At 46.5% G+C, this 57459-nt stretch carries 62 protein-coding genes and 4 tRNA genes (1 of these 66 only partly in view); 55 read left to right on the top strand and 11 right to left on the bottom strand.

The features are described from left to right. The 3 genes in view from IT415_03530 to IT415_03520 are tightly spaced (at most 39 nt apart) and all read left to right on the top strand, a layout consistent with a single transcriptional unit that may run on beyond the window. Positions 1-146: the end of an ABC-F family ATP-binding cassette domain-containing protein gene (locus IT415_03530; protein ID MCC7543749.1), read on the top strand. It extends 1501 nt beyond the left edge of the window; 146 of the gene's 1647 nt are visible here — the last part of the coding sequence; its start codon lies beyond the left edge, outside the window; the stop codon is at positions 144-146. Positions 147-185: 39 nt separating this feature from the next. Further along, positions 186-548, top strand: coding sequence for a hypothetical protein (locus IT415_03525; GenBank protein ID MCC7543748.1), 363 nt, complete (start codon positions 186-188; stop codon positions 546-548). After that, positions 545-2965, top strand: coding sequence for an ATP-dependent Clp protease ATP-binding subunit (locus IT415_03520; protein MCC7543747.1), 2421 nt, complete (start codon positions 545-547; stop codon positions 2963-2965). The genes IT415_03525 and IT415_03520 overlap by 4 nt, the downstream gene beginning before the upstream one ends. Positions 2966-2994: 29 nt before the next feature. Here IT415_03520 and IT415_03515 read toward each other — a convergent pair whose 3' ends face one another. Together IT415_03515 and IT415_03510 are read right to left on the bottom strand one after the other, a co-directional pair. Continuing rightward, a complete protein-coding gene (locus IT415_03515; GenBank protein ID MCC7543746.1) occupies positions 2995-3312 on the bottom strand; it encodes a hypothetical protein in 318 nt (105 codons plus the stop codon). Between the two features lie 30 nt (positions 3313-3342). Further along, complete coding sequence (locus tag IT415_03510) at positions 3343-3756, bottom strand: hypothetical protein (GenBank protein ID MCC7543745.1); 414 nt, start codon at positions 3754-3756, stop codon at positions 3343-3345. Between the two features lie 203 nt (positions 3757-3959). On the opposite strand from IT415_03510, the gene fusA reads away from it, so the two are divergent. From fusA to IT415_03305, 41 genes are all read left to right on the top strand, one after another. Further along, on the top strand, positions 3960-6071 hold the full coding sequence (gene fusA / locus IT415_03505) for an elongation factor G (protein MCC7543744.1): 2112 nt from the start codon (positions 3960-3962) through the stop codon (positions 6069-6071). A gap of 338 nt (positions 6072-6409) precedes the next feature. Continuing rightward, the gene (locus tag IT415_03500; protein MCC7543743.1) at positions 6410-6868 is read left to right on the top strand and encodes a hypothetical protein; all 459 of its coding nucleotides are present in this window, start codon (positions 6410-6412) and stop codon (positions 6866-6868) included. Between the two features lie 667 nt (positions 6869-7535). Beyond that, a complete protein-coding gene (tuf, locus tag IT415_03495) occupies positions 7536-8717 on the top strand; it encodes an elongation factor Tu (GenBank protein ID MCC7543742.1) in 1182 nt (393 codons plus the stop codon). A gap of 29 nt (positions 8718-8746) precedes the next feature. Next, positions 8747-9064 (top strand): 30S ribosomal protein S10, encoded by a 318-nt coding sequence (rpsJ, locus tag IT415_03490; protein MCC7543741.1) that lies wholly within the window; start codon positions 8747-8749, stop codon positions 9062-9064. Between the two features lie 777 nt (positions 9065-9841). Then, positions 9842-10462 (top strand): 50S ribosomal protein L3, encoded by a 621-nt coding sequence (gene rplC / locus IT415_03485; protein ID MCC7543740.1) that lies wholly within the window; start codon positions 9842-9844, stop codon positions 10460-10462. After that, positions 10459-11094, top strand: coding sequence for a 50S ribosomal protein L4 (rplD, locus tag IT415_03480; protein ID MCC7543739.1), 636 nt, complete (start codon positions 10459-10461; stop codon positions 11092-11094). Before rplC ends, rplD begins: the two co-directional genes overlap by 4 nt. Next, on the top strand, positions 11091-11480 hold the full coding sequence (gene rplW, locus IT415_03475) for a 50S ribosomal protein L23 (GenBank protein MCC7543738.1): 390 nt from the start codon (positions 11091-11093) through the stop codon (positions 11478-11480). Before rplD ends, rplW begins: the two co-directional genes overlap by 4 nt. Continuing rightward, positions 11480-12307, top strand: coding sequence for a 50S ribosomal protein L2 (rplB, locus tag IT415_03470; protein ID MCC7543737.1), 828 nt, complete (start codon positions 11480-11482; stop codon positions 12305-12307). The genes rplW and rplB overlap by 1 nt, the downstream gene beginning before the upstream one ends. 3 nt (positions 12308-12310) lie before the next feature. Then, positions 12311-12586, top strand: a complete 276-nt coding sequence (gene rpsS / locus IT415_03465; protein ID MCC7543736.1) for a 30S ribosomal protein S19 — start codon at positions 12311-12313, stop codon at positions 12584-12586. Between the two features lies 1 nt (position 12587). Continuing rightward, positions 12588-12983, top strand: a complete 396-nt coding sequence (gene rplV, locus IT415_03460) for a 50S ribosomal protein L22 (GenBank protein MCC7543735.1) — start codon at positions 12588-12590, stop codon at positions 12981-12983. Next, positions 12983-13609: a 30S ribosomal protein S3 gene (gene rpsC / locus IT415_03455; GenBank protein ID MCC7543734.1), complete on the top strand. Its 627-nt coding sequence runs from the start codon at positions 12983-12985 to the stop codon at positions 13607-13609. The genes rplV and rpsC overlap by 1 nt, the downstream gene beginning before the upstream one ends. Positions 13610-13611: 2 nt before the next feature. After that, complete coding sequence (rplP, locus tag IT415_03450; protein MCC7543733.1) at positions 13612-14028, top strand: 50S ribosomal protein L16; 417 nt, start codon at positions 13612-13614, stop codon at positions 14026-14028. Positions 14029-14030: 2 nt separating this feature from the next. Continuing rightward, on the top strand, positions 14031-14243 hold the full coding sequence (gene rpmC, locus IT415_03445) for a 50S ribosomal protein L29 (protein ID MCC7543732.1): 213 nt from the start codon (positions 14031-14033) through the stop codon (positions 14241-14243). Beyond that, positions 14236-14499, top strand: a complete 264-nt coding sequence (rpsQ, locus tag IT415_03440; GenBank protein ID MCC7543731.1) for a 30S ribosomal protein S17 — start codon at positions 14236-14238, stop codon at positions 14497-14499. Before rpmC ends, rpsQ begins: the two co-directional genes overlap by 8 nt. Next, positions 14496-14864: a 50S ribosomal protein L14 gene (gene rplN / locus IT415_03435; protein MCC7543730.1), complete on the top strand. Its 369-nt coding sequence runs from the start codon at positions 14496-14498 to the stop codon at positions 14862-14864. Before rpsQ ends, rplN begins: the two co-directional genes overlap by 4 nt. Then, a complete protein-coding gene (gene rplX / locus IT415_03430; protein ID MCC7543729.1) occupies positions 14864-15226 on the top strand; it encodes a 50S ribosomal protein L24 in 363 nt (120 codons plus the stop codon). Before rplN ends, rplX begins: the two co-directional genes overlap by 1 nt. Continuing rightward, complete coding sequence (rplE, locus tag IT415_03425) at positions 15223-15771, top strand: 50S ribosomal protein L5 (GenBank protein MCC7543728.1); 549 nt, start codon at positions 15223-15225, stop codon at positions 15769-15771. The genes rplX and rplE overlap by 4 nt, the downstream gene beginning before the upstream one ends. Positions 15772-15773: 2 nt before the next feature. After that, positions 15774-16043, top strand: coding sequence for a 30S ribosomal protein S14 (gene rpsN / locus IT415_03420; protein MCC7543727.1), 270 nt, complete (start codon positions 15774-15776; stop codon positions 16041-16043). An 8-nt stretch (positions 16044-16051) separates the two neighbouring features. Next, entirely contained in the window at positions 16052-16447 is a 396-nt protein-coding gene (gene rpsH, locus IT415_03415) for a 30S ribosomal protein S8 (GenBank protein ID MCC7543726.1), read from the top strand. A gap of 6 nt (positions 16448-16453) precedes the next feature. Further along, a complete protein-coding gene (gene rplF / locus IT415_03410; protein MCC7543725.1) occupies positions 16454-16996 on the top strand; it encodes a 50S ribosomal protein L6 in 543 nt (180 codons plus the stop codon). An 11-nt stretch (positions 16997-17007) separates the two neighbouring features. Further along, the gene (locus IT415_03405) at positions 17008-17370 is read left to right on the top strand and encodes a 50S ribosomal protein L18 (GenBank protein MCC7543724.1); all 363 of its coding nucleotides are present in this window, start codon (positions 17008-17010) and stop codon (positions 17368-17370) included. A gap of 28 nt (positions 17371-17398) precedes the next feature. Then, the gene (gene rpsE / locus IT415_03400; GenBank protein MCC7543723.1) at positions 17399-17902 is read left to right on the top strand and encodes a 30S ribosomal protein S5; all 504 of its coding nucleotides are present in this window, start codon (positions 17399-17401) and stop codon (positions 17900-17902) included. Further along, positions 17899-18378, top strand: a complete 480-nt coding sequence (gene rplO, locus IT415_03395) for a 50S ribosomal protein L15 (protein MCC7543722.1) — start codon at positions 17899-17901, stop codon at positions 18376-18378. Before rpsE ends, rplO begins: the two co-directional genes overlap by 4 nt. Before the next feature lie 50 nt (positions 18379-18428). Further along, positions 18429-19745: a preprotein translocase subunit SecY gene (gene secY / locus IT415_03390; GenBank protein MCC7543721.1), complete on the top strand. Its 1317-nt coding sequence runs from the start codon at positions 18429-18431 to the stop codon at positions 19743-19745. Between the two features lie 69 nt (positions 19746-19814). Beyond that, complete coding sequence (gene infA, locus IT415_03385) at positions 19815-20036, top strand: translation initiation factor IF-1 (GenBank protein ID MCC7543720.1); 222 nt, start codon at positions 19815-19817, stop codon at positions 20034-20036. A 43-nt stretch (positions 20037-20079) separates the two neighbouring features. Next, on the top strand, positions 20080-20193 hold the full coding sequence (rpmJ, locus tag IT415_03380; protein MCC7543719.1) for a 50S ribosomal protein L36: 114 nt from the start codon (positions 20080-20082) through the stop codon (positions 20191-20193). A 10-nt stretch (positions 20194-20203) separates the two neighbouring features. After that, complete coding sequence (gene rpsM / locus IT415_03375; GenBank protein ID MCC7543718.1) at positions 20204-20590, top strand: 30S ribosomal protein S13; 387 nt, start codon at positions 20204-20206, stop codon at positions 20588-20590. Between the two features lie 20 nt (positions 20591-20610). Then, positions 20611-21006 (top strand): 30S ribosomal protein S11, encoded by a 396-nt coding sequence (rpsK, locus tag IT415_03370; protein MCC7543717.1) that lies wholly within the window; start codon positions 20611-20613, stop codon positions 21004-21006. Positions 21007-21008: 2 nt separating this feature from the next. Further along, the gene (gene rpsD, locus IT415_03365; GenBank protein MCC7543716.1) at positions 21009-21620 is read left to right on the top strand and encodes a 30S ribosomal protein S4; all 612 of its coding nucleotides are present in this window, start codon (positions 21009-21011) and stop codon (positions 21618-21620) included. A gap of 22 nt (positions 21621-21642) precedes the next feature. Continuing rightward, on the top strand, positions 21643-22584 hold the full coding sequence (locus IT415_03360) for a DNA-directed RNA polymerase subunit alpha (protein ID MCC7543715.1): 942 nt from the start codon (positions 21643-21645) through the stop codon (positions 22582-22584). An 18-nt stretch (positions 22585-22602) separates the two neighbouring features. After that, positions 22603-23064, top strand: coding sequence for a 50S ribosomal protein L17 (gene rplQ, locus IT415_03355; GenBank protein ID MCC7543714.1), 462 nt, complete (start codon positions 22603-22605; stop codon positions 23062-23064). Next, positions 23061-23513, top strand: a complete 453-nt coding sequence (gene rplM, locus IT415_03350; GenBank protein MCC7543713.1) for a 50S ribosomal protein L13 — start codon at positions 23061-23063, stop codon at positions 23511-23513. Before rplQ ends, rplM begins: the two co-directional genes overlap by 4 nt. 2 nt (positions 23514-23515) lie before the next feature. Continuing rightward, positions 23516-23917, top strand: coding sequence for a 30S ribosomal protein S9 (gene rpsI / locus IT415_03345; GenBank protein MCC7543712.1), 402 nt, complete (start codon positions 23516-23518; stop codon positions 23915-23917). A gap of 95 nt (positions 23918-24012) precedes the next feature. Next, on the top strand, positions 24013-24993 hold the full coding sequence (locus tag IT415_03340; protein ID MCC7543711.1) for a TrkA family potassium uptake protein: 981 nt from the start codon (positions 24013-24015) through the stop codon (positions 24991-24993). A 30-nt stretch (positions 24994-25023) separates the two neighbouring features. Continuing rightward, positions 25024-25914, top strand: coding sequence for an RluA family pseudouridine synthase (locus tag IT415_03335; protein MCC7543710.1), 891 nt, complete (start codon positions 25024-25026; stop codon positions 25912-25914). Next, the gene (locus IT415_03330; protein ID MCC7543709.1) at positions 25859-26551 is read left to right on the top strand and encodes a hypothetical protein; all 693 of its coding nucleotides are present in this window, start codon (positions 25859-25861) and stop codon (positions 26549-26551) included. Before IT415_03335 ends, IT415_03330 begins: the two co-directional genes overlap by 56 nt. Next, positions 26548-27189 (top strand): hypothetical protein, encoded by a 642-nt coding sequence (locus tag IT415_03325; GenBank protein ID MCC7543708.1) that lies wholly within the window; start codon positions 26548-26550, stop codon positions 27187-27189. Before IT415_03330 ends, IT415_03325 begins: the two co-directional genes overlap by 4 nt. 60 nt (positions 27190-27249) lie before the next feature. Next, a tRNA-Thr gene (locus IT415_03320) sits at positions 27250-27324 on the top strand. Between the two features lie 22 nt (positions 27325-27346). After that, positions 27347-27433, top strand: a tRNA-Tyr gene (locus IT415_03315). 263 nt (positions 27434-27696) lie between these two features. Next, positions 27697-27772, top strand: a tRNA-Thr gene (locus tag IT415_03310). A gap of 60 nt (positions 27773-27832) precedes the next feature. Next, entirely contained in the window at positions 27833-28555 is a 723-nt protein-coding gene (locus IT415_03305; protein MCC7543707.1) for a hypothetical protein, read from the top strand. A 52-nt stretch (positions 28556-28607) separates the two neighbouring features. Here IT415_03305 and IT415_03300 read toward each other — a convergent pair whose 3' ends face one another. Next, positions 28608-30287, bottom strand: coding sequence for a hypothetical protein (locus IT415_03300; GenBank protein MCC7543706.1), 1680 nt, complete (start codon positions 30285-30287; stop codon positions 28608-28610). 496 nt (positions 30288-30783) lie between these two features. Between IT415_03300 and IT415_03295 the strand changes: the two genes are divergently transcribed. From IT415_03295 to IT415_03285, 3 genes are read left to right on the top strand one after another with little or no spacing between them, the layout of a single operon-like run. Then, positions 30784-33084, top strand: a complete 2301-nt coding sequence (locus IT415_03295) for a lamin tail domain-containing protein (protein MCC7543705.1) — start codon at positions 30784-30786, stop codon at positions 33082-33084. 1 nt (position 33085) lies between these two features. Beyond that, positions 33086-36226 carry a hypothetical protein gene (locus IT415_03290; protein ID MCC7543704.1) on the top strand — a complete coding sequence of 1047 codons (3141 nt, stop codon included), beginning with the start codon at positions 33086-33088 and terminating at the stop codon, positions 36224-36226. Between the two features lie 4 nt (positions 36227-36230). After that, a complete protein-coding gene (locus tag IT415_03285) occupies positions 36231-36875 on the top strand; it encodes a hypothetical protein (protein MCC7543703.1) in 645 nt (214 codons plus the stop codon). A gap of 116 nt (positions 36876-36991) precedes the next feature. Here the strand turns inward: IT415_03285 and IT415_03280 are convergent, their stop codons facing one another. After that, the gene (locus tag IT415_03280) at positions 36992-38644 is read right to left on the bottom strand and encodes an FAD-binding oxidoreductase (GenBank protein MCC7543702.1); all 1653 of its coding nucleotides are present in this window, start codon (positions 38642-38644) and stop codon (positions 36992-36994) included. Positions 38645-38765: 121 nt separating this feature from the next. Between IT415_03280 and nirK the strand changes: the two genes are divergently transcribed. From nirK to IT415_03260, 4 genes are all read left to right on the top strand, one after another. After that, on the top strand, positions 38766-40022 hold the full coding sequence (nirK, locus tag IT415_03275) for a nitrite reductase, copper-containing (GenBank protein ID MCC7543701.1): 1257 nt from the start codon (positions 38766-38768) through the stop codon (positions 40020-40022). Positions 40023-41121: 1099 nt separating this feature from the next. Next, positions 41122-46500, top strand: a complete 5379-nt coding sequence (locus IT415_03270) for a discoidin domain-containing protein (GenBank protein ID MCC7543700.1) — start codon at positions 41122-41124, stop codon at positions 46498-46500. 2 nt (positions 46501-46502) lie between these two features. Then, positions 46503-47291, top strand: coding sequence for an ABC transporter ATP-binding protein (locus IT415_03265; protein ID MCC7543699.1), 789 nt, complete (start codon positions 46503-46505; stop codon positions 47289-47291). Beyond that, positions 47284-48528 (top strand): ABC transporter permease, encoded by a 1245-nt coding sequence (locus IT415_03260; GenBank protein ID MCC7543698.1) that lies wholly within the window; start codon positions 47284-47286, stop codon positions 48526-48528. The genes IT415_03265 and IT415_03260 overlap by 8 nt, the downstream gene beginning before the upstream one ends. Positions 48529-48851: 323 nt before the next feature. Here IT415_03260 and IT415_03255 read toward each other — a convergent pair whose 3' ends face one another. The 5 genes from IT415_03255 to IT415_03235 form a co-directional block, all read right to left on the bottom strand. Further along, complete coding sequence (locus IT415_03255) at positions 48852-50387, bottom strand: hypothetical protein (protein MCC7543697.1); 1536 nt, start codon at positions 50385-50387, stop codon at positions 48852-48854. A gap of 27 nt (positions 50388-50414) precedes the next feature. Further along, positions 50415-51578: a DUF262 domain-containing protein gene (locus IT415_03250; GenBank protein ID MCC7543696.1), complete on the bottom strand. Its 1164-nt coding sequence runs from the start codon at positions 51576-51578 to the stop codon at positions 50415-50417. Continuing rightward, a complete protein-coding gene (locus IT415_03245) occupies positions 51575-52795 on the bottom strand; it encodes an adenine-specific methyltransferase EcoRI family protein (GenBank protein ID MCC7543695.1) in 1221 nt (406 codons plus the stop codon). The genes IT415_03250 and IT415_03245 overlap by 4 nt, the downstream gene beginning before the upstream one ends. A gap of 2 nt (positions 52796-52797) precedes the next feature. After that, entirely contained in the window at positions 52798-52995 is a 198-nt protein-coding gene (locus tag IT415_03240; protein ID MCC7543694.1) for a helix-turn-helix transcriptional regulator, read from the bottom strand. 279 nt (positions 52996-53274) lie between these two features. Next, a tRNA-Trp gene (locus tag IT415_03235) sits at positions 53275-53351 on the bottom strand. A 100-nt stretch (positions 53352-53451) separates the two neighbouring features. On the opposite strand from IT415_03235, the gene IT415_03230 reads away from it, so the two are divergent. The 4 genes from IT415_03230 to IT415_03215 are packed head-to-tail and all read left to right on the top strand — an operon-like array spanning position 53452 to position 55702. After that, positions 53452-53874: a cupin domain-containing protein gene (locus IT415_03230; protein MCC7543693.1), complete on the top strand. Its 423-nt coding sequence runs from the start codon at positions 53452-53454 to the stop codon at positions 53872-53874. Positions 53875-53905: 31 nt separating this feature from the next. Beyond that, on the top strand, positions 53906-54214 hold the full coding sequence (locus tag IT415_03225) for a hypothetical protein (GenBank protein ID MCC7543692.1): 309 nt from the start codon (positions 53906-53908) through the stop codon (positions 54212-54214). Between the two features lies 1 nt (position 54215). Further along, complete coding sequence (locus tag IT415_03220) at positions 54216-54401, top strand: hypothetical protein (GenBank protein MCC7543691.1); 186 nt, start codon at positions 54216-54218, stop codon at positions 54399-54401. 35 nt (positions 54402-54436) lie between these two features. Then, positions 54437-55702 carry a hypothetical protein gene (locus IT415_03215; GenBank protein MCC7543690.1) on the top strand — a complete coding sequence of 422 codons (1266 nt, stop codon included), beginning with the start codon at positions 54437-54439 and terminating at the stop codon, positions 55700-55702. A gap of 19 nt (positions 55703-55721) precedes the next feature. Here IT415_03215 and IT415_03210 read toward each other — a convergent pair whose 3' ends face one another. Both IT415_03210 and IT415_03205 read right to left on the bottom strand, forming a co-directional pair. Beyond that, positions 55722-56204, bottom strand: a complete 483-nt coding sequence (locus IT415_03210; GenBank protein MCC7543689.1) for a hypothetical protein — start codon at positions 56202-56204, stop codon at positions 55722-55724. 195 nt (positions 56205-56399) lie between these two features. Further along, positions 56400-57197 (bottom strand): PH domain-containing protein, encoded by a 798-nt coding sequence (locus IT415_03205; GenBank protein ID MCC7543688.1) that lies wholly within the window; start codon positions 57195-57197, stop codon positions 56400-56402. Between the last annotated feature and the right edge of the window lie 262 nt (positions 57198-57459).

Here is a 57459-nt window from a genome sequence, read left to right as displayed (position 1 = left end):
TCCTTGACGAACCGACAAACCATCTCGACCTCCCATCTATCGAAGAGCTCGAGAGTGCACTCAAGAAATACACTGGTGCTATACTGTATATTTCCCATGATAGCTACTTCGCGAAAGCTGTCGGCGGACAAACAATCGAATTGTAGTTTTTGCTGAAACCATAAGGAGTTTGTTACCATGGAGACATGGTATTATTTGATGCCATCTCTTGGTGGTACAGTTGGGCATGGCTACATGTCTTAGAAGTCGCGAAGATTTGGCTGAAGCGTCTGTATAATGTCTTTTCCGTTCGTCAGATGGTACGCACCTTGTTTGCTCCTTGGAAGGAGGATCGAGTCACCGGTGCGCAAGGACTAGATCAGATGATGAGTGCGCTAGTTATGAATTCGGTTGCACGACTTGTCGGTTTCAGCGTACGATCTATATTTCTGCTGATGTACGCTATGCTGAGCGCCTTTGTGGTTCTGGCGGGGTTATTCACTGCGGTGGCGTGGCCATTTATTCCGCTCTCGCCAGTGCTGCTCCTATTCTTGGGAGTTGTACTGTGACGCTGCAAGAACAAGAATCTGGCTTTAGTTTTCAATATTCACGTCGTGTGACCCGAATATTGGGTACTGGCTGGTTGCTATCGAAAGCCCTACGTACCGTACTGGCTGTGTTGGTGGGGTTGAGCCTTTTCGGAGCCTTCGTATTGGTGCTTGTGGGGCAACTGCAACTTGCCTGCTTTTCTGCAATTCCGTCTGGGCTGCTTATCCCGCCCCTGGCATGGGGTAACTGGGGGATGATGCAGCATTCTAATCAAGACGCCGTCGGTAGCGGCACGCATAATCTATCCGACCTACTTAGTGCGGATTTGGTCTTGCCCCTGCGACGCTGCAAGACGACGGCTGATGTATGGACACGCATTAAATCACACTGGCAGACGCAGTTTATGGTCAATCACATCAATCTGCCGGTCAACACCCTGGACGCGCAAGCAGCTCAGTGTGACCTGGGCCAACTTTATGCAACCGCTTTTGTAGAGGCGCAAAAGGCCGGACAGCGCAAAATTACCGCTGGCACTCTGCTTGTAGCTTTCGCCCTGCTCGTAGAGGGGAGAGCCCCCTTTCTCGCCGGTGCCGACATTCATCCAGATGATCTTACCGAAGGGCTCGTTTGGCTGAATCACTTTATTCATGATCGCTTAGAAAAGCATGAGCGCAATATGTACGGTGGTCTGGGGCGAGACTTTGCTGCCGGCTATACTAATTACCTCTATCGTTTTGGGAAGAATATGAGTGGCGAGATTGAAGCTGGACATGGTGTGTATTCTTCGTTGGGTCGTGAGGAAGTAATAAATCAGCTCATACAGACGCTCAATGAAACCGTGCATCCAGCTGCTGCATTGGTCGGTCCGATTGGTAGCGGGAAGACCACGCTCGTATATTCCCTAGCTGAACAGATACTGAGCCGAGCCGATGTGGGTCGATTGACCTATCGCAAGGTTATGATGCTGTCGGCCACGGCACTACTGTCGGCGGCCGGACAAGACACGCCAATCGAAAAGGTAATTACTGAAATGCTTGCTGATGCGGTGCGTGCGAAAAATGTTGTGCTTTTCTTTGATGAAGCACAAGCATTCTTTGAGTCAAAGGCAGGATCAATCGATATTAGTGAGATTTTGTTGCCTATCTTACAAAATACTCATCTCCCGATGATCTTCGCATTCACAGAAGAGGACTGGACTCGGTTCAGTCAGATACGACCCAATCTTGTTGGTCAAATGACCAAGATTGTCGTACCTCCGGCTGATCGGGCGGGTACTATCCGTACGCTTGAGGATGTGGCGCTTGAGTATGAGCAACGAGAAGGGTTGCTGATTACGCTGTCTGCCATCAAAGAAGCAGCAACACTTTCAGATCGTTATACAACCACAAAAACGCAGCCCGGGGCCGCAATTGATATGTTACGGGCCTCGTTTGGCTCATCTCAGAATGGCCTCGTGACAGAGAAGTCAGTGCAGGCAGCCGTGGAAAAGATGACCGGCATCAAGGCAGGGACTGCGACTGGCGATGAGGCGCAGAAGCTGCTGCACCTTGAAGCCCTGATCCATGATCGTATGATAAATCAGACGGTGGCAGTTACTGCTGTGGCTTCGGCTTTGCGCCGGGCACGCTCGGGCGTAAAAGATCCAAATCGCCCAATAGGCAGTTTTCTCTTTTTGGGGCCGACCGGTGTTGGTAAAACCGAGCTAGCCAAGTCTCTAGCGGCAGTATACTTTAGTGGTGAAGACAAGATGATCCGGCTAGACATGTCGGAATATCAGCAAACGAGCGATGTTGCGCGCCTCTTAGCTGCTGCATCTGAATCGGGAACTGGCTCATCTTTCCTGCAAAAAGTGCGCGAGCAGCCATACAGCGTGGTGCTCTTAGATGAGATTGAGAAAGCCCATCCAGATATTCTTAATCTGATCTTGCAACTCCTGGATGAAGGTCGATTGACTGATACCGCGGGGAAGCCAGTTAGCTTTAAAGAAAGCATCATTATCCTGACATCAAACGCACTTGCAGATGATATCCGGCAAGCTGTCGCACAGCAACGCGATCTTACAACTCTCCATGACGAGCTCGTAGACAAGATGATCTCGCAGCAAATCTTTAAGCCAGAGCTTCTGAACCGTTTTGATGATGTTGTCATGTTCCGTCCACTAACTCCAGCTGAGCTTAAAGATGTGGTGGGTATTATGCTCAAGTCGCTCAATAAGAGCCTGGAAGCACAACAGATTTCGGTCGAGCTGACAGAGAGTGCCAAGGAATATGTCGTGGAGCAGGGAAATGATCCGCGCATGGGTGCTCGACCGATGCGCCGAGCCTTGCAGCGCTTTGTTGAGGATCGTCTTAGTCAGGGCGTGTTGGCAGGGGATATTAAGCCGGGTGCGCATCTGATAATCGATCGCAAAGACCTAGAAGAAAAGTCTCAAGTATAGAAAAATCCACCCCGCAAGACCAGGGTGGATTATGGGTTATTTTCGCCAGCGAACTCAGACCGGAGACGAAGCTTTCGTAGCGTCCCAGGTATGTCGCTGGATACGATGTGGATCTTCTGTGCCGCACCGCTGTTGCGCGCAGTTACAAAAATGGTATTTTTATGTACGCTCGAGATGCGAAACTGCAGTCCTTGCGTCTTAGCTCCGTGTCGAATGTCTGCAGGGTGAACCAGCTTGACTTCTTCGTATCCGCCGATAGTTTCGAGTAGCCTTCGTAATCCCGGTAGAGTATGATGCTGAATCTTTACGTTGGATCGTCGGTGCTTGGAATCCCCTCGTCTTCCCATGTTGTTCCTCCGATGAAGAGGTAGGGCACCCTAGGCCTCGTCGTGATCGACCAGGCCGCAGAGTGCCCAGCCCTCAGTGCGGGCGACATCTATTAGTCTTGATACTTCATCATTGATTGATTTGTCGCTATCAAGGTATATTGCCACACGAGATAGTTGTACATGAAGTGTAGCAGTCGGATTATCCCCCTTTGGCAATTCAAACCAGGTTGTGATAACTTTGACCGGGGAAAGCATGCTATTCTCGTCTAGTGGGTGCATGCGCATACTAGGCAGGCCCCATTGCGGAGAAAAGCGAATTGGAACAAATCCACGACGCAGCAGACCATAATCGCTTGTGAATGCAACTGTATTCGTGAACAGTAAGTCCTGAGCACTGCCTTTTCTGCGGCTGGTGGGTTGGACCGAGATGGTGAGATGTAGGGTGGCTTCTACGGGGCTCATGCGAACTCCTTGGTAGGTGCGAGGCGACGAACAGAGTGTTGCGTCGATTACTATTATAGCACAGAAATATAAATTATACAATAGTTACAGGCTTGCTGATCTGTTGATTAGCTGCTATACTGTGTAGCGACTGGCGCACAGCGCTATTTTTCGTTTGCGCTTAAAATCAACCAGTAATCATTTATTTTAAAGTAAGGAATACTATGGCTCGCGAATATTCACTCGAAGATACACGTAATATCGGCATCATTGCCCACATCGATGCAGGGAAGACAACCGTTACAGAAGGAATCCTGTACCGTACTGGTAAGACACATAAGATTGGTGAAGTGCACGAAGGTGAAGCAACCATGGACTGGATGGAGCAAGAGCAAGAGCGTGGTATTACGATTACTTCAGCTGCCACGACATGTTTCTGGAATGGGAAGCGCATCAACATCATTGACACTCCTGGTCACATCGACTTTACGGTAGAAGTAGAGCGAAGCTTGCGCGTACTCGACGGCGCAGTGACAGTCTTCGACGGCAAGATGGGCGTAGAGCCACAGTCTGAGACCGTATGGCGCCAGGCCGACAAATACGGCGTGCCACGTATCTGTTTTATTAATAAGATCAATCAGACTGGTGGTGATTTTTATAAGAGTCTTGAGTCAATTCATGGGCGCTTGACGAAGAAAGCCTATCCAATCCACCTGCCAATTGGCTTCGAGCAAGAGATCAATGGTATCGTTGACGTTATTGAGCAGAAGGCTTACCAGTACAACGACTACGCTGACAAAGAACTCCAGCAGATTGATATCCCAGAGGATATGAAAGAAAAGGTCGAGCGTTATCGTAACCACCTTATCGAAGCTGCCGTTGAAGCAGATGACGCGATTATGGAGAAGTATCTGGAAGGTGAAGATCTGACGATTGATGAAATCAAGGCCTGTATTCGTAAGAGCGTATTGACCGGTGAATTCTTCATTGTTTCTGGTGGTGATGGACGAGGTGTGATCGTCGAAAAATTGCTCGATATCGTTGTTGATTACTTACCAAACCCACTCGACATCAATGCTCCGCTTGCCGAGTCAACCAAGACTGGAGAACAAGAATTGGTTAAGGTCGCCGACGATGCACCATTTGTTGGTCTAGCTTTCAAGATCGCTACCGACCCATTTGTTGGTAAGCTCTGCTTCTTTCGCGTCTATGCCGGTACGCTCAAATCAGGCTCGTACGTCCTCAATAGCTCTACTGGTGAGAAAGAGCGCATTGGTCGCATTCTCCGAATGCATGCAAATAACCGAGAAGAAGTACAAGAAGTCTATGCTGGCGAAATCGCTGCGGCAGTGGGACTTAAAGGCACTATGACTGGACACACACTGTGTGATGTTGGGCATGGCGTGCTTCTCGAACAAATTACCTTCCCAGAGCCAGTTATTCAGATTGCCGTTGAGCCAAAGACCAAGGCCGACCAAGAGAAGATGAGCATGGCGCTTTCGCGACTTGCCGAAGAAGACCCTACCTTCCGTGTCAATTCCGACAATGAGGCCGGTCAGACTTTGATTTCGGGGATGGGTGAGCTTCACCTCGAAGTGCTGGTTGATCGCATGAAGCGCGAGTTCAAGGTGGAGGCAAATGTTGGTAAGCCACAAGTAGCGTATCGCGAAACCGTTCGTAAGACCGTGCAGGTTGAGGGTAAGTTCGTACGTCAATCTGGTGGTCGTGGTCAATATGGTCATGTGTGGTTGGAGATCAGCCCGCTGGTGCATGTCGAAGATATTGAGGGCGACAAGCCAACCTACGAGTTTGAAAACGCCATCGTCGGTGGTGTGGTTCCTAAGGAATACATCAAGCCGGTTGACGAGGGCATTAGAGAAGCAATGGGAAATGGTGTACTCGCCGGCTATCCGGTCGTAGACGTGAAGGCCAAGCTCTATGATGGTTCATACCACGAAGTAGACTCCTCAGAAATGGCTTTCAAGATCGCCGGATCGATAGCACTCCAAGAAGGTGTGCGCAAGGCTGACCCAGTGATCCTCGAGCCAGTTATGAAGGTCGAAGTGACGGCACCAGAAGAATTCATGGGTGACGTCGTGGGTGACATCAACTCCAAGCGTGGTCGTATTGATCAAATGTCGGATCGCGCCGGTGCGAAGATTATCGACGCCTTTGTGCCGCTTTCAGAGATGTTTGGATATGCAACCAGCTTGCGCTCAATGACACAGGGTCGCGCGAACTACTCAATGGAGTTTGATCATTACGCAGAAGTCCCGCGTAACATCGCCGAAGATCTCATTGGCAAGAACCCAAGAGCTGCTGCAGCTACAGAATAGCTAGTTTTCCAATATCCATAAAAGCCTCTTGTGATTAGGGGCTTTTTGGTATATAAAGACAGCACTGTACCTTGAAGGGAAAGAAGCGCATGCCTACAGATCCACCGAGAGACGCTAATACTCTACGGATAGAGTGCACACGATGTGGGCGTGTTAGGGTTTTTACGAGGCTTGATAACGGGCTGATGGGCTACCATTACGCAGACGCTGCCACGGCCTGGAAGATGTCTCATTGCCCTGACTGCGGATGCAATCATCTTTCACGTCAATCAACTCGATTATTTGGCGGAATAGAACATGTCAAAACGCATGGTTATTACGGCGATTGAGGAGGTGTCATGATGCCTTGCGGCCATTTTCGCGCTACATTGCGATTCATCGGCCCCTGGTCTGATGAAGGGGAAGCCTGCTTCTGGGGCTATGGAATGATCACGATCTTTGCATCGTGTATGTATTTTGTAGCAGGGCAGCCCGACGCTGTAGCTGTAGTCATGCAGTTGGTCGGCACACTCTGGGGTATAAACGTCGCATGGCGTGTTCTGTGGGGTGTTGTGCCATCGATCTTCTCGAGACGTTTGCGCACGCTGCTGGTAGAAGAGTGGCAAATCGCTGGTCAACAGCAATTGCTCTTCGGCTATCGAGCCTACCGCCGGGATCTGAAAACTAGTCGCAAATACCTTCGTCGAGCTGGTTTCTCACGTAGAGTTGCGCGCACATCTTTGCAGATGAATGCCCGCATGCGCCGGTCCACACAGTATAGTCAAGCGCAGCCATTGCCTTGGCGGGCGGCACGATGATGCCGTTTCCGCACTGGCACTTCAATCGTCCTGATGCATCGAAGAGGGCGCCGAAACCCAAGAAGGGTCAGTGTCGAACCCTCAATTGCCTCAAGCGACCTGTATGGGCCATCAAGTTTCGTATCGCCGAAAAACAGCTCATGAGAGTTTTAGAGTACGAATCATACCTTTCGTACTCAGATGTCGAGCGTAGACACTATGATCGTGACTTTGTGTTGTGGGATTGGCCGTGTAGGCTTCTCTCCGGCCTTGTTGTTTTAGTCGGTTTCTTCTGCCTGGGGCTTTTCCTTGATATGACACCAATGGATAGGCCAAGTGCGATTGTTGGCGTTCATTTCGTCGGCGCTGGGTCTATCCTTGCTTGGTTGATCTGGATTTGGAATTATCTTCGACTCGAGATCTTCCGCGCTCGGACTCATCATTATTTGCGGCGATCCGTGAAGGAAATGGTATCCCAGCTTTAAGCTATCAGGCACTACTGTCAGGTAGCTTTTTTTGAATCTCGGCGATACCCCGTTATAGATCTCTTTACAAAGTGCGACTTTCTCGATACAATGGACCAGTCCTGCGTGGTGGGGCGGTTTTTCTTGTCCTAGCGCGCACCATAGACATTGTCGTATGACACCAATGTAATGATCGGTATTATAAAAAGATAAGGAGATTTTTCGTGGCAGAATTCAAGCGCGATAAACCACATATTAACGTCGGTACCATGGGTCACGTTGACCACGGGAAGACAACTCTTACAGCTGCTATTACGCATGTTTTGGCGAAGAAATTGCCTTCAGATGTAAACAAGCCAATTAACTACGACGAGATCGACAAGGCTCCAGAAGAGCGCGAGCGCGGTATCACCATCGCTACCTCTCACCAAGAGTACGAGTCAGAAAAGCGTCACTACGCCCACGTTGACATGCCAGGTCACGCTGACTACGTAAAAAACATGATTACCGGTGCAGCTCAGGTAGACGGTGCTATCCTTGTAGTATCTGCTGCTGACGGTCCAATGCCTCAGACTCGTGAGCATGTATTGCTTGCTCGCCAAGTCGGCGTACCACGCATTCTTGTCTACATGAACAAGATGGACATGGCTGATCCAGAAATCGCTGAGCTCGTAGAAGAAGAAATCCGCGATTTGCTCGAAAAGAACGAGTTTGCTCGCGACTGCCCAATCGTCAAGGGTTCAGCACTCAAGGCACTTGAAGGCGATGCTACCGCTGAAGACTCAATCATGGAGCTCGTGAAGGCTATGGATGAGTTCCTCCCAGAGCCAGAGCGCGATCTTGATAAGCCATTCTTGATGCCAATCGAAGACGTATTCTCGATTAAGGGTCGTGGTACAGTTGCTACCGGCCGTATCGAGCAGGGTATCATCAAGGTGAACGAAGAAGTTGAAATCGTTGGTATTAAGGACAACCAAAAGACTGTTGTTACTGGTGTAGAAATGTTCCGTAAGCTCCTTGACCAAGGACAGGCTGGTGACAATGTAGGTCTCTTGCTCCGCGGTATTGAGCGCACTCAGATCGAGCGCGGTCAGGTTATCGCTAAGCCAGGTTCTATCACCCCGCATACCGAGTTTGAAGCTGAAGTGTATGTTTTGACCAAGGAAGAAGGCGGACGCCACACCCCATTCCTCGATGGCTATAAGCCCCAGTTCTACTTCCGTACCACTGATGTAACTGGTGAAGTTAAACTTCCTGAGGGCATGAAGATGGTTATGCCTGGTGATAACATCAATGTAAACGTTAAGTTGCTTGCTCCAATCGCCATGGATGAAGGTCTCCGCTTCGCTATTCGTGAAGGTGGCCGCACGGTTGGCGCCGGTGTCGTAACTAAGATTACGAAGTAGCACTCAGGGATCTAACGAGAAGGCACCTTATGAGCGACAAGAACACCCAGCGTATCCGCATCCGCCTCAAGGCGTATGACAACAAAGTCATTGACCAGTCTGCGAAGCAGATCATTGACACGGCTATCCGCACCGGCGCACAAGTTGCCGGCCCGGTGCCGCTGCCAACTGACAAGAAGACGACTACTGTTATTCGTAGCCCTCACATCTTCAAAGATAGTCATGAAGCGTTCGAGATGCGCACCCACAAGCGTCTGATCGATATTACCGAGCCAACACCAAAGACCATTGATTCTTTGATGAATCTTAGTCTCCCTGCCGGGGTCGATATCGAGATCAAGATGTAATATGTGATTTATGTCACGCTAAAAAAGCCTCCTGTCAGGGGCTTTTTTAGTTGTTAGTAAGACGAAGGGCGGGTATATAAAGAGCCCGATTTTCTGCTGGGGAAGGAAATCGGGCGGAGGTCAGCAAAATCTGCTGGCTGGAAGAATGGCAGCTTCGAGAGATGCAATCTGCAGAACCTTGTCGACGAAGTTGTTTCCGAGGCTAATCAGGGGCGCTTCGACATGGCCGTGAGCGTCTCGGTAGATCTCTGCGAGAAAGGGCTCTCGAATCGAACTGAATGGAGTTAATCGCCCCTTCAAGGTAGCGGGTGCCGCTTACAGAAGTGCTTGCGGTAGCTATCGCCGATGCAAGAGCGAATTGCTGTGCTTCGGGAACGGTCTGAGTGACTAGGCATCGGTCGCCTGCAGAGGAAGCCCGAACGAGCCCGACTGCAGGTTTCTCTGGCAGACCATTCCTGTGCCAGATGGTAAGTCGAAATGTCGGCTCCATGGCTTTGTGCGCATCCCTTTCAGTGGGTGCGTGATGTGCTTACAATAACATTAAATGGTAAATATGTCAATAATTCATAACAAAATATCTAGTGGCACGGTTCGTGTATCACTCGTTGAAGCTGCCAAGGTGTTGACATATCTGGATCTTATCTGATAAACTCATATGCGTTGACTTTTTACATAGCTGGGAAGCGCCCAGGTCCAGGATAAAACCGTAGATCGGCATGATCTCATCTGGAAACCGGATTGCTTGCCAGGGTTTTATTTGAAGACACGATATATTTTATGAAAGCTATACTTGCCACCAAAATCGGAATGACGCAGCTCTATGATGCTGAAGGACGTTTGCAATCTGTCACTGTATTGCAGGCTGGACCGTGCGTAGTTACACAAGTAAAAACAGTTGCGAATGATGGCTACTCTGCTGCACAGCTTGGCTTTGGTGATGCTAAGCGTATGCCGAAGTCAAAGGCTGGTCACCTCAAGGCTAGTGGTGCGAACTCCAAACTCTTGCGTGAAGTCCGTACCACTGAAGTTGAGGGCGAAAGCCAGCTAAAGGTAGGTGACCAAATTAAGGCTGATATCTTCGAAGTCGGAGAAAAAGTCGCGGTTACTGGCATTTCTAAGGGTAAAGGCTTTGCTGGCACAATCAAGCGACATAACTTTCATCGTGGTCCAAAGACGCACGGTTCACACAACTATCGTGCCCCGGGCTCTATTGGTGCAGGATACCCACAGCACGTCTTCAAGGGCATCAAGATGGCCGGGCATATGGGCCATGAGCAGGTTTCGGTCAAGAACCTCAACATTGTTCATATCGATGCAGATAGTAACGTAATCGCTGTAGCCGGTGCTGTTCCTGGTCCACGCAAGGGCGCCGTTCTACTGAAGGGGCGTGAAGTATGAAGGTAACTACTTTTACTAAGACTGGTTCGAAGGCAGCTGCCGAGACCTCACTTGATAAAGGTGTCTTTGGTCGCGAAGTAAATATGCAGCTTCTTAAGGTCGCCTACACTCGCACGCTTGCAAATAAGCGCCAAGCTACAGCTAAAACAAAGACACGTGGCGAAATCGCAGGTGGCGGTAAGAAGCCATGGCGTCAAAAAGGCACCGGCCGAGCGCGTACTGGCTCTATCCGAAATCCTATCTGGCGCGGGGGTGGTACAGTATTCGGCCCTACTGGCGAGCAAAATTATGCCATTAATCTCCCCAAAAAGGCTATTCGTGCGAGTTTGGCTCAAGCCCTCTCAGTGAAAGCAGGAGCAAAAGCCATTGCCGTGATCGAAAGTTATGATAATGCTGACGCAAAAGTAAAAGCTACGGCCACTTTGTTTGCAAAGATGGGCTTGACCGGAAGTGTACTTCTGGTCGTCGAAGAGTGCTCAGCATTAGTTCAGCGCGCAACACGTAATCTACCACGCGTAACAGCTACAGAAGCACGACTCCTTCAGGTAAACGATATTCTCGATGTCGACCATATTGTTGTTACCAAGAAGGCGCTTGAAGAGATTAATACCTGGCTAGGAGATAAGAAATGAGTCAGATGGTACTCAAGCCAGTCATTACTGAAAAAAGCCTGATGCAGGCAGGCCAGGGTACGTATGTGTTTGTTGTGCCAATGTCTGCGAATAAGCTGACTATTGCTGAAGCAGTGAAGACCCAGTTTAAGGTTGACCCAACATATGTACGTGTAAGTATTGCGAAAGGTAAGCTCAAGCGATTCAAGCAAATCAAAGGCCGTCGTGTTGATACCAAGAAAGCTTACGTTACTCTGACAAAGGGTCAGTCAATTGCTGCATTTAATCTCGGTCAGGAAGAAGAAGTAAAGACCAAGGTGCGCAGCAAAAATGACAAAGACGCGAAAGCTTCCGATAGGGCTAAGAGGGTAGAACGGGCCGATAAGCAGAAGGCGGAGAAGAAATAATGGCAATCCGAGTCTATAAGCCAAACACAGGCGCACGTCGCGCTATGAGCGTGAACGCATTTGAAGAGATTACAAAGACGAAGCCAGAAAAAAGCCTTCTTCTGAAGCGCAAGCAAAAAGCTGGCCGCAACAATCAGGGTAAGATTACTGTTCGCCACCGTGGTGGCGGCGTAAAGCGCGCCCTACGTATCGTTGACTTCGCCCAGACTAAGCTCGAAAGTGCTGAGATTATCGCCATCGAATATGATCCAGGTCGTTCTGCAAACATCGCACTCGTGAAGAGTGAAAAAGGCAAGAAGGCTTATATTATTGCTGGAGCCGGCATGAAAGTTGGTGACACGATCTCTGCTAAACCAGAAACTGATATCAAAGAGCATAATCGTATGCCGCTCTCGCAGATTCCGCTTGGTAGTACGATCTACAATATTGAATTGACTCCAGGGAAAGGCGGTCAGTTAGTGCGCAGTGCCGGTATGAAGGCTCAGCTCGCCGCAAAAGAAGGCGATTATGCTACCGTAAAGCTTCCATCGGGTGAGATGCGTCTTGTTCGTCAGGAGTGCTATGCAACCATAGGGGCAGTTGGCAATGAAAGTCATAGTCTCGTACGTGGTGGTTCTGCTGGCCGTACTCGTCGCCGCGGTATCCGACCGACTGTGCGTGGTAAGGCTATGAACCCGAACGATCACCGTCACGGTGGTGGTGAGGGCGGTACTTCAATTGGTTTGAAGCGCCCAGTTACTCCTTGGGGTAAGCCTGCGCTTGGTGCGAAGACTCGCCGTCGTCGTGCAACTGATAAATATATAGTTCGCTCAAGGAAAGGAAAGTAATCGATGAGCCGTTCACTCAAAAAAGGCCCATACGTAGACCGTAAACTTCTTAAGAAAGTATTGGCTCTCGGACCAACTGACAAAACCGTGATCAAGACTTGGGCACGCGCAAGTTCGATTACTCCTGAAATGGTCGGCAAGACCATCGCTGTTCACAATGGCAAGTCACACCTTCCTGTGTTCGTGACTGAGAACATGGTTGGTCACAAGCTTGGTGAATTTGCACCAACCCGCAAATTCCGTGGGCACGGTGGTAAATTAGCAAAGGCGCAAGGATAACGTGATGAAAGTAATTGCAAAAGCTCGCGGACTCAAGATATCTGCTCGCAAACTGCGCCTGAGTGCGGACCTCGTACGCAACGCACGCGTGATTGATGCTGAGTACTTGCTCGCAGCTACTCCAAAGAAAGGAGCTGCGATGGTTGCTGATGCCCTGAAGAGTGCTGTCGCAAACGCAGAAAACAACCACAACTTGCGCAAGAGCATGCTGCGCGTGGCAGAAATTCGTGTTGATGAAGGTCCGGCACAAGAACGCTTCCGACCACGCTCTCGCGGTATGGCGCATCCAATTTTGCACCGCAGTTCGCACCTGACAGTTGTTGTCACCGACGAAGCTGCGTCAGAAAAGAAAAAAGCTGTTAAAAAACAGCCCGTAATGAAGAAGGAAGCCAAGTAATGGGACAAAAAATTAATCCAATTTCATTGCGTCTTGCCGCTGATCGACAGTGGCGTAGTCGCTGGTTTGCTGAACGTGATTACAAATCGCTCTTGAAGCAAGACTTGCAAATCCGCAAGGTAGTCGGTGATATGCTTGGTTTTCGTGCGGCAGTTGCGCGCGTCGAGATCGAGCGCTCCACCGGTGAAGTGGTAATTACTATTTATACTGCTAAGCCTGGTGTCGTTATTGGTCGCGGTGGCTCGGGTACTACAGCTCTCAAAGAAGCCCTCTCAAGGGTGATCTATGGCAAGATGCGTATTAATATCGAAGAGATTCGCCAGCCTGACCTTGAGGCACAACTGGTCGCAAATAATATCGCCAGCGCCCTTGAGCGCCGTATGCCATTCCGCCGTATTCTCAAGAATGCTGTTGAGAATAGCATGAAGGCTGGTGCACTTGGTGTAAAGGCAAGCGTATCTGGACGACTGAATGGCGCTGATATGGCACGTCGCGAAACTGTTGCTGAAGGCAGTATCCCGCTGCATACCATTCGCGCCAAGATTAGCTATGCGACCGCAGAAGCTACGACGACCTTCGGTATTATCGGCGTGAAGGTTTGGATTTATCGAGGAGAGGAAAACTAATCATGTTACTCCCACGTAAAACTAAATTCCGAAAAGCCTTTAAGGGCAAAAACGTCGGTGCCGCTACGCGTGGTACAAACATCGACTTCGGTCGGTATGGCCTGCGCGTACTCGAAAACGATCGATTGACTTCACGTCAGATCGAAGCTGCTCGTCGTGCTATGACACGCTATATCAAGCGTGGTGGTAAGGTTTGGATTCGTGTTTTCCCGCATACCCCAGTCACACAAAAGCCAAATGAAGTACGCATGGGTTCAGGCAAGGGTGCAGTAGATCACTACGTTGCAAAAGTCCAAGCTGGTCGCATTATTTTTGAGCTCGATGGCGTTACTGAAGAAGTAGCAAAAGAAGCAATGCGCCTGGCTGGCCGAAAGCTTCCTGTGAAGTCACGCTTTGTAACTCGTGAGGCAGGAGAATAATCATGAAAATGACAGAAATTCGCGCCAAAAACGATGCCGAACTCGGGCGACTCGTAACTGAAACTCGTGAAAAAATCGCTCAAGCTCATATCGATATGCGCACCAAAGAAGTAAAGAACGTGAAAGAGATTCACAACCTTAAGCGAATAGTGGCCCGAGCTCTGACCGTGCAGTCCGAGCGAGAGATGGCTGAATTGGAGAAGCAAAATGGCTAGAACAATGATCGGAAAAGTTGTATCAAACAAGATGGACAAGACTGCTATCGTGTTGGTTGAGCGTGCGAAGAATCATCCGATTTACCGTAAGCGTTTTACTATTAGCACTCGCTTTAAGGCGCATGACGCCTACAATACCGCTCAGATCGGTGACGTAGTCGAGATTGCTGAAACTCGTCCTATAAGTAGCGATAAGCGCTTTGCTATCACAAAGATTCTTGAAGCTGCTCCAAAGTCAGAGGAGGCAAAGTTATGATCCAGCCGCAGACTATACTGAAGGCTGCCGACAACACTGGTGCAAAGCGCATCTTTTGCATTAAGGTACTTGGCGGATCGAAGCGCCGATATGCCCATATCGGCGATGTGATTGTTGCCTCAGTCAAGACCGCAACACCAAACGGCACTGTCAAGAAAAAAGAAGTCGTACAGGCTGTCGTGGTGCGTACTGTCAATCAGACTCGTCGTGCTGATGGTAGTGTGATTCGCTTTGACGAAAATGCAGCCGTGATTATCGATAAGCAAGGCCAGCCACGCGGAACACGTATTTTTGGACCTGTAGCTCGCGAATTGCGAGACCGTGGCTATATGAAGATTGTCTCGCTCGCGCCGGAGGTGCTCTAATGAAGCTCAAGCTAAAAGATAAAGTAATGATTATTGCTGGGCGTGATAAAGGTAAGACTGGCGAAATTATGGCTGTGCTACCGAAACTCAATAAGGTAGTTGTAGCGGGCGTAAATGTCGTGAAGCGCCACGCCAAGCCAACCACTCAAAATCCTAAGGGTGGCATCATTGAGCTCACGAAGCCAATTGATAGTGCAAAAGTTATGATTTTAGACCCAAAGACCAATAAGCCAGCTCGAGTCGGCTACAAGGTGACGAAGAATGGTAAAGAACGAGTCTTTAAAGTAGCTCAGTTTGGCAACAAGAAGACCAAGAAAGCAACTGAGAAGCCAGCCGAGAAGAAGGCTGAGGTGAAGAAATGAATCGCTTACAGGAAAAATATCGAACAGAACTCGCTACGAGCTTGAAAGATCAGCTCAAGCTCACTAACGTCCATCAGACACCACGCTTGATTAAGGTGGTTGTATCGGTTGGTGTTGGTCGTGCTGTAGTTGACCAGAAGTATCTTGATACAGCTGTGGCTACTCTGCGTAAACTTACTGGTCAGCAGCCTGTAATCACCAAAGCCAAGAACAGTATCGCTGGATTCAAGCTTCGCGAGGGGAATGCAATTGGTGCTAAAGTAACACTCCGCACTGAACGCATGTATGACTTCCTCGATCGCTTGAACTCAATCGTGCTTCCTCGTGTGCGTGATTTTCATGGGCTTTCAGTTAAGGCTTTTGACTCGCATGGGAATTATTCTATCGGACTGACCGAGCACACGGTATTCCCGGAGATTAGCTACGAAGAAGCTAATCAGACCCACGGTATTCAGATCACGCTCGTGACAACAGCAAAAAATAAGGAGCAAGGAGAGGCGCTCTTGCGCACCCTCGGCGTACCGCTCGAAAGGAAGGAGAAGTAACCATGGCTCGAAAAGCACTCTTCGAACGTGAAAAGAAACGTACCAAATTGGCCGACAAATACGCAGCTAAGCGTGCAGAAATGAGGGCAGCCGGTGACCTTGAGGGCCTGGCTAAACTCCCACGAAATGCAAACCCGATCCGTCAACGTAACCGCTGTGAGATTACCGGCCGTAGCCGCGGCTATATCCGACAATACGGTCTGTCGCGCATCACGTTTCGTGAACACGCCTCCAAGGGGGAAATCCCTGGCGTGAGAAAGGCTAGTTGGTAGGCAAAGATATGATTACAACAGATCCAATCGCAGATATGCTCACTCGAATTCGCAACGCCGTTGCTGTTGGCAAGAGCGAAGTGACTTTGCCGTACTCGAAGATGAAGGCACACATTGCTGAAATTCTTAAGAAAAATGGCTATCTTTCAGAGATTATTGTCGACGAAGCTACTGTCGCAAAACAAATGAAACTGGTTATTGATCAGACTCAGGTCAAGAAGCCACTGACTGCTATTCAGCGAGTGTCAAAGCCAGGACGTCGTATGTACGCCAGACGTGATGAGATCCCTCGTGTCTTAGGTGGCCGTGGCATCGTGATCGTTTCAACTTCCGCTGGTGTTATGACCGGGTACGAAGCACGAGCCAAAGGTCTCGGTGGTGAATTAATCTGTAAGGTATGGTAAAACGCTATGAGTAGAATAGGACGAAACCCCATTACAATCCCTGCTGGCACGACTGTGGCAATCGCAGAGCAAACGCTTACGGCTCAAGGGCCAAAAGGTGAGCTCCAAGTGACGATTGCTCCTGGCTTTACGATCAAGCAAGATGCTGAGCAGCTTGTCGTTGAGCAGCAGGTTCAGAATCGTATCACAAATGCTCAGTTTGGGCTTTTGCGTACGCTCATCGATAATGCCGTACAAGGTGTGACGAATGGCTTCGCGAAGAAGCTGGAAATGAATGGCGTTGGATTTCGTGTAGAGAAAAGGGGTAATGATCTGCAATTTGCACTTGGCTTCTCTCATAAGATCGACTTCAAGGCGCCAGAAGGCATTGAACTGCAAGTAGAAGGCAATTCCATTACTGTCAGTGGAGCCGATAAGCAGCAAGTCGGTGCCGTAGCTGCCGAGATTCGCGCATTGAAGAAGCCTGAACCATATAAAGGTAAGGGTATTAAGTACGCCGATGAGCGCATCCGACGTAAAGCTGGAAAGGCTGCAGCTAAGGCTGCATAAGGAAGATTATTATGCTAAAAGAATTACGACTTAAACGAAATCATACTATCCGCCGCGGTTTGCGTACTCGCGCTCGTCTTCATGGCACTACAGAACGTCCACGATTAAGCGTGCATGTTTCGCTGAAGCATGTTGCCGCTCAGCTTATCGATGACGATGCACAGAAGACCCTCGTATCAGTGTCTACCGTAGGCCAAAAAGCCGTCGCTAAAAAAACTATGACTGAAAAAGCAGTCTGGGTTGGGCAAGAAATTGCCGATGCTGCATTGAAAGTTAAGATTACTGCCGCTACTTTTGATCGTGGTGCAAAACAGTATCATGGACGAGTCGCCGCATTAGCTGATGCTGCACGAGAGAAAGGATTGGAGATATAATATGCGACCAACGAATACACAACCTGGTATGAAGCAGGCTCAAGATGTCAATGGACCAGAACTTATCGAGCGAATGATCTCGCTTGATCGTGTCGCCCGTGTAGTAAAAGGTGGTCGCCGTTTCCGTTTTCGCGCGACGGTTGTTGTTGGTGATGGCCATGGTGGCGTCGGCGTAGGCGTAGGTAAGGGTCGCGATGTTACCTCGGCTATCCAGAAGGCAACACTCGTAGGCCGCAAGAGTATGTTTACCTTGCAGCTCACCGGTACTACTATTGCCCACGAAGTAGGGGCTAAATTTGGTGGAGCACGGGTGTTTATGAAGCCTGCACCTGAAGGAACTGGTGTAATTGCCGGTGGCGCTGTTCGCTCTGTGCTTGAAGTAGCGGGTGTACGTGATGTTTTTACCAAGGCACTTGGTAGTACGAATAAGATCAACAATGCCAATGCGACACTTGTGGCATTACAGTCTCTTAATCACGCACCAGTTCGCGGCAAGTCTGCCGATGAAGCCACGAAGGAGGTCTCGAAATGAAGTTTCATGAATTAACCCTCAAGGCCCATACTAAGTCATCACGAGTAGGTCGCGGTATATCTGCTGGCGGCGGCAAGACAGCTGGACGGGGCACAAAGGGTCAAAAAGCTCGTACGGGTAAGAAGCTTAAGCCAGGGTTCGAAGGTGGACAGACAAAGCTTTCGATGCGATTGCCTAAAGCTCGCGGCTTCAAGCACGCCGGCGTTTCGTATCAGCTTGTTCGCCTTGCTCAACTTGACGCTACGGGCACCAAGAAGGTTGATGCAGAAACCCTGAAAAAATTAGGCCTTATTAAGTACGCAGATAGACCTGTGAAGTTGGTTGGTCCAGGAACCCCTAAAGACGCTCTCACTATCGAAGTCCAAGCTAGCTCACAGCCAGCCCTGAAGGCAGTAGAAAAAGTCGGCGGCTCGATCAAGATTGTTGAGCTTGCGAAGGCCAAGGCTACTGCAACCGACAAAAAAGACGCAAAGTAAGCAAAGAGATACTCGTAGGAGGGTAGTGATGGGGTATACTGGGTACTGATATGAACCGATCGAACATCAGTCAGCTCTGGAAGAACAAAGAATTGCGGAAGCGGTTACTCGTAATCGCCGGCATTCTTGTGATATACAGCTTACTTACCCATATCCCAGTTCCAGTCCCAGATTCGAAGCGCTTACAGACTTTCTTGCTCTCATTTTTCTCGCGCACACCGATTCTCGGATTTGCAAATCTATTTACTGGTGGAGCACTCTCGAACTTTTCAATCATTGCCATGGGAATCGGTCCATACATTACCGCTTCAATCGTGGTGCAGCTGTTGCAGCAAGTTATTCCCTCTTGGGAGAGTCTTTCGAAAGAGGGCGAGCGGGGTAGACAGCAGCTTAACCAGTACATGCGCTATCTGACGGTTCCGCTGGCGGTGGTGCAGTCGTTTGCGGTGGTGGCAGTTGTGCGTCAGATATCTCAGCAATCAACTGGCACTGATCTCATCGGGAACCCCAGCATCGGTCAGTGGGCATTCTTGATTCTTACCATGGTAGCAGGATCTATGCTCTTGATGTGGTTAGGTGAGCTCATCAGTGAGTATGGTATCGGCAATGGTATCTCAATTATTATCGCTGCTGGAATCGTAGCTAGTTTACCAGGAATCGTGACGCAACAGCTGACGCTGTTGCAGGGGGATGCTAGTCAGGCCTTGAAGGTCGGGTTGCTTGGGATAGTCGGTCTTATAACTGTTTTTGTGGTGGTTCTTGTGAATGAAGCGCAGCGCAACATACCAATCTCGTATGCGCGTCGCAGTGCAGCACTAGCCGGCTACAATAGCGTTGATACACATTTACCGCTCAGGCTTATTACTGCCGGTGTGATTCCGGTAATCTTTGCCCTGGCCTTACTCTCGGTGCCAACTTTTCTTGGTCAGTTGCTCGCGAATGCCAAAACCCCATGGGTAGCGCAGTTAGCGCAGAACTTAACAACCTGGTTTTCTGCCCAATCGACAGTCTATGCCGCCACCTATTTCCTCCTGATTTTTGTCTTCACTTTCTTCTACACATCTATCGTGTTTAAGCCCAAGGAAATAGCTGAAAACCTCCAGAAGCAAGGTGGTTTTATCCCTGGAATCCGCCCTGGTAACGAAACAGCTACTTATCTGAAGCGAGTAATTCGCAGACTGAACCTGTCTGGCGCTCTGGCTCTCGGGCTCATAGCTCTTATGCCATTCGTTTTAGCGCGATTCTTTGATAGTAGTGAGAGTATTGCGATCGGTGGTACAGGTGTATTTATCTTGGTTTCAGTGGCTATTGAGACGATGAGACAGGCCGAATCGCGTATTTTGATGGCAACCTATGAAAAGTACTAAAATACCCATGAAAAAGGCTTTACAGATAGGGAATTATCAGATAGAATTAACTACTGTAGCACTGTAACTATGACCAGTACAAAGGAAGTAATCGAAGTAGAAGGCACGGTTGTCGAAGCACTACCGAACGTTAAGTTTCGTGTAGAGCTCGAAAACGGCCATATTGTGTTGGCGCACGTTTCTGGGAAAATGCGCATGCACTATATCAAGATTCTTCCAGGCGACAAGGTTACGCTGGAAATGACGCCATACGATCTCGAAAAGGGTCGCATTGTGTATAGACACCGGTAAGTTGCAGTCGTAGATAGATAATCGTTAGGGGATTACTCACCAAATGAAAGTACGAGCAGGCGTTAAGCCAATGTGTGATCGCTGTAAAGTCGTCCGTCGTAAGGGCGTCGTTCGTGTTATTTGTGAGAACCCTAAGCATAAGCAGCGTCAAGGATAAAATTTAAACCATGGCTCGTATCGCAGGCACAAATATACCAAATGAAAAGCGTATTGAAATTGCACTAACCTATGTCTACGGCATCGGACTTAAGTCCAGTCAGGATATATTGAAGAAGCTTGATATTAATCCTGATATACGTGTGAAGGATTTGACTGAAGCTGATCTTGCTAAGCTGCGTAACGAGCTTGATGCGAATTACGAAGTGGAAGCTGAGCTTTCTCGTCGAGTGACGCTCAATATTAAGCGACTCAAAGAAATCAAGGCTTACCGCGGGCTGCGCCATATCGCCAATCTTCCATCACGAGGTCAGCGAACGAAAACAAATGGCCGCACTAAGCGTGGCAAGAAAGTTACCATGGGTTCTGGCCGTAAGAAGGCTGCGGCTAAGACGTAAGTAAGTTTTAAGGATACATGATGGCACAAGCAACCAAATCAAAAACTCGTCGTAAGAAGCAAAAGCGCAATATCGCCAAGGGCGTTGTGCATATTCAGGCTACGTTTAATAACACTATGATAAGTATTACCGACGAAGCTGGGAATGTCGTTGCCTGGGCATCGTCGGGTTCGGCTGGGTTCAAGGGTTCACGCAAGAGTACTCCATATGCCGCTCAGATCGCTACAGAAAAAGCGCTCGAAAAGGCCAAGGACTTTGGTTTGGTGCAAGTAGAAGTGGTAGTTCAAGGGATTGGTTCTGGTCGAGAGAGTGCTGTTCGTGCGCTTCAGAATACTAGTATAGCTGTATCAAGTATCAAGGACATCACAGGCGTACCGCACAATGGCTGTCGTCCACGAAAGGCAAAGAGGAACTAGTCATGGCTCGTAATCTTACCCCAATAGCGAAACTAGCTCGTCGCGAAGGCGTACAGCTTCATCCTAAGGCTGTAAAAGCGCTTACTCGTCGTAATTTTGCTCCAGGTCAGCACGGACAGGCACGTCGCCCTAAGCCATCAGACTTCGCGGTTCAGTTGCGAGAAAAGCAAAAGGTAAAACGTCTGTATGGCGTTATGGAAAAGCAATTCAGTCGCTATGTTTCTGAGGCGATTCGACGAGAGGGTATTGCGGGTGAAAACCTTCTGCGCCTGCTGGAATTGCGCCTCGATAACGTCGTCTATCGACTTGGCTTTGCGCCCTCAAGACAAGCCGCTCGTCAGCTAGTGAGCCACGCGCATATTCGCCTGAATGGCAAAAAAATAAACATACCTTCTGCAGCAGTTAAGCCGGGAGATGAAATTACCGTGAAAGAATCAAGCCAAAAGAATGCTTACTTCGTAGCCCGCACAGAGGAGTTGAAGAATCAAGAAATGCCAAGCTGGCTGAAGCTTGATCCAAAGAAGCTGACAGGCACCGTCACAAGCCTGCCACTCCGCGACGACAGTGACAACTTTATTGAAGAACAACTAATTATCGAGTATTACTCGCGATAAAACTAACCAAATAGGAGTTATCATGGCGCTTTACAACATAAACCTACCAGAAATGAAAGAGGAACAGCTCTCAGAACTGACGAGCCGTTTCACTGTAGAACCTCTGTATCCAGGCTATGGTATGACTATCGGCAACTCGATGCGTCGTGTCTTGCTCTCGAGCTTGGCGGGTGCTGCCGTTACTGCAGTTAAGATTGACGGTGTAGACCACGAGTTTACAACTATCAAAGGGATTCGCGAGGATGTTATTACACTTATCCTCAATATCAAGCGGCTCAAGGTTGCATATCATGGTGATGAGCCCACATTCATAACTCTCACCAAATCAGGTAAGGGTACCGTTACTGCTGCCAACATCAAAGAAACCGAAGCCGTGCAAATCGTGAACAAGGACCTCGAGCTCTGCTATATCGATGACGCAAAGGGTAAGCTCGAGATCGAATTGCGCATCGAGCAAGGTCGTGGTTATAGTCCAGTAGAAACCCGTGGTTCAGAAAAATTGCCCATTGGCTACATTGCCGTAGACGCAATCTATACTCCAATCAAGCGCGTACGTTTTGACATTGAGAACACTCGCGTTGGTCAAATGACGAACCTGGATAGCCTAGTCATGGAAGTCGAGACAGACGGAAGCGTAACACCAGCTCAAGCTATGCAGCAGGCAGCCCAGATCCTTGTGGGGCACTTCCAAGTACTTGCTGGCATGGATGTTGTATCTGTCGGCATTGATGGCATTATGACCGCAGAAGCAAAAGCAGAAGCAGAGCATGGCCAAATCGCAGTCGAAGAGCTCTCAATGAGTCAGCGCACAACTAATGCTCTTATCAACAATGACATTCTCACTGTCGGTGACCTCACACAACTCACTAAGAGTGACTTGAAGTCACTTAAGGGCTTTGGTCAAAAAGCGTTTGAAGAGGTGCTTGAAAAACTCGAAGAAATGGGGATTTCACTTGCTGAATAATCAGCGTAAGGAAGTATTATGCACGCTCACTATCACACCACATCCAAGCTCTCCCGTAAAAACGGCCCTCGTTCGGCTGTGGTGAAGGGCTTGCTAGAATCATTGGTTCTATATGAATCAATTGAGACAACTGAGGCGAAAGCAAAAGCTATCAAGCCAGTATTTGACCGTCTCGTTACGCGCGCTAAAAAAGGCGGCCTTCACAATATTCGTCGTATACATGCCGATCTTGGCTCAAAGACGGCTGCTGATAAGCTTATTCAAGAGCTCGTACACGGCTTCGAGAGTCGCCCCTCGGGCTATACGCGACTTATTGCCACTGGCTATCGGCGAGGGGATGCTGCAGCAATGACAAAAGTTAGCCTTGTTTTGGATGATGATTTTGAAGAAAAGATTAAAAAAATTCAAGCTCAAAAAGCAGAAGCTGTAAAATCGGACAAAAAGAATGACAAAAAGCCAGTAAAGGAGACAAAAAAATGAGCCTCATCACTAAAGATAATCGCTCGTTTGCTCCGAAACCGCTCGAGTTTAAGCCTGAATGGTATATTGTCGATGCTACCGATGTAGTACTTGGTCGTCTGGCTACTCAAATTGCAATGAAGCTCATGGGCAAGGACAAGCCACAATATAGCCCACATGCACTTGTTGGCGGCTGTGTCATCGTTATTAATGCCGAAAAAGTTGCCGTTACGGGCAATAAGCTAACTGATAAGAAATACTACCGCCACAGCGGTTACCCTGGCGGTATCAAGGAAATATCTTTGGCCGACCAGCTCGAGAAGCACCCAGAGCGCGTGATTGAGTTAGCCGTTAAGGGGATGCTCCCCAAGAACAAGCTTGCAAAACATATGCTTGGTAGACTGCACGTACACGCTGGCCCAGATCACCCGCACACCGCACAGCAGCCTAAAGAATGGAAGGTGAAGTAATTATGGCAGAATCAAAAAAACAATATTACTACGCTGTAGGTCGTCGCAAAGAAGCTGTAGCAACCGTGCGATTGATGAATGGGAAGGGCGCTATTACAGTCAATACGATTCCTGCAGGCGAATACTTCAACAACGATACGCTCATTAAGCTTATGACCGCACCACTCGAGCAAGTCAGTAAGCAGGGTCAGCTCGATGCAATTGTGCGAGTTGAAGGTGGGGGTAAACGTGGTCAAGTTGATGCGATCCGTCTCGGCATTGCTCGCGCTCTCGTAGAGATGAGTGATGATTTTCGACTAAGCTTGAAGAAGGCTGGTCATCTAACTCGTGACCCACGCGAAAAAGAACGCAAAAAGTACGGGCTCAAGAAGGCTCGCAAAGCTCCTCAGTTCTCAAAGCGTTAAATATTACGCAGAACATCTTTCAAAAAAGTCTCTTAATCGAGACTTTTTTGTTCGCAGCGCAGTGACGAACCAGGTATAATGACTCGTAAGCGCTTATGGTAGACAAGAAACTATTGCGAAATATTGGCATCCTGACAATCCTATTAATTGTCATTGGGACGGTTGGTTTTAGTGAGACAGCACGCATTGAGCCTAGCGAGGCTTTTTATGAAACCATCATGATCCTCTTGAGTCACTTTGATCACTATGGCTTCAAAGATCCCGCCAGCCGAGCGCTTGTCGTATTCCTGGTGCTGTCTTCAATCGTAGTTGTGGCGTATTTGCTTAAGGTTTTAGCAGACTATATAGTAGGGTTAGGAGACGGTTTAAAACGACATCAAATGCGTAGCAAAGTTGCAAAAATGAAACAGCACTATATTGTTTGTGGCCTCGGTCGAGTAGGCTCGCAAGTAGTTGAGGAACTCCGAGATGAGGGTGCGACCTATGTCGCTCTCGATAAAGATGAGGATAAGGTGAAGCGTGCGATTGCTGAAGGCCACACTGCACTATTGGGCGACTCTACCGATGAAGATGTGCTGAAGGCAGTTGGTATCGAGCGTGCTAAGGGAGTTGTCGCTACACTCGGCGATGATAGCGCAAATTTGTTCGTGACCCTAGCCTGTCGGCAGCTCAATTCTGATGTATTTATCGTGGCACGAGTCAATCGCGATGAAAATCGACAACGTATGGAGCGAGCAGGAGCGGATCGAACAGCGCTTCCGTATCAGATCGGTGCGTATCATATGGCGACAATGCTGACTCGCCCCAATGCAGTGGATTTCCTTGAAGTGCTGTCGACCAATGATAATAGTCAGCTGCATGTAGAGGAAATTCATATCCCGCAGCGGAGCCATCTTGCTGGCAAGACACTCAATGACCTCTATCATGAGCGGGTCGGTGCAACAATACTTGCTCTCAATGCAGCAGATGGCATGAGTAAGGTGAATCCGTCGGGCAACGAAACGATGTATGCCGGCGATCGGCTTATCGTGATGGGTACCCAAGCTCAGCTCAAACAAGTTCATGAGCTGGTGTGAGGATAGTAAGAAATAAAATGGGGGATAGATATGCTTTTACCGGATGAGTCGCACGTGGGCTTGCGACTCGACACTTTTCTAGCTCAGATGCGCCCAGACGCTACACGTAGTGCCTGGCAAAAACACATCAAGTCTGGAGGGGTGCGGATAGATGGTCGGGCCGTTAAAGCGAACCACATCATACGGCAGGCAGATAATATTCAGATAGTCGGCGAGCCGCCAAAAGTTGAGATCAAGCAGCTTGCTGCCGATGACATCCCCATACTTTACGAAGATGAAGATGTGATTGTTATCAATAAGCCAGCTGGCCTAATTTCGCACCCGAAGCCTGGCTCGCGCGAAGCTAGCGTTTCGGGAAGCTTGCTTGGTCGCGTGCACGATCAAGATATTGTGCGCCCGGGGATCGTGCACCGACTTGATAGGGATACTTCCGGCGTAATGATTATTGCAAAACACGAAGCCGCCAAGAGGGCATTGCAAGCTGCCTTCAGGGCACGTGTAGTCGAAAAAGAATATTGGGCATTGGTCTGGGGCGAAGTTGGCTACGGGGTGCAGAGAATCACTTTTAGTTTATCGCGCTCGACTAAGAATGCTACCCGGATGGAGGTTGATCCGCTTGGCAAGCAGGCTCAAACATACATACAGGGGCTATCTCGGGGCAGTGCAGCAACACTTATCGCTGCTCGCCCGACGACCGGGCGCACCCATCAAATACGCGTACATCTCGCCGCCATTAAGCACCCTATAGTGGGTGATCCGCTGTACGGGGATCGTTCTCCAACCGGGCATCGTCTCATGCTTCACGCTCATTCCTTACAACTTCCGTTGCCGAGTGGCGTGAAGAAAACATTTATTGCAGAGCCAGATGATATTTTCCTGCGCACCCTGGATGAATTTGACTGTAAAATCCCGGTACAATAGAGCCATGCATGCAAAGACAGTGACTGGCACAAATCAAGCGGATTGTGAAGATATTGTGATCTCTGAGATAGCTCATGCATTACAATGCTCCAAAGACGTAGTGCTAGATCGTCCAGAAGTACTGGTTGTTCGACCCGAAAAAAACAAGATATTGCGCAAGCAAATTATCGATATCGTCCAGGAGCTGTCGCTGACTGCTAGTAGTGCCAGCCAGCATCGCTGGGTTGTGATTTACGACGCCGACAATATGAACCAAGAGGCGGCGAATGCACTTCTAAAACTCTTGGAGGAGCCTCCAGAGAGGACATCCTTTCTTCTAACCGCTCATTCTGCGGCACGACTGCTTCCTACGATACGATCACGCACGGCAATTGTAGCAGCAACACCTGGTAATTCTGAGCACTCGCCGTCCGAATTAGCGAACGCATCGTTGGTTGCTGCCAAGTTAGCTCTAATTAGCTCATATCATGAGTCTAAGACGCTGGATGTTGAATATTATAATCTGTTAAACGATTTGCACCGCAATGCTAAACTAACTGATCTCGCTTGGTTATCTGAATATGGTGCTTACGCTCAAAACGTACCAAATTATCGACTTCTTCTTGAAGCATGGGCTGCACAGGGGATTGAGTCATGATGGGTATAGTCTGGCCAGTGCTGGTCTTTGGGATATTGGCCGGTATTACCTGGCATTTGTCGCGCAGTACCTATAATCAACTGGCTCACTTCCTTAACTCTGGCGCGGATAATTCAGCCGTAACACATGAGTCAGAATTGCAGCGCCTTATCGATACTGCTGAGCGATACTACAGTGAGCGCAAATGGACTTCTGCCGAGAAAGCGTTCTTGAGGGTTCTCAAGCTTGATCATAAGAATCTCACCGCATACCGCCGGCTTGCGCTGGTATATTCGTATTTGCACAATTATGCCGATGCGCAGGAGTGCTTGGAGCTTGTAATGCGACGCGAAACCACCGCTGCAGATCTGCATAACTACAGTACGATTCTCTATCACGCCAAACAGTCGGAGCGGGCGATACAAGCCATGGAGCAAGCAATAGAGCTCGAACCGTCTCTGGTGCGATATATGTCCCTCTCAAAAATGCACGCTCTCGCACATCAGCCTCAAAAACAACTTGAAGCACTCCTTGCGGCGCACGAGTTTGATCGAACGAATCAGCCTGTTGTTCAGTCAGTCATACAATGGTATCGTGCCCATCAGGATTCCGAGAGGGCGAGTCAATGGCAGCAATTATTGATTGAAAAAAATAGTTAAAAATGGTAAGCTTTCCTGGTGTAGTTTGACATGAGTATATCATATTTACTCTGTAATGATGCCCAAGTAGCTCAGTGGTAGAGCACTTCCATGGTAAGGAAGGGGTCACGAGTTCAATCCTCGTCTTGGGCTCCATGAGAAATAGTACAGCCATCATGCAGGGGTAGCGAAGCGGTCAAACGCAACAGACTGTAAATCTGTCGGCTTCATGCCTTCGGGGGTTCGAATCCCTCCCCCTGCACCAGTATTTAACCCGTTGGTTGAAGCCCAACTGCAGAGTCATGAAATAGATGAAGGTACTGAAAACAAAATGCAATCGTGCAATACATTCTTTTGGATGTGTGTTGTTATTGATTGATATCGCTCTGCTAGCGATTGTTCCTGGGGCTGTTGGTTACACGAGTTTAGTGGCGTGGGTCCCTGGACTTTTGGCGGTAGTCGTTGGTATTCTATTGATTGTCCAGCCGCGATTTGATGTTTTAGTAACAGCACTGTTCTCATAAGTAAGCCCGCGTAGCTCAATTGGCAGAGCAACGGTTTTGTAAACCGTAGGTTGGGGGTTCGATTCCTCTCGCGGGCTCCATACATTAGTCTGTGCAATAAGAATGGGCTTTTTTGTTGCGTAAGTGGTAGTATAAAGTATATGCGCATTCCGCTTAATGTTATCCACTGGTACATTGGTCTGCCAGTTATATTGTATCTTTTTGTTCGGGGGCTACGCTCCATGCGGTCCAGCACAAATCAGATTGGTACGTATCTGACTGTGGCAAGTTTCACGATGCTATTGGCTTTGATGGCATTTATGATACCGACAACGTTTATCAGCGATGCATTGCTATTAAGTTGGGGGATCTTTATCGGTGACACACTACAATATCTCACTCTATTTATTATCTGGCTTATTGCTGTCCGTATTTTTCTCGCAAGCCACCAGGCAGTACAATCGTTAGCCAAGATAGGCTTAGCCCTCTACACTGGCGTCTGCGTTGCAGCATCATATTGGGTAAACATACCATATAATACTCGGGTCATTCGGACGGCTGATGGGGGTTATATGCTCGATTTTGCATATCCACAATACTACGCGATATTGACGGCGATTGATTTTCTTGCACTGATCCTACTGGGAATGTATTTTTTTACGCAGGCAAAGGTCGCTACAAAGACTTCTCAGCGATGGCGATTACGTTCATTCGCGTGGTTTTTTTTAATAATGGGCATGGTCTTTGCATTACAGCCATTTTTGCCACTAGATTTTCAGTCGGCTACATTTTCCTTCCTGCAAGTAGTTGGCTTCTTGAGTGTCGTAGTCTGCACAGTGCTCGCGATGCGCGCGGCACGGCGCGAAGCTAGCACAAGCAAATAATATATTAGCCCGCAATTTTTTTTGCTTACCGCGCACTGTGTAGTGAATGAAGCTATTCGTAGAGGTGCTGCACTTCTTCTTTGACAAGGTTCTTCACGTCGACGTCCTTAACTGCAACTACTGGCAGTAGTAGCGAAAATGTCGAACCTTTTTTGAGCTCACTATCGAGGTGGAGCTGGGCGCCGATACGCTTGGCGAGCTTAGCGGTAATGAATAGACCAAGGCCAGTACCGCTCGTTTGACGTGTATAGGGGTCCTCCGAGCGCCAAAATTTTTCATAAACCTTGTTTACTTCGCTCTTTGCGATGCCTATGCCGGTATCTCGCACGCCGATTTGTAGCGTGTAGTCATCAATCAGCTTCGCAATGATCGTAGCTCCTCCCTCACGAGTGTACTTGATGGCATTTGTAAGGAAGTTTTGCATGATTTCTTTTACGTATAGCCGCGATGTTGTTACTTGTGGAAGATTTTGGTCGGTCTCAGCATGTAGATATAGGCCTTTTTTCTCCGCCTGCGCAACGTACGTCTTCATGAGCTCATCGATAATTTCTTGGATAGGGAAGGTAGCTACGTCCATCTCAGCATCGGGTCTTTGGGCACGAGATAGTGTCGACAAGTCATTGACCATATCTGCTAAAAACAATATTTGTTTATGGGCCTTTGAAATAACTTCTGTGAGTTTTGCAGGATCCATGCCTGGCTTGCTGGCTGACAGCTCTGCCATAGACACATTGGCTTCAGCAATAGTAATGGGGGTGCGTAGCTCGTGACTTACTTCTGAAATAAACAATTCACGCTCTTCATCTAGTGATTTCTCGTGTGTGATATCGCGCATCAGTAAGATGTAGCCTTCTTGCTTGGCGAGGGGCGCTGTAATCGATACGCGGCTGATATTGACATCAAGGGCAATGTGGTCCTCTTCGCCGTATGGCATGATCAGGTCTGTTCGGTGTTGGATGTATTTCGTGTCTCGTACGAGTTTTAATAGGTCAATCGGGTTGTTTTTTTCGTCTTTCAAGCGCAGCACATTATTGATCATTTGTCCCGTGAGCTCCATGTTCGTATCGATCAGGTCAAGCGCCGCCGCATTGAAAAGAGTAATCTTGCCCTTTTGATTGATGGCGATCACCGCCTCGCTGACCGAGTTAATGAGCGCAATGAGTCGCTCGTGCTCGTAATTTGCTTGAGTGATTTTTTGTTTCATTGTGGCGCGTTGCTTGCGATTGCCAAGACCGATCCGGGCAAGCAAAGCACTCAAAGCAAACACCATGAGATATGAAGGGGTAATATCCAGTACATGAGTGAGTGACAATTCATGCGTCTGATATGTCACGCTTACAATCATTATGATCAGTAAGACCGCAAGATTGATAGAAAGCCCCCAAACTTCATAGTAGTTACTCGTGATGTAGGCTAGAAGAATCCACAGCAGCAAATAATATGATTGTGTACTCACCACAAAAATGAGAGCAAACGCAATTAGTAAATGATAGAGGATTAAGTACCTAGCGTGCAGCTTACCGAATTTTAGAGCCGGTATGAAGAGAAGCAGTGATATGATGACCAGGAGTCCGACGAAGCCAAGCACCACTGTCGGGGAGTTAGAGAACGTCATGCCCCGCAGATAATCAACAGTTAGGAGTGCGGCAGCCAAGAGGGTAATTGGACTGATGAGCTCGGCAGTAACTTGGTATTCACTGGCAGAATCAAAAATCTTTTCAGAATCAGTCATCGCAGCTTAATTATACAGCTTATGCTAAGAAATACACACTTAAGCTGCCTGTATTTCTAGCTTGACAGCAGTAAGCTCGAATTATCAATAGATATAGGCAGGATTATGAAATCCATCCCCGTCGATATAGTGAAACAGTTAATTCCTTTTCTTGATTTTCGATGTATCGACGAACGGCTATCTCATTAATACGAATTGCAGAGCAAGGGTAGTCAGCCGATAGATAGAGCGGGATCACCAGCGTACTCGTCTCAGGAATGGGAATTTCTGGTTCAGAGTATTGGCAGAGTTCGACTTGATCAAGCGAACCGCCAGCTTGGACGAGTCGGCTCGGTGGGAGAGAAATTATTTGCTGAGCAGTGGCGGAATCCGGTCATTATGTTCTCTGTCTTATAGCCTTGTTTTTGCAATAGTACACTTTCCACGTATAATACAACTTATGGTTCGGTGGAAAAATAAATTTGTCGCATATTGTCTACTAACAATATCGTTGATCGTGAGTGCTGGTGTGATTTCCTTTGCTACACAAGTCTATAAGGCTTCGGCAGCTTCTTCGGGTGATGTGATTATTAATGAAATCATGTACAAGCCAGGTACGGGCAATGAGAATGATGAATTTATTGAGCTCTATAATACTACTGGCGCAAATATTGACCTTGGCGGCTGGAGTTTTAGCAGTGGTGTGACTCTTACGACCATGACTTTTAATCCAGGAACAATCATTAATGCTAATAGCTACCTAATTATTTCACCAGACACTGTCCAGACACTGGCTACTTATGGAGTATCGGCTAGTGCTTCATATGCCGGATCGAGCCTTTCAAATGGTGGGGAAACCATAACTCTTATAGATAACAGCTCGAATGTGATAAGTTCAGTCAGCTACGATGATGTTTCGCCATGGCCAACCAGTCCTGATGGTAGCGGTCCTTCTTTAGAACTTAAGGCTACCAATCTAGATCCATCTGACCCAGCCAACTGGGGCGCAAGTATGGGCAATGGCGGAACGCCTTTGGCGCAAAACTCCATCGTTGGCTTGGCTTTGCCAACTATCGCTAGCGTAACCGATCCAAACGATATTACTGCCAGCACTCCTGTTAATATCACTGCGACGGTAACAGGATCTGGTATATCTAGCGTAACGCTAGCTTATAAAATAAACTTTGATGCCGATACAGTGCTAACTATGTATGATGACGGTGCGCATAATGATGGTGCATCCGGCGACAATGTGTATGGTGCACAAATTCCCGGACAAGCCATCAAAACCCTCGTGCGTTTTAAAGTTTCTGCTACCAATGGTAGTGGTACAAGTACTAGCCCTAGTGCAAATGACTCGATGAATTATCACGGCTATTATATAAAAGACCCGAGCGTAACCAGTAATCTGCCGATTCTAGAATGGTTTATCGCTGATTCTGATTATAACAGCCTATCGGCTAGTCATCGGTTTGATAACGCTTATGTAGATTGCGTTCTAGCGTATGGTAATGATGTGTTTGATAACACCAAGGTTCGAGTTAGGGGGAACGATTCTCGTTGGGAAGATAAGCTATCGTATAAGTTTAAGTTACCGAGTGGCTACTCAGTGCAACCAACTGGAGCGAATTTAGCCATCGCCGAATTTAATATGTTGGGCATTGTCAAGCATTCCACCCTCGCTAAATTTAAGACTGGTTGGTGGGTTGCAGAACAAGCCGACTTATTAAATCCGGATATAGTGCAATCCAGATTAAACAAAAATGGCGAATTCGAGGGCGCTTATATCTATGCTGATAAGTACGGGTCTGAATGGCGCCAGAATGTCGGATTAGATAATGATGAATTATATGACAATGGTCCTCATGAAGTTTTATCGGGTGCGCCTGATACCACAAGGTCGGTTCAATTTATGAATGATTTATTAGCTTTTGATAGGAATGATTCCGCATTAGATGATTACTTGCTGGATAATGTCGATTTGCCTAACCAAATTAATTTTATGAGTACGAGATCAGCTATCGCACAAAATGATATGTCGGATATTGGTAATCTGGTATTACGCTATAATACAACTACTCACCGCTGGTCATCGCTATTATGGGATTTAGACGGTAGTCACTGGGGAGTAAAGCCACTTCTAAGTCTTTACGACTTAGATGGTAATGTTGACTATTATTTTCTCCAAAAACCTATCTATCAAAATCTTGTTTTTAGGGATATGTATCTAAGACGATTGAGGACGATAGTCGATAAAATCTATTCTTCAGATAGCTTACGAGACACTTTTGCTTCCTATCAGGCGCAACAGTTGAGCGATATAAACTTAGATCTTGCCAAATGGCCACAGGCACTAAATTGGGGTAGTCAGACTACTTATTTTTTACGAGAGCCAACCGCATCGTATGCAAGTAGTGTAAATTGGGGGATAGATAAACAAAAACAAATTTATAATACTTTTCAACGCATTAGCCACGGACTACCAGCTTCGCAGACACAAACCGAACGAGAATCGGTTTCTTTTGAAGAGGTTGTGGCAAATAGCAATAATGCTGATGAATATATAAAACTGTCGAATAGTGCTAACACGGCGGTAGACCTATCGAATTGGACAATTGAGGGTATAAATTATACTATCCCCGCCGGTACAGTGATACCAGCCAATGGCTCAATCTATATATTGCGAGATGATGTTGGCTATAAGGCCAGCCATAACCCAGTATTGGTGGCCGGTCAATATAATAATGATCTGGGCAACAGTGGCAGCCTCACATTAAAAACCGATGCCAATATTACGATCGATACGAGGAATTATTAAGATGCACTTGAGATATTTCAACTCAAGACCAATTATTGGCAAGCTATTAATAATATCGTCATTTATTACTCTGCTGGTATCGAGTCTGCTAGCAATATCGGCAATCACAGACAGTAAAGCCGTTGCTGCGCCAGCCAGCTTTACGGTTACAAATACTAATGATACTGGTGCTGGCTCTTTACGCCAAGCTATTACCGACGCAAATAGCAATGGCAATCCTGGTGATCAGGATGTAATTAACTTCAATATCGCTGGAGCTGGTGACAAAACGATTCAACCACAAACATCGTTAAACATCACTCAAAGTGTACTGATAAATGGCTACACTCAAGGTGATGCTACACCTAACACTCAGCCCTGGCCAGAAGCAATGGACGGGACATTACGAGTATCGATTGATAATAGTCAGAGTGGGGGTATTGTCGTTGAGGGTGATAATGTTGAGTTGAGAGGTCTTAATATCAGCAAATCGGCAGTCTCGGATGTGATAATTAATGGCGTTGATAATTTCATACTTAGTGGGTGTTACATCGGAACAGATATTACTGGATCATTAAGTAGCAGTACCGTGGTAGCAGAAGCCCAGCTCAGTATAAAAGGTTCGCATGGCAGTCGAGTAGGAGGATCTAACCCAGCGGAACGAAATGTTTTAGCTTTTGGGCAGTCTGGAATCATTGTCGCCGAAAAACTAAATACAAAGCAAACTCAAAACTTAACTATCCAGGGGAATAATATCTCAGTAGGTTCAGATAGTCTAACTATGGATTTCTCAACCCAATTATCTGGCTCCGGCATTGTTTTAAAAGACGATACTTCAGATGTGACTATCGGTGGCGTTACTGCCACCGAAGGCAATACTATTATTAACTGGAATTCTCTTTTACCAATCATCCAAACCCTAGGAACGGTACATAATGTATTTATTTCCAAAAACGCAATGAGCTATAGTGGTAGCTCTGGTATTGCAGTTGCGGGTAACGCTTCCAAAGTAGCAATTAGTCAAAATGCTATCCATGATAATACAGGGATAGGCGTTGACCTTGGGAGCAATGGCGTAACTGCAAATGACGCTTACGATATCGACACCGGCCCGAACGACCTATTGAATGCTCCTGGCTATACCAACATTACCGAAACGGGTGGCAACACAGAGATAACTTTTACTGCTGACTTGCCGGCCGGCAATTATCGCATCGAATTCTTTAGAAATGCCGTAGCTAATCCAAATCAAGGCGAAGTATATGTGGGCTATACTAATATCGTAAGCGCTGGCACTGGACTGCAAGAATTTAGTCATACTATTAGCGGAACTGGTCATGACCACCTCACCCTAACCGCCACCGAAATCGATCCGTCTACTCCGAGTGGTTTTGGTGCGACAAGTGAATTTGGCAGTAATGGTCAAAACCTTGAATCTGACTTGTCTCTGAGAAGCGTACTATTAAACCCTCAAGATTTTGCGGATGGCAATACACTAAATTATTCCATGACTATTCGCAATAATGGACCAGCATCAATAGATATATCACAGCTTAATAGTCAGAATCCTGCAGGGAACTTTCTTACCCAAAGCTTTCTGCCACCACAGCTGACTTTTGCCGGCACAACTGGTGATGTTGGCTGTACTTATCTAGGCGACGGTTCGGCTGTGTTCTATGGACCACTGCTCGCCAATCACTCTAATTACGGCATAGCTGTTTGTAGCTATACGGGTGGCTCCCCACACATCCTCGAAGCGGGTGATAGCTTTAGCTATACTTTGCACGCTACAGTTACTGACGATTCTAATCCAATTTTTACTAACTATTCTAGCGTTAACGTTGGAACATTTGATAACGATTATATAGCTATCTTAAATATTAGAAATGGGGGTGGAGATATAATAGATGGCATGCTAGCATATCCGATCAATAACTTTTCTGCATCGTCACAATCACCCAAGGATGTCCGCGCTAATAAGACGCTACTCAACCCCCAAGATATGGTTAATGGTCAGACCGTCCAGTACAAATTGGACTACATCAATGACGGACCTTCACCAATAGACCCTACTGTCTTTGATCTGGGCGGGATAAATCCACTATACACTTCTTTATTTATAGATTATTTGCCTCCTAACCTGACTTATGTTTCTCAATCTAATCCGGATATCAATTGCGTTGATGCTGGTACTCTTGCGTCGCTCGGCGCTGGGACGGTATTTGCTGACCACCCAGACTACCATGCCATTCTGTGTGGCTATTATGGGTCCGATACATCCATAGGGGCTGGAGAGTCAATTACAACCGATATTACCGCACTTGTAAACGATGCCTCTCAAGATTTTGACAATATCGTTAGTACTGGGGCAACTATAGATGATCCAGATTACATACTCAGTCATGCTATTGCCTATCGCAGTCAAGCATTAATAACAAATTCATTAGCTCAACAGTTGAATAATATGGCCGCAGGGCATTATTCAACAGCTAATGACTATGACGGTGACGGAGCCTCTGACAAAGATGAAGATACTCTGGCGCCAAACGGAGATGGTAATAATGACGGAATCGCTGATAAATTGCAAGCTGGGGTAGTGACTGTGCAAAATAGCCTTACAGGCGAGTACACTACTTTAGCCGTATCTGGGGATTGCGACGAAGTTACTAGCTTTGCTATTTTGCCAGAGGCGGGACAATCAATTCTCGACCCGCAATATGAATATCCACTGGGGCTTGCCGATTTTACGCTTAGCTGCGATACGCTTGGTGGCAGTGCTAATGTTACACTGTATTATGACAAAGTTTACGACCAGCAAACATACCAGTTGCGCAAATTGCTGGGGTCAAATTACGACAATCTGTCAGACGGATCTATTGCGACAGCCGATATCGGGGGTAACACAGTAACAACCGTTAGTTATACCATCCAAGATGGTGGCGTGCTAGATAATGACAATAACACTAACAGCTCAATTACCGACCCAGTTGGCATGGGGGTAGAAGCTAGTATGGGTTCAGCTATTGATGACGCAATAAGTAATATGGGTAATCGATTGAGTGATACGGGCGACAGTATCTGGTTCTGGGCCGGCCTGGCTTTGTCAATAATTGTAGTTACCACAAAAATGATTTCTCACAGCATGGGTCGAAAGAATGAGTAGGTAAATGATAAAAAAATCAATTCAATCTCTTTTTGTGTACCTAAAAAGATATCATAATAAGTTGCCTAAAGATGCGCGAATACGAACCGCGGTTATCGGTGTTCTTTTTGGTGTTGTCGTAGCTGGCATTATTTTTATTATCGCGTCCGCTAGTAATCAAAAAGATCAAAAAAAAGTAATCTACGATAATAAAAAAGAGCAGACCCAAGACCTCAATGAGGGTTTAATCAACATCCCGAAGGACGCAAAAAGCGCCACTTGTGATTATTACACGGTCGATAATATTCAAAAAGCCATAAATCAAAAAATTGCTACAGCCAAAGTTTCGATTCCGACCACCGAAACCGATGAAGGAACGGTGTCTGCCTGTGCTTATGATGTTGATGATAAGTCAAAATCGACCATTAGCTCTATTATCATTACCCAGCGAGTTTTCAAGAAAAAAGATGGTGCTAAAATAGCATTTGATACATTACAGAGGGTGAGGCAAAAACAAGATTATCAACCGATTAATAACAATGCTTTTGTAGATAAGCAGTCAAAACAGCTCATAATCCTAAAAGATAATAAACTAACCGTTATTGCTATAACCACAAAAGATGGAAGTTTACTAAAAGAGCAGATATACAAAAATCTTGTTAGTTTATAGGGGTTTAATCAAGTTATAAGCGTGCTGGCGCAATAAGACTAGGGGGTTTGGCAAAAGAAGGCTCTAGGCTCGTCTTTGATTTTTACCTATCTTATAACCACTAGCCACGCCCGATATTAATCAAAATTTTTACGCAAATGCGCCATCGAAAACTTCCAGCTGGCATCTGTTTTTTTGTGGGGGTTGAAGATGTTTTGAGGGTCAAAGATTTGCTTGACTTCTTTAAAATAACCTAGGACTTTCTTGCCATACATGGCTTCTAGCCATGGACCTCGAATCATCCCGTCATTATGTTCACCAGACAATGAGCCGCCATACTTTAGCACAATTGCGTTGATTTCTTTCATGGCAGGCTCAAGTTTGGCCTTCTCACTGGCTTTTTCGATATTCATGAGGGGAATAATATGAAAGTTACCATCGCCCATATGCCCAGCGATAGTTGCCAGAAGCTTGTATTTATTTATCACGCGGCGAATTTCGGGCAAAAATTTTGGCAAAACACTAGGCGGAACGACCAAGTCATCCATAAATGGCGCAGTGTGTTTGTCTTTTATCTTTTGCCTAAGTAGATTAAAACTTTCTCGGCGCATTATCCAAAACTTAGCACTCTTTGCTTCAGTTTCATCTTCTTCAAATAATGCTTGATGCTTGTAGCTCGACAGACCTTCTCTAAATTCATGGACTTTGGTGGCGACTTCTTCTTCGGTATCTGCCTGAAACTCCACCAGTAAGACCATCTTGGGGATACCTCGCAGAAGCATGAGGGCATCTGGTATTAAACGAATTCCTAGCTTGATAGTATTCCACCAACCAATTCGCTTATGAAAGTTGGCAAACAAGCGAAAACTCAACATCAGGGTGTAATTATCAAAACCTTCAAATGTCGCCGGCTTGTACTCCATCACCGAATTGATCAGCTTGCCGAGATCCTTAATACTGCGCAAGAAAATAACCAGCGTACCGGAGTGCTTTGGTGCTTTCACGACCCTAAAGGTAATGTCAGTAACGATGCCGAGTGTACCCTGGGAGCCGACAATCAAGCGCGTCATGTCAAAGATGCCAGTCTCTCTATCCCAAACATCCCAGATGTGATAGCCGGTGGAGTCTTTTGAAACGCCGGGCTTGGCTGACTTGATGGCGTCATAGTTTTTATCGACCAAGTGAAATATTCGTTTATACAATCGTCCTTCAAAATCTTCTTGCGCCACTTTCTTTTTTAGCTGTGCTTTATCGAGTGGCTTCACGGTATATTCCTTGCCGTCGGCGAAGACTACTTGGAGCGATTTGACGAATTCTTCAGTTTTTCCATACTGCAAGCTCCGTTCGCCACCGGCATTATTAGCTACCATCCCGCCAATTGTGCACAAATCGCGCGAGGCCGGATAGCTAGGCATCAAAACATCATTCTTGAGAGTGGCTTCTTCGAAGTCTCGATAAAAAACACCAGGCTGGGCATTGGCGATACGATCGCCGATTTTGCCGATAGCGGTGAAGTGCCGATTCATATCCAAAATAATCGATTGATTTATGGAGCCTCCAGACATACAGGTACCACCACTGCGAGCCGTCAGCGATAGAGTGGGGTCATGGCGCTTATGCTCTGCCACATAGCTAACCAGCTTCTGGATGTCTTGGCTGTCTTTTGGTGCCACCACTAGCTCGGGCGTTAGCTCGAACATACTGGCGTCATGACTGAAGTTCTGTTTCGTTTCGGCAGAGTCGTCAACTTCGCCTTGTATGAACGACTCAATGGCTTGCTTGTGATTCATTACTACTTATCATACCGTTTTGAAAAGTTTAGCGCCAATCCTTGTAAGATTCTACTTAATTTCATAGTTGATTGACTGGCATTATTTGCTATGATGAAGGTAAGCATTTTGGAGGGTTATTGTGTTTAGATATATCATACTCGAAATAATTGGCTGGATTTTCATCATTGCGGTCGTGGTGGGGCTACTAAAGATTAGTGGTTTTTTTCGATTTATTGCCAAGAAAACCAAGAAAACATCTCGCCGTAAGAAGATCGCCTTTGCCGGCATGGTTCTACTGGGGTTGGTTGGGGCTACTATTGTATTTATTGGGCGCAATCCATATCCATTGCATTTTGCGATGCCACCGACTATGCATGTTCAGACTGCCGATAAAAAGCCTCCATCATTACCGCTCTACAACCTATTTGAGTTTCTGACTCGCAGTAATCAGTTCGAGAAAGTAAAAGACATCGGCGCGGATCCGAATGCCGTGCCTGCGCCAATTGGGCGCCGTGATCCAAAGACGGTGGAGCTAAGTCTTACTACCAAGGAAGTGATCGGTGAGGTGTATAGCGGAGTCTACAATAACTATTGGACATTTAATGGCACGGCGCCCGGGCCACTGATGCGAGTTCGAGTGGGGGATACGGTCAAGGTGCGTCTGACTAATGATTTGTCCAGTCTGCATTATCATAACATCGACTTTCATGCCACGACTGGTCCGGGTGGTGGAGCGACAGTGTCAAATGTGAAGCCCGGCGAGACCAAGGAGTTTAGCTGGAAAGCCCTGGCTCCAGGTCTCTACATCTACCACTGTGCGACATCTAATGTCTCGGTGCATAACTCCCATGGGCAATATGGCCTGATATTGGTCGAGCCAGAGGAAGGCCTGCCGCCGGTTGATAAGGAGTTTTATGTCGTTCAGGGCGAGCTGTATACCCAAGGCGGAATAGGGCGCAAGGGTCTGCTGGCGTTTGATCCGCAGGCACTGCTGGATGGAAATCCTACCTATATTACCTTCAATGGACGCATCGAGACGACTCCACGAATGAGAGCAAAAGTAGGCGATAAGGTGCGGATGTATGTCGGTAACGGCGGGGTAAACTTAGTATCGAGTTTTCATATAATCGGTGAGATTTTTGACACAGTTTATCCAGAAGGCGCGATAGGATCAGGCTCGGCAATCTTGCAAAATGTTCAGACCACCACTGTTTTGCCGGGTGGTTCAACAATTGTCGAATTTAAGCTCGATGTGCCGGGCAAATACACGTTAGTGGATCACGCCCTAGCTCGTATGAATAAGGGCGCTTGGGCGATTCTAGATGTGTCCGGAGAGAAAAATCCAGACATTTTCTCTGGTGGTGCTAGCGCGACAGAGCATCAGCACTCCAAATGATCCAAGATCGCCAGTAGCGGAGTCGCAAGTGACTTTACGCTATAATTAGCAGTTAAATACAGCATAAACATGCTATGGGGCTGGACATTGTTCGCGCTAATGCATAGTATGATGGCATTCAGCCTTTTGGAGGTTAATTAAAAACAGCCTATTAAAGTCGCTCTCATCGATGATGGTGAAGCGACTACTTTTATGTACAGGCTATCGCTGGAATAGGCTTCCAGTTTTGCTGTCGAGGTTGCCCATAGTCAAGGAGCAGGCTTGCAGGATTTAAACAATCTTATTGATGGAGCAGGCAATTTGACAACCGAACATGTGATTGTTGTATCAGATCTTTCACCTTTAGTATCTACACTATGCAACCAGTATCGAGAGATGGGTCAAATAACTAAGCCAAAGGCTCAGCCGAGTCTGTCATAATCGGCAAAGCATGCAGAAAGTATACTCCCCATATTTAGTGTCTTGAAGGGTATATTTAGGCTTTAGAGAAAAGCCAATCGCTTAGTGGCAAGTGTTGTTAAGAAAAGTTGTGGTAGAAAAACAACCCTAAATAACCACGGTCGGTTATCTGTTAATCTGAGTAGTCATAAAAACAACCATTCTACCCAGAAGCATTCTATAGTAAATATTATCGACGTTAAATTAAAAATTGCACATACATAAGCAATATCTTAAAATATCTATATTAATCACGCACGGGGAGTAGGGAAATCATAGGGTGAAACAAACACTATGGAAATTGATTGTTGCGATACGAAAGCTCGCTAGCAAAAGTTGGCGAACTGTGCCTGCGTCGACTCGTAAAGCCCATACTCCCATAGGCAGGACAAAACAGAGCGCGGTCTATAGCACAGTTACTGCACCTGGCAGAAAACTGAAGTATTTAACGGGTAGGATTACTACAACTAAGCCAGTCAAGATTGCCGGCTCTTTCTTCGCCAAAGCTAGACACCATGGTGCTCATCGTCCACATATGCACCTTATGAATAAGCTTGACTGGTATCGTAGATGGCACTCTTGGAATTGGAAAGGATTACACCATGGGCATGTGCATACCGCAGCTGTTTTGCTTGCTTTAGTAGTTGTAGTGGGTTTGAATATGAGGGCTTATGCCATCGAAACATCTCACACCTGGGATTTCACTAACCCGGCAAATTATACCTATGACAATGGCAAGATAGAGCCAAACAACAATAACTTGCGCCTGAGTCTATTGGACAAAATAGAAAACTTTACTGCCGCTGGCGGCAAGTTGCAATCCAACAAGGTCTTGGATGTGGCGGCCGATAGTACCTACTACTTCGTATCTACCGATTTAGGTATCGATGTCTTGCGCCAAGATACCTGGGAAAGAACTGGTTACATAACTGCCGGTGGTGGTTTTCCGACAATTACAGCTGAAAGTGGCTATTTATATGCCGGGAAAAATGGTGGTATATATCGTTGGCAGATTAGTTCGTTGGGCAACAACACGCCACTTGGTAGCTATCGCTACACAACGTCTACTAGCCCGGCATTAGGGAATAACAACGTTCTTGATATAGATGCCGAGGTTCTGAGTGGAAAGACATACCTAGCAGTTGGAACACAAACACACATTCACCTTATAAAGGACGAGACCGGCACACCCGGTATTTACAAATCATCTGCAGGCTATATTTATGGCACCAGGATTGTTTCCGACGGCACCCTATATTATGCCGTTCGAGACTTTAACGGATTAAACCCAGATTCGCCGATTATGGTTAAATATAACGCTACTACAATTGCTGCGGACTGGGCATATAACGCAGTTGATGTGTACTATAGTAGGGGGTGGTTTCCCGGTGCAACAAAAGGGCCGGCTACCGCCTATGCTACATACCGAGGATTACACATTGGTGTGGGCACTTCTACGGCAAACGCGGGTGACAATACGATTATTGTAGAAACAGATGATGGCCTTTCTGTAATTCAAGAGAATCGGACTACAGTATCACAGTCTACAGTGAAGAACTTTACAAGTGACAGTAGGGGAAGCGCTGTCACATCTAGCGCAAGTGCCTTTGCACGTTATTACAACGGAACAAATATAGAAACTGCAACTTTAGATTCTGACCCTATCTGGACTAGTTATAATTCGCTTTATTACCTACGCGACAGAAGCCAAGAGCTTGAATATGACTTAGGGTCTCAAAAGACATTCAATTACCTCAGGCAGTGGTTTAGCGGTAACCTGCCTAATGGCTATACTATGGAGTCAAGTACTCACGGTACATCAGCCAATATAGCTTCTGGCGCTACAGCATTATCCAAGTTCGGTAGTTATTATTCAAACCATCCTGATAATGTTGCAAGCAAGGTCAATGACAACTACGTAAGCACATATTTTTGGTCTGCTACTGGTTATACTGCCTACCCCAGCCAGACGATCGAGCAAGTATTTACTTCACCTACATCTGTAGGTTCGGTAGACTTACAATTTACTGACGAAGCACATGCCCCTAAAGATTATTTCATTGAAAGTAGCGATGAAGCTACGGAAAAACTCTCTATAAGCTCAGCAAATGCCTCGTCTAGTTATTTGGGGTATGTCCCTAGTCAGGCGTTCGATGTATCACCAAACACTATTTGGCACACCAACATTACCCCATCTACTTCAACGCCTCAATGGCTAAGTGCCGACTTGGGTAGTGAACAATCTATAAAGGGAATCTCCTTCATTTCCGGCGCCGATGGTCCAAAGGATTTCACTATTGAATACAGTAATGATAACTCAAACTGGATAACAGCCGATACAGTAACTAACAATTCGGAGTCTCAGAAAGTGATTGTTTTCAGTAGTGCTGTCAATGCAAGGTATCTGCGGATAAATATAACTGCCAGCAAAGTCGGACCTGGGGTATCGATAACAGAACTCGAAATCTACAAAACAATGTTCGAGGCCGGTAATCCGCAGACGCTTGACACGGTCACGAACAACTCAGAGCTATCGCGAGTTTCCACATTTAACAATGTTACCGCCAAAGCTTTTCGTATACGCGCCACTAGCCCTAACGGTGCTAGTACGTACGGTTTGGGAATAAGAGAGTTCAAAATGTTTGCCGATCACTTTGACAAGGGTCAAGTGACTCAGTTAGCGACTGCTAACAACATGTCTAATGGACTTCTAAGCTATGGAACCTACTTTAAGCCTAATCATGGTATATCATTTCCAACAACTACCGCCCAACATATTCGTATTAAGTACCAAAAACCATTAACTTACGGGGATATATCGATAACCCAAGTTCGATTATTTGATACCACCATGCCCCAATGGTTTCCTGAAGGAATCGTAACAGGTGCTTACGATGCATCTTCTAATAAATATTTTGGATTGTTGAATAGTGGTGTTACAGAGGACGGACGCATTATACAGATCGATGGCGCTACGTCAAATTCTCCAACGGTTGGACAGGTAATAGATAAAACCACCAAGCCCGATCTGGCGAGTGACGAATTTTCTGCCCTGCATATAGCTGATAGCAACACCATGATTGCTGGTACTACGGATGGCGGTGCGTCGTTCATTGGTAAACGTAGAGTAACCGACTCGCCCACAATTACATCAAATATTGCTTTCAATCCTCCTGCAGTTGCCAGTTGGAAGACATTTACAGAAAACGCAAGCAAGAATGGCGGGGAAATATACTACCAAATATCGAATGATGATGGTACAACATGGTACTTTTACAATGGTTCTACTTGGACAACTGCCGGCGCAACTGACCACAATACGGCAGTAGATATAAATGCACATATCGAGGAATTTCCCATAGGATCTCGCCAGTTCAAATGGAAGGCTTTCCTATCAAGCAATGGAGCACAAGATATTACGCTACAAAGTGTAACTGTTACCATTAACCCCGATATTAATCCTCCTACCTCAAATGCGGACAATATCGCAATGTACCAGATTAAGAATGGTGCACAAGTTCCAAGTGAGGGATGGGCAACGGGTAACACACCAGACTTTACTTGGGACCCTGCACAAGACGATGGCAATCCAGGTGCAAGCGGCATTAAGGGCTACTGTTTATATCTTGGACAGAGCGAACTAGCAGATCCAGTAAGTGACAAGGGCATTTTGGGCAGCAGTCCGCTGGATACCGATGGCACGTGCCCCTTTGCTATAGCTACGACCGAATTGGACTTGGCTGTATCTGGCTATCTAGGATCAGCTCTCTCATCGTCTACTGACCCGTACTTTTTACATATAAAAGCACTCGATCACTCACATAATGTTTTCGTTGGTGGAAGCGAAACATTCAGCTTCAAATTTGATAATACGGCTCCTGCTGCACCTGGATTTATTTCTGCTCCATCGCAGTTTTTGGCAACCCGCGATGTAACCCTTACTTGGCCAACTACCGGTAGCGAATCTGCAAACGATGCCCACTCCGGACTGCTGGGGCTTCAGTACCGCATAGGCGGTGAGGGTATTTGGTATGGAGCCAATCATAACGGTAATCAAGACACGAGTGATATCTTGCCCAACAATGGATCTTATCGCACTGATGCAACTTATGATTATCCTAACTTGATAGAAGGGAACAATATTATCTACTTCCGAGGCGTTGACCAGGCTGGTAACTTTTCTACTACCTACACGACGGCAGTCATCAAGATAAATACTTCTGCTCCATCATCTCCTCGCAATGTAACAGTTTCTCCCGTTAGCAATACAGACAACGCCTTTAGTTTCGACTGGGATGAACCATCAAGCTTCGTAGGCCAGCCTTCGTCATTAGAATATTGCTATACCATTAATACGTTGCCAACAATAAATACATGTAACTTCACAAGTGCTGGCCAAACGTCATTGCCGACTGGTCCATATGCAACACAACCCGGGGATAATACCTTCTATGTAGTAGCCAAGGACGAAGCCAATAACATTAACTATGCTACGGCAAGTAGCGTAACCTTTACCGCCAATACCTCTGCTCCTGGCATGCCGACTAATGTAGAAATTGCTGATGTTTCTACAAAAGCGACAAGCAACTGGAAGGTTGCATTATCCTGGGCAGTTCCGGTCGATCAGGGCTCTGGGGTTGCTACCTACAAAGTTATGCGCTCTACCGACGGCAATAGTTTTGCCCAAATTGCTACCACTGCTGGGCTGAGTTATGTTGACGGTGGATTAAGCCAGACTAGGTACTATTACAAAATTAGTGCCTGCGATAGCGCTAATAACTGCGGTGCGTACAGTACCGTCACCAATATCATCCCGACAGGGAAGTTTACTGAACCAGCTGAAATGCTCTCAAATCCTGTAGTGTCCGAAGTTACAACCAAGCGTGCAAAAATAACCTGGGTTACAAATCGAGAAAGCGATAGTAAGATAGCAATTGGAACTAGCAGCGGTAGCTACTTTGCTTCGGAAATTAGCAACTCATCACAAGTAACTAGTCACATTGTTGATCTTGATAATCTCAAGGCGGGGACAACTTACTTCTTTGTCGCTCGTTGGACCGACGAAGACGGAAATACCGGTGTATCAAACGAAATTAGTTTCACAACGGCACCCGCGCCAATAGTAAAAAATGTTAAGGTTATTAAAACAACACTAAACAGTGCAACTGTGCAGTTTACCTCAGAAGATGCCAGCAAAGCTTTAGTCTATTACGGCAAGACAGATGCTTTTGGCGGCAAGACAGAGATAAATACCTCGCTGTCAGAATCTACCTATCAGGTTGAGCTAAATGGTTTAGACGATGGCGCCAGTTATGTGCTACGAATATCTCTGCTCGACAGCGAAGGCGGTGAATATACCGGTGATATATATTCTTTCACCACACCCCCTCGCCCTGCCATCTCGAATTTGAAGTTCCAACCTGTCAAAGACCAGCCAACCAGTACTCAGCTGGTGAGTTGGACTACCAATGTCCCTACCTCGTCAACAGTAAACTATGGTAAGAATGGAACTGAAGGCAAGACTATTGCTAATAGCAAGCTTGTTACCGAACACGAAATGACCATTAACGATCTCCAAGATAACAGTGACTACTTCCTCATAGCTGAGAGTCGTGATGTCGCTGGCAATCTTGCAACATCTGACCGTCAAACTTTCAAAACCGCTCTGGATACCAGACCACCAAAGATTTCTAACCTGCGAATTGAGGCATCAATCAAAGGCACAGGTGTGGAAGCAAGAGGCCAAGCCGTTGTCTCCTGGACTACCGACGAACAAGATACCAGTCAAGTAGCCTATGGTCAAGGAGCAAGCCTACAGAACTTAAACAACCGTACAGGTGGGGCAAATAGTCTGACAACCGAACATGTGGTTATTGTGTCAGATCTGTCAACCTCTAGTGTGTATACTATGCAACCAGTATCGAGAGATGGATCAAATAATGAAGCACAAGGCTCAACTAAGTCCGCTATAATTGGGAAGGCATCAGAAAGCATAATCTCTATAGTGCTTAATGCTTTGAGAGGAATATTCGGGTTTTAGGTATGCGGAAAAATATACAAGACCAAAGTGAAATCGTCAGAGTAGAAAATGTATCAGTAGATTTTCTGGTTGGTGATGCGGATGTTCGCGCACTCACAAATGTCAGTTTTAGCCTAAGAGCAAATAGCTTCAATATTATATATGGTGCATCGGGTAGCGGTAAATCAACACTTCTAAATGTTTTGGGCGGTTTACAGAAGCCGTCAACTGGAGCGGTTTATGTGCAAAATCAAAACTTGTACGATCTAGACGCTGATAGGCTAGCTAGGTATAGAGCAAATCGGGCAGGATTTGTTCACCAAACTAATTATTGGGTAAAGAGTCTTAATGTTGTTGATAATCTAGCTGTGCCCTTATATGCAACCGGATACACCAAAAAACAAGCTCATGAAATCATCTATGGAATACTAAATAGAATTGACATGACCCCATATGCTAAAAAATTTCCTCACAAACTTTCTGGTGGCGAGCAGCAACGGGTAGCACTCGGTAGAGCATTGGTAAACGAGCCCTTGCTCATCATTGCTGACGAGCCAACTGGAAACCTGGACTCCGCAAATGGAGACAAGATAATGAAATTACTCGCCAACTGCCAAACAGAATTCAGGCGCACCATCATTCTTGTTACACATAACCTGGAGTACATTTCATTTGCTGATAATCTGCTGAATATCCAAGACGGAGTTGTTACCAATATTCCTAAAGAACAGCATATGAGCACAGCAGAAAGAATTTTCAAGCAGACAGAACAGCGCATCAAAGAGCTAAGACGGATCAAAACTGATGTATAATAAACTTCTCTCCAAGCTCAAGTTATTTCGGGGCAAACCAAATACATCAATGAGCTTACAAATCATAGCTTTTATTGCTGCTAGAAATTTGCTCTCCAAACGTCTTCGTTCATCACTCACAATTATAGGCGTTATGGTTGGGGTTGGGGCTATTCACTTCTTACTCACATTAGGGCTTGGCCTACAAAATCTCGTGACCCAACAGATTGTAGGGAATAGCTCGGTAAAGATTGTTGACGTCACAACACCCAATTCTGAGATCATAAAATTAAACGATAAAACCGCTAATCAATTAGCAAATATAGCCAATGTAGACTCTGTATCACGCATAAGTACGGGTGTAGGAACAATAAAATCAGATTCGAATTCTAGCGACTTAGTAGTCTATGGAGTAGACAATGCCTACAAGGATTTAACAGAGATACATATGTCTAAGGGCAAGTGGTTTGAATCAGCCAATCCCGGCAGCCAAGCCATCATCAGTGCAGCTGCTCTCCGTACAATCAACAAAAATGCTGATGATATTATCGGACAACAAATGAACCTAGCTTTGCAGATTGACGCAGAAGCCAACAAGCCAAAAAAAATTCAAGAAGATGTAACGATCGTAGGTGTTACAAATAACGAAAGTAGCAGCGAACTCTTTGTCCAATCGTCTATTTTTGCCAAAGCCGAAGTAGATAAATACACGCAGTTGAAACTTCAGGTAAATTCTACTGACAAAATCGATGATGTTCGCAAAAATATTGAAGCACTAGGCCTAGAAACCACATCACCGCTTGACACCATTGCGCAGATTCAACAACTATTCAAATATGTAAATGCCGGTTTGGTTCTGTTTGGAGCAATCGGAATGTTTATCGCTATTTTGGGCATGTTCAATACCCTGACTGTCGCCTTGCTTGAACGAACAAAGGAAATAAGCCTGATGCTTACCCTGGGGGTCAGAAACCGTGATATTATGCGACTATTCCTCTACGAGAGTATATTATTGTCCTTTATTGGCGCAATCTTTGGTATCGCGCTATCAACTCTTATGGGTATTGTGTTAAATGTAGTCATGAACGGGATATCTTCGGGCCGCGGCATCACAGAGCGCTTCTCCGTCGTTTCTTCTCCTTGGTGGCTACCTCTTCTCAGTATTCTATTTATGACGTTTATAGGTGTGGTTATCGCAATTTTTCCAGCGAAACGAGCAGCAAGTATATCTCCTGTAGACTCATTGCGAGACGAATAGCTACAGGGTATCCACGAACAAAACTAATCAATACTTATATAAACATTGGCTATATGTTGAAAGTTCTGTATGGCAGGAGATATTGAACGAAGCTCGAACCTTTTTCGAGCAAGATAATTAAATCCCGCCCTGCGGCTCGTCCGCTGGCATAGCCAGCGGCCCAAACCAAAAGATTTTTCTTCATGATTGTTTTGAATTTCGGCGGGTGGCTTTTTCTTTTTAATTGAATTCGAAAAATATTTTGGTTTGCCTCCCTTGCTAAAGCAAGTGAGGGAGCCGCTCCCACCCCAGCCGCGCCTTCGGCGCGGGTCTAGCGACAAACTCTATTTTTGCTTCTTCTTTTTGCTCTGCTTTTTACTGTCTTGCTCGGCTATCATTTTGTCGGTGTAAGCTCTAATTTTCTCAAAGCGATTCTTTAATGACTCAAGCCGTCGTGCTTCGTGGCTCTCTGTATCAAATAATTTTTCTTTCTCTATGATTTGTATCTGGTTGAGAACTTTTTGAATTTCTTTGGGATTACGCAGCCAAGGGTAAATAAGTCCTAAGATATACATAGTTTCCTCATCCTGTCTATTGGCTTCTGCCTCGTATGCCTTCAGCCTTTCCTCTTCGTTATCACTCCAATCTATATCGCCAAGAGCATTAAATGACCCAAAATCTCTCCTTCTACTTACGTGACTTCTGACCTGACCATGTGTGCTATCCTCGCCCTCATCTAAGCCCCAACCACTGTTGTAGAAAGTCATGATATCAAACCAGAATGACACGTTTATATTTGGCAGCATGCGCTCAGTTACATCGTCGATAACTCTTACTTCGTGTTGTGGCAATTCTGTATCTGCGTGCGCCCGCTGTCCTATGGAGTCCATGTAGGCGTTCAATAAGGAAATGGTCTTTTGCCGAGATTCCTCTTTAGAAAGGAGTTCTTTGGTCACAACCCAATCGGACAATTCTTGCCAGAGTTTTTTAGCGTCATATTCCTCGTTCTCTTTAACAACATGCACGTAAGCTGGTAAGAAGTCACGAATAAACCCAGCCTCGTCTACGCCGTCCTTTGCGATATACTTTTTGATAGCGGTAAAGTATATGTGATCAAAAATATCACTAATCTTCTTGTCCAAAGCAATCTTAAGTAGGTTGATAGCCAGCTCCTTCTGCTGGTAGGGAGGATAGGTTTCTTGGTTAGTTTTGTTAGTCGCTTGTTTTCTTTGCGTACGGACTCTACGCATTTCCGGAAAATATTCAATAGAGTATTGCACTAAGTCATCGTAAGATTGAATATCAGCAAAGTCTACCTTACTTACGTTGCGGCTCATTAGTCCGAGTAAATTGGACTTAGGGTAGCGGTTTTTGCTGTCTTTTATGTTTTTGACGGCAGCTATAAACTCTGCAACCAACCCACGCTGGTTCTTTTCCAGTAGTTTCTCATCGTTTAAGATGATTGCCCAAGTGTCTACCTTTTCGATGTCATTTTTTATACTACGTATAAATCGTAGACGCATATCTTGTTTGTAAGTGGTTTTGTATTTCAAGATTTCTACTGACGCCATCCACTTATAAACTCGTATTAAGACGACCATAACCACCAATAGCAGCAAGGTGGTGAAAAGCACTGACAGAGTTGTTATGTTAAATAACAGGGCTATGGATACCAGAAAGACCATTGGTATGGATACTCTAGCCAGCACAATTTTGTCCAGAATAACGTTCTTGTCAAAACCGTATAAGTCTTTGCGTTCCATCAAGAAGAATGCTATTGGCACAAGCAAAGCAACAAACAAGGCTGGAATAGCTATCAACGCCTCATGGGATAGGTTTATGTCGAGCCATCGCTCAATACAGGTTACAAAGTCTACCATCGTTTGCCACGATAGACTCGGCATACCTTATCGATTTCCTTTTGCGCGGTTGTGGGTCTTGCATAGCATTTCGCAGTTATCGATAGAGGTTGCGCCGCCTTTGCTCCAGGCGGCAACATGGTCAGCGTCCATGTCGCTCAGGCTCCATATTTTCTCTTTGTTTACATCGTGTCCAATTGCACAGTGCGAGCAATTAGACGTTCCTTTAGCTTCTGCCGCCTTCGTCTGAGTAGCGTAGACTGATTTTTTGGTTGCTTCGTCAAAGACACGAACATCCAGTAGTTTTGTGTCCGTAAGGCCGCCAAGAATAAACTCAAAAACTCCTTTGCGATTCTTGACGTAAGGGTCGCCGTAAAGTTTATGCACATCACCGGACACCTTAGCAGGGTCGTAGGAATTTTTGTGGTAGGTTTCGTATAGTCGCCCCCATTCAAGCCCGCGCATTTCACCCTCAACATCAGTAAAGACGCTCGAAGCCCAGTCGATCACAGTATTGAAGTAGGTTTTTAGCTCAGTGATGTTATCGTCTTTTCGATGGCGGCTCATGTAGTTGCCAATATTTCCTTTACTGACCCAATCGAGTGCTCGCTCCAAGAAATCTTGTCTGTTTGCGCTGCCAGAAACATACGCACTCCATTTTTGGATGTTAGAGTTTTGGCTGTTGCTGAATTCTTCTTTGGCAAGAGTTACAAATGGTCCAGAATACACGGCATTCAGAAGCTCTTGACTGTTTAGTGGAACACCAGCGATGTTGATGGTCTTGAACCACTCCTTGATTTCGCTTTCAGTGCCTTCGCATTCATAGATAAGAAGTTTGGTGTTTAGAATCTTCGCCTGCTTATCGGCAGCAATACCACTAAAATATTGCTCCATTCCATTTTCGTCTTTAATGGCAAACTTGCCATTCACAAATCGCCCAAAGCTAGTAATACGTTGCTGGCCATCTAGAACTTCTAGATTATCGTCGCTTACTTTATTGAAATAAATCAAGCCTATCGGATAACCCTTTAGGATTGAATGAATGACCGCAACATCTTTCTTGCCGTCAGCGTAAATGTAGTTTCGTTGATACTCTGGCTGAATGGTCAGCTTGCCCGACAAACCAAACAAACCTTTTCCTTCAAGCTCGTTATAAACAAATCCGTCGCAAATATCTTTGACTGTGATGTCGGTTCTCAAAGCTGTTTTCATTTCTTCGCCTTTCTGTGCTTAATCAAGATTCTCGCATAAACTATCATTAGCGGGCCATCCGCATTATCAGCCGTGTAATAAATGCCGTCAGGCACTTTATCTAGAAGTATAGTTGCGCGGGTGTTTGTCTTGCTGCCGTTTGTTAGGGAGCCGTCCTTGTTATGTTGTTGAGGATTTTGGTATTTTTTCGAAGGCCCAACCTTAAACTCATCTCGGCCTGAAGTTAAACCGACAATCTCAAACTGTTCAGGGCTGTATTTGTCAAGAAAGCTAATCGGCACTCCCATAACTCCATCATAGTCATCAGGAATTGAGTCGGTGAATGGCACCTCGATAGCATCGTAGTTGTCATACTTTTCGTATGCCTTTTTGCCCTTAATCTCTTTGTGCTTCGAATATTTCAAGTTATCGGACATAGTCATTAGTGGCAGTGGTTGGTGGCGTCTGCCATGATCCATATTTGTAAACCAACAAACGTTGCGAAACTTTACGAGTCCTGTTTTTTCGTCATATACACCAGAGGCGTATTCACGCGCGTTGGGAGTAAAGAAATATGCGTTGCCCGCATGAAAGCCATTACCGAGCCACATTTTGTCATCTTCGATTAGCGGGAATATTTCTTTGTAGGTGATTGCATTCATGTTGCCAATAATCACAAATTTCTTCTTGTGATCAACCAGTTGCTTCACATACTCGCGGAATAGACTAAAAGGAGGGTTGGTTACTACAATATCTGACTGCTTTAGCAAATCCACACATTCTGGACTTCTAAAATCGCCTTCTCCTTCAAGAGGCGACCACTCATTGTTTTTGTTTGCCTTCAATTGTTCTGCAACGTCTTGAAGATTGAACGAGCCATCTTCGTCAAAATCACTTACTTCATTGATGATGAACTTGTTGGCGGTTACTTTTGGACGACCTTTGGACGTTGCTACCGTCTTATCATCTCCAAACAGTCCCAACTGCGTGTTGGCAACTGGAGAAGGTTTGTAGCTGGTCGTTATGAGTTGCTTGAGGCCAAGTTTCTTAAAATTAAGCGCAAAGTAACGGAAAAAGTTGCTCTCGAATGGGTCATCACAGTTGCAGTAGACAACCTTGCCCTTGAAAGCATCAGGGTCAAAGTCTAGATATGCCTCAACCTCTTTCGATATATCTTCATAACGAGTATAAAATTCATCGTTTTTTGCATTTTTTGCGCTTGTAAGATACTTGGCCATGCTTATTTCCTTAACAGTTCATCAACACTAACGTTGAGCGCCTTTGCTATCTTTTTTATTGTTGAAATCGTAGGATTTGTCTGTTTGCCAGACTCGATGTTGATAATCGTGTTAGTTGAGACATCGGCTAACCGAGCCAGCCTTTCCTGGGATAGTCCTAACTTTTCTCGTAACTTCTTTACTTTGTTTGACTCTACCATATTAAAATAGTAACATTAAATTGTATGGGTGGAATGAGAAAACTGACCTCAAACTACATTACAATGTTACCAGAAAAATGGTGTTATTGTAAGGCTAGCTCGGCAAACCAAAATATTTTTCGAATTCAATTAAAAAGAAAAAACCACCCGCCGAAATTCAAAACAATCATGAAGAAAAATCTTTTGGTTTGGGCCGCTGGCTATGCCGGCGGACGAGCCGCAGGGCGGGATTTAATTATCTTGCTCGAAAAAGGTTCGAGCTTCGTTCAAAATCCGACTTGGCAGGGGTGGCAGGGATCGAACCTGCGGCCTTCGGTTTTGGAGACCGACGCTCTAGCCAGCTGAGCTACACCCCTCTACATATATTTCGTGCTGAACCCCAGCATTATAGCATTTATCAGATAGAATCGGTAGGCGCGAGCGCGTATAATAGAGGAGTAAACGGGAGATGCCATCATGACCGAGAATGATAGGAAAGTATATGTAGTACAAATTGAAGAAGAGACCAAGAATAATACAAATTTTCGCACCACGCTGTGGACCGGGGAGCATACCCAGTTGACCGTCATGTCGATTCCAGTAGGCAGTGAGATTGGGCTGGAAGTGCATGGCAATGTTGATCAGTTCTTGCGTGTAGAAGCTGGCGCCGCCGAACTACTGACAGGCGAGAGCAGAGAAAGCGTAGAGAAAACCGCCGAGCTCCAGCCCGACACAGCAGTGCTCATACCCGCAGGCACGTGGCACAATGTCAAAAACATCGGTGACAGTGACCTCAAAGTCTACTCCCTCTATAGCCCAGCCGAGCATGCACCAGGCACGATACACAAGACTAAGGAAGAAGCAGATGCCGCCGAAGCGGGCGAGCACGGCGAGGCTTAGACAATAAGCACAACTTCTATATAATCGTAGTATGAATGACTCGATGATTATGGAGTTACCCGAGCCGCAGCGCTCGAGCGTCATTGCAGCTCTTCAAGAAAGCGTCCTACTCGCCCTCGCTGAAGAACTTGAGGACATACTCCCTCCACACGATAAAGTAGTATTCGAAGAAATACTAGCAAAAGACACATCGCAAGCCACGGTACAGTTACAAGATTTCTTGTCATCAAAAGTACCAGATCTATCAACTCGAATTGAGCGCATACAGAATGAGAAAATCCAGAATCTGCATGCCGGTGTCTTAGCGGTTCGGACTAGCCTGAAGAATACGCCTCAATAATATGCCTAGCACAGCAGAACTCACGAATAATTCAGAAGTTGATGGACAAGAGGGCCCCGATCGTGCTGCGCGATTATCAAGTGATCTAAGGCACATACTTGCGCGGCAGGAGGTTGAACTCTATCGTGATTATAAAATAGTGCTGCGGCGCGCGAGGGTGAAGCTGGAGCGGCCCAGGAGAGGCTAGGGGCGTCAAAGCTTACGAATGCTTCGATTCGTGCGTTGCTTGCTCTCGATGGGTCAGGGGAGCTTGATGAGGGCAGCAGAGAAGTGCTTACGCAGGCTGGTATAGACGCGACAAATAAAGTTGCACTTCTCAAAATATACGGCCAATATCAAAGATCAGTCGAGAGTGAATCCGATGCTGACCTCGAAACAGAAGCGAACACAGTGCGCGACAGCGATGTAGCGTTGGCAAAGGCTCGAAAAGCTTATGTGTATGCTCAGCAAGACTCGTCAGGCAAGCTTCTGCATCGCTCCGACCGAGAAGCAAAAGTTAAAGAAGCCGAGCGGAAATATTTCGACTGCTTTAGCGACTATTTGATGGATGTACTGCAAATATCTCCAGAGAATGCTTTAAGCTCTGGGTACCTAAAGCAAATAATTACCAAGATTAGCCTTCATCAGGCCGGTGAGACCACTTTGTCACGCGAAGATTTGCTCGGCACATACGGACACATCATCGTTGATGCGGTTGCTCGTGAGCAATTCTATCGAGAAGAATCCAGGCGCGATTTTACCAAAGAAAAGCCCACCAGAATGGTTGACCGTATCCGCCAGAACAAAGTCATGCGCGGAATCGCGATCGGTGTTGGTGTGTTGGGTGCAGCTGCTGTTACGGCAAAAAACTATCTACCCGAGCAAGTGAAGCCGATCGCCGAAGCTATAGATGGAGTATTCCCGTTTCTCGGCGCATATCTTTCATGCCGGACTACCCTTGATAAAATTTCTCTCATGCTCTTAGACAGAAGAGAGTCAAAAAAATTTAAATCATTATCAGAGGATATCGCACAAGACAAATCAGCCACACAAGAAGTCTTGACGAGTGTTTATGGTGAAGTAGAAGCGAGACCACTAGGCAGACAGGCAGGCGATACTGTAGAAACAAACATGTCTAGGCTTGAAGGAGTACAGGATGATCTCGACCAAGACTTGCGTCGCAACTCACCGCTACATCCACAGTATTCGGCAGAATCGGCCATACGAATTTCGCGACAAATGCTAACCGAATACCCCGACCTCTCTCAAGAGCTCGCGAGTAACCCTCAGAAAGCCACTGCAGATATTGCCCTGGGGCTCCTCAAGAAAGATATTACTGCCGAGAGAACGCGCGCGGACAAGCTGGGCCGGATTCGACTCATCAATAAGTTTGTAGGTCTCGGGGTTGGCTTATTTGCCGATACAATCTACAACTCGGTGAAAGGTATCAAGAGTGATGCGGAGAAGATAGCAAAATTCGCCGGTGTTACGGACCTGCGACTGAGCTAGGAGCTATGGTGTCGTATGACTAGGCTTCGGTCTTGCCGAGCTTGGCCGAGAGTATGAGTGAGCGAGTCTCACCATTTGAGTCAATGATCTTGGTTGAGCTTGTCTGGTTGTAATACAAGACCAAGTGTTGTGAGAGGATCTCATTGATGTCCTTGAGCTTCAAGCGGTAGTCATCTAGATCGGCTGATACTTGCTGATAATCCTTATCTTCAGCGAGCGCTTTTTTCGCCTCCGCGCGCTTCTTCGTGAGCTCTTTCATCTCATCGACAATCTGACGATACTCTGGGTTATTTTCCATCACATCTTTGAGCTGATCGCGCAGAGCAGCCAATTGGTTGCGCGTCTCTGCAGCTTCAATCACAAGGCGGTGGATTGAGTCGAGTGTCGCCGCCATTTCCTTAGCTTCAGCGATAGTTGGCTCGCCCGTTTCAGGGGTATTTGTATCGATCTCTTGCGTCTTTGATGTATCAGGTTTTTCTGTGGTAGTGGTTGTTTCTTCCATGATGTTCTCCAAAACCTCGTCATTGTATCACGGCTTTTGACATGTCGTCAGCCTACGCTTAACATGTTAACTATGGCGACAAAAAAGACCCCCAAAAAAAAGCAACGCGACAGACCAAGCAGCATGTCAAGCCGCTTGATAGCGGGCGACGGAACTGCCGGGAAGACAAGCGATTATTGTAAGTAAAAGGAGTCTTTAGGTGCTAACAGGCTGAGATTGACGAGCTGCCCTCGAGGTAGCTCGTTTTGATTTTGCAGCTCGCGAGCGAGGAGATTTCTTCGGCGCGGCTTTCGCAGTTGGTTTCTTGGCAACTTTTTTCGGCGCAGGCTTCTTGTAAGTAGTAGTTTGCTTCTCGGTTGCCGTACGATAGCCAGTGCGCTTCCGAGCCTTCTTCTCCGGCTCAACGAGTTTACGCTCCAGCTCGAGGGTATTGAGCGCCACGGTGCGCAGGGCTTGCATACGTGCGTTTGCGAGCACGTCATACAGATCTTCGACCGAGGTCTTGTCGATCGCTTCAAGCTGGATGCTATTCGCACCACCGATGAGGTCAAGATTGATATACGCCGCCTTCAAGAGACGATCGTATGGATTTGAGACGATGGTCATACGCTGGATTTGCTCGAAGCTTACCACGGTCGTAGTCCGAGTTAGCCAGCCGAGCTCGAGCATCACACCCTGTGGCGTCAGGCGGTATTTGGTACTGAGCGTCGAGATGAGGCCGCGAATCATGCCATGGAGCACGACGGCCGTCACGAAGCAAGCCGCGACGTAAGGGGCTGGCCGCAAGAACGCTAATCCTAGCTCGCCATCCGACATGCCGAAGATCTTAGCGGTACGAATAAGATTCACACTCGTGCCAGCTGCAGTCGCGATGACCGTCCAGAGCCCGAATTTCTTGATGACTTGCCAAGCGTGGTAGCCGAAAAAATACCAGAAGGCGCGCTTCGATAGCGTGATCTCGGATGAGGTTTGTGTTGTCGAGGATTTTGCCATTGCTCTCTATATTGCCAGATGGGGGACAGATGTGAAAGCATGAGCGAGAAACGCATCTATAGGTTGATTAGCCATGATTAGATACGATACCGATATGAATCTATCAGACAACGAAAAACTAAACATAATTAATTAGGTTCAAGACTAGTTTAGTCTAGTTACGTGCTTCCTTTCGGAGCAGTTCGAGTAACTTTGTGTACATGTTCTCATGTCTCATATTATACCCGAATTCACATTCTTTGAGATGCAGGTTGAAATGGTC

The sequence above is a fragment of the bacterium genome, from assembly GCA_020854115.1.
In the GTDB taxonomy this organism is placed as follows: Bacteria; Patescibacteriota; Saccharimonadia; order CAILAD01.
The sequence above is the reverse complement of the archived record's forward strand: the minus strand, read 5'-3'. Positions and strand labels throughout refer to the sequence as shown.

Excerpts from the sequence above, each read along its gene's own strand:
- IT415_03525 (MCC7543748.1), top strand. The coding sequence starts at position 186 with ATGGTATTATTTGATGCCATCTCTTGGTGGTACAGTTGGGCATGGCTA.
- IT415_03515 (MCC7543746.1), bottom strand. The coding sequence starts at position 3,312 with ATGGGAAGACGAGGGGATTCCAAGCACCGACGATCCAACGTAAAGATT.
- IT415_03510 (MCC7543745.1), bottom strand. The coding sequence starts at position 3,756 with ATGAGCCCCGTAGAAGCCACCCTACATCTCACCATCTCGGTCCAACCC.
- fusA (MCC7543744.1), top strand. The coding sequence starts at position 3,960 with ATGGCTCGCGAATATTCACTCGAAGATACACGTAATATCGGCATCATT.
- IT415_03500 (MCC7543743.1), top strand. The coding sequence starts at position 6,410 with ATGATGCCTTGCGGCCATTTTCGCGCTACATTGCGATTCATCGGCCCC.
- rpsJ (MCC7543741.1), top strand. The coding sequence starts at position 8,747 with ATGAGCGACAAGAACACCCAGCGTATCCGCATCCGCCTCAAGGCGTAT.
- rplC (MCC7543740.1), top strand. The coding sequence starts at position 9,842 with ATGAAAGCTATACTTGCCACCAAAATCGGAATGACGCAGCTCTATGAT.
- rplD (MCC7543739.1), top strand. The coding sequence starts at position 10,459 with ATGAAGGTAACTACTTTTACTAAGACTGGTTCGAAGGCAGCTGCCGAG.
- rplW (MCC7543738.1), top strand. The coding sequence starts at position 11,091 with ATGAGTCAGATGGTACTCAAGCCAGTCATTACTGAAAAAAGCCTGATG.
- rplB (MCC7543737.1), top strand. The coding sequence starts at position 11,480 with ATGGCAATCCGAGTCTATAAGCCAAACACAGGCGCACGTCGCGCTATG.
- rpsS (MCC7543736.1), top strand. The coding sequence starts at position 12,311 with ATGAGCCGTTCACTCAAAAAAGGCCCATACGTAGACCGTAAACTTCTT.
- rpsC (MCC7543734.1), top strand. The coding sequence starts at position 12,983 with ATGGGACAAAAAATTAATCCAATTTCATTGCGTCTTGCCGCTGATCGA.
- rplP (MCC7543733.1), top strand. The coding sequence starts at position 13,612 with ATGTTACTCCCACGTAAAACTAAATTCCGAAAAGCCTTTAAGGGCAAA.
- rpmC (MCC7543732.1), top strand. The coding sequence starts at position 14,031 with ATGAAAATGACAGAAATTCGCGCCAAAAACGATGCCGAACTCGGGCGA.
- rpsQ (MCC7543731.1), top strand. The coding sequence starts at position 14,236 with ATGGCTAGAACAATGATCGGAAAAGTTGTATCAAACAAGATGGACAAG.
- rplN (MCC7543730.1), top strand. The coding sequence starts at position 14,496 with ATGATCCAGCCGCAGACTATACTGAAGGCTGCCGACAACACTGGTGCA.
- rplX (MCC7543729.1), top strand. The coding sequence starts at position 14,864 with ATGAAGCTCAAGCTAAAAGATAAAGTAATGATTATTGCTGGGCGTGAT.
- rplE (MCC7543728.1), top strand. The coding sequence starts at position 15,223 with ATGAATCGCTTACAGGAAAAATATCGAACAGAACTCGCTACGAGCTTG.
- rpsN (MCC7543727.1), top strand. The coding sequence starts at position 15,774 with ATGGCTCGAAAAGCACTCTTCGAACGTGAAAAGAAACGTACCAAATTG.
- rpsH (MCC7543726.1), top strand. The coding sequence starts at position 16,052 with ATGATTACAACAGATCCAATCGCAGATATGCTCACTCGAATTCGCAAC.
- rplF (MCC7543725.1), top strand. The coding sequence starts at position 16,454 with ATGAGTAGAATAGGACGAAACCCCATTACAATCCCTGCTGGCACGACT.
- IT415_03405 (MCC7543724.1), top strand. The coding sequence starts at position 17,008 with ATGCTAAAAGAATTACGACTTAAACGAAATCATACTATCCGCCGCGGT.
- rpsE (MCC7543723.1), top strand. The coding sequence starts at position 17,399 with ATGAAGCAGGCTCAAGATGTCAATGGACCAGAACTTATCGAGCGAATG.
- rplO (MCC7543722.1), top strand. The coding sequence starts at position 17,899 with ATGAAGTTTCATGAATTAACCCTCAAGGCCCATACTAAGTCATCACGA.
- secY (MCC7543721.1), top strand. The coding sequence starts at position 18,429 with ATGAACCGATCGAACATCAGTCAGCTCTGGAAGAACAAAGAATTGCGG.
- infA (MCC7543720.1), top strand. The coding sequence starts at position 19,815 with ATGACCAGTACAAAGGAAGTAATCGAAGTAGAAGGCACGGTTGTCGAA.
- rpmJ (MCC7543719.1), top strand. The coding sequence starts at position 20,080 with ATGAAAGTACGAGCAGGCGTTAAGCCAATGTGTGATCGCTGTAAAGTC.
- rpsM (MCC7543718.1), top strand. The coding sequence starts at position 20,204 with ATGGCTCGTATCGCAGGCACAAATATACCAAATGAAAAGCGTATTGAA.
- rpsK (MCC7543717.1), top strand. The coding sequence starts at position 20,611 with ATGGCACAAGCAACCAAATCAAAAACTCGTCGTAAGAAGCAAAAGCGC.
- rpsD (MCC7543716.1), top strand. The coding sequence starts at position 21,009 with ATGGCTCGTAATCTTACCCCAATAGCGAAACTAGCTCGTCGCGAAGGC.
- IT415_03360 (MCC7543715.1), top strand. The coding sequence starts at position 21,643 with ATGGCGCTTTACAACATAAACCTACCAGAAATGAAAGAGGAACAGCTC.
- rplQ (MCC7543714.1), top strand. The coding sequence starts at position 22,603 with ATGCACGCTCACTATCACACCACATCCAAGCTCTCCCGTAAAAACGGC.
- rplM (MCC7543713.1), top strand. The coding sequence starts at position 23,061 with ATGAGCCTCATCACTAAAGATAATCGCTCGTTTGCTCCGAAACCGCTC.
- rpsI (MCC7543712.1), top strand. The coding sequence starts at position 23,516 with ATGGCAGAATCAAAAAAACAATATTACTACGCTGTAGGTCGTCGCAAA.
- IT415_03340 (MCC7543711.1), top strand. The coding sequence starts at position 24,013 with ATGGTAGACAAGAAACTATTGCGAAATATTGGCATCCTGACAATCCTA.
- IT415_03335 (MCC7543710.1), top strand. The coding sequence starts at position 25,024 with ATGCTTTTACCGGATGAGTCGCACGTGGGCTTGCGACTCGACACTTTT.
- IT415_03330 (MCC7543709.1), top strand. The coding sequence starts at position 25,859 with ATGATATTTTCCTGCGCACCCTGGATGAATTTGACTGTAAAATCCCGG.
- IT415_03325 (MCC7543708.1), top strand. The coding sequence starts at position 26,548 with ATGATGGGTATAGTCTGGCCAGTGCTGGTCTTTGGGATATTGGCCGGT.
- IT415_03305 (MCC7543707.1), top strand. The coding sequence starts at position 27,833 with ATGCGCATTCCGCTTAATGTTATCCACTGGTACATTGGTCTGCCAGTT.
- IT415_03300 (MCC7543706.1), bottom strand. The coding sequence starts at position 30,287 with ATGACTGATTCTGAAAAGATTTTTGATTCTGCCAGTGAATACCAAGTT.
- IT415_03290 (MCC7543704.1), top strand. The coding sequence starts at position 33,086 with ATGCACTTGAGATATTTCAACTCAAGACCAATTATTGGCAAGCTATTA.
- IT415_03285 (MCC7543703.1), top strand. The coding sequence starts at position 36,231 with ATGATAAAAAAATCAATTCAATCTCTTTTTGTGTACCTAAAAAGATAT.
- IT415_03280 (MCC7543702.1), bottom strand. The coding sequence starts at position 38,644 with ATGAATCACAAGCAAGCCATTGAGTCGTTCATACAAGGCGAAGTTGAC.
- IT415_03270 (MCC7543700.1), top strand. The coding sequence starts at position 41,122 with ATGAGGGCTTATGCCATCGAAACATCTCACACCTGGGATTTCACTAAC.
- IT415_03265 (MCC7543699.1), top strand. The coding sequence starts at position 46,503 with ATGCGGAAAAATATACAAGACCAAAGTGAAATCGTCAGAGTAGAAAAT.
- IT415_03260 (MCC7543698.1), top strand. The coding sequence starts at position 47,284 with ATGTATAATAAACTTCTCTCCAAGCTCAAGTTATTTCGGGGCAAACCA.
- IT415_03255 (MCC7543697.1), bottom strand. The coding sequence starts at position 50,387 with ATGGTAGACTTTGTAACCTGTATTGAGCGATGGCTCGACATAAACCTA.
- IT415_03250 (MCC7543696.1), bottom strand. The coding sequence starts at position 51,578 with ATGAAAACAGCTTTGAGAACCGACATCACAGTCAAAGATATTTGCGAC.
- IT415_03245 (MCC7543695.1), bottom strand. The coding sequence starts at position 52,795 with ATGGCCAAGTATCTTACAAGCGCAAAAAATGCAAAAAACGATGAATTT.
- IT415_03240 (MCC7543694.1), bottom strand. The coding sequence starts at position 52,995 with ATGGTAGAGTCAAACAAAGTAAAGAAGTTACGAGAAAAGTTAGGACTA.
- IT415_03230 (MCC7543693.1), top strand. The coding sequence starts at position 53,452 with ATGACCGAGAATGATAGGAAAGTATATGTAGTACAAATTGAAGAAGAG.
- IT415_03225 (MCC7543692.1), top strand. The coding sequence starts at position 53,906 with ATGAATGACTCGATGATTATGGAGTTACCCGAGCCGCAGCGCTCGAGC.
- IT415_03220 (MCC7543691.1), top strand. The coding sequence starts at position 54,216 with ATGCCTAGCACAGCAGAACTCACGAATAATTCAGAAGTTGATGGACAA.
- IT415_03210 (MCC7543689.1), bottom strand. The coding sequence starts at position 56,204 with ATGGAAGAAACAACCACTACCACAGAAAAACCTGATACATCAAAGACG.
- IT415_03205 (MCC7543688.1), bottom strand. The coding sequence starts at position 57,197 with ATGGCAAAATCCTCGACAACACAAACCTCATCCGAGATCACGCTATCG.